At 61.5% G+C, this 57206-nt stretch carries 56 protein-coding genes; 26 read left to right on the top strand and 30 right to left on the bottom strand.

Features of this window, described 5'->3' with window-relative positions; translation table 11 throughout:
• The coding region (gene paaX / locus VEJ16_06730) for a phenylacetic acid degradation operon negative regulatory protein PaaX (GenBank protein ID HYB09346.1) at positions 1-902 on the bottom strand (902 nt) is incomplete at its 3' end.
• 208 nt (positions 903-1110) lie between these two features.
• Here paaX and VEJ16_06725 point away from each other — a divergent pair.
• Complete coding sequence (locus VEJ16_06725; protein HYB09345.1) at positions 1111-2061, top strand: MBL fold metallo-hydrolase; 951 nt, start codon at positions 1111-1113, stop codon at positions 2059-2061.
• A gap of 97 nt (positions 2062-2158) precedes the next feature.
• Here the strand turns inward: VEJ16_06725 and VEJ16_06720 are convergent, their stop codons facing one another.
• From VEJ16_06720 to VEJ16_06685, 8 genes are read right to left on the bottom strand one after another with little or no spacing between them, the layout of a single operon-like run.
• The gene (locus VEJ16_06720; GenBank protein ID HYB09344.1) at positions 2159-4228 is read right to left on the bottom strand and encodes a VTT domain-containing protein; all 2070 of its coding nucleotides are present in this window, start codon (positions 4226-4228) and stop codon (positions 2159-2161) included.
• Between the two features lie 51 nt (positions 4229-4279).
• Complete coding sequence (locus VEJ16_06715) at positions 4280-4477, bottom strand: DUF2783 domain-containing protein (protein HYB09343.1); 198 nt, start codon at positions 4475-4477, stop codon at positions 4280-4282.
• 5 nt (positions 4478-4482) lie between these two features.
• The gene (locus VEJ16_06710) at positions 4483-6129 is read right to left on the bottom strand and encodes an FAD-dependent oxidoreductase (GenBank protein ID HYB09342.1); all 1647 of its coding nucleotides are present in this window, start codon (positions 6127-6129) and stop codon (positions 4483-4485) included.
• Between the two features lie 32 nt (positions 6130-6161).
• On the bottom strand, positions 6162-7469 hold the full coding sequence (paaK, locus tag VEJ16_06705) for a phenylacetate--CoA ligase PaaK (protein ID HYB09341.1): 1308 nt from the start codon (positions 7467-7469) through the stop codon (positions 6162-6164).
• A gap of 42 nt (positions 7470-7511) precedes the next feature.
• Positions 7512-8717 carry a 3-oxoadipyl-CoA thiolase gene (pcaF, locus tag VEJ16_06700; GenBank protein HYB09340.1) on the bottom strand — a complete coding sequence of 402 codons (1206 nt, stop codon included), beginning with the start codon at positions 8715-8717 and terminating at the stop codon, positions 7512-7514.
• Entirely contained in the window at positions 8714-9187 is a 474-nt protein-coding gene (paaI, locus tag VEJ16_06695; protein ID HYB09339.1) for a hydroxyphenylacetyl-CoA thioesterase PaaI, read from the bottom strand. Before paaI ends, pcaF begins: the two co-directional genes overlap by 4 nt.
• Complete coding sequence (paaG, locus tag VEJ16_06690) at positions 9187-9978, bottom strand: 2-(1,2-epoxy-1,2-dihydrophenyl)acetyl-CoA isomerase PaaG (GenBank protein HYB09338.1); 792 nt, start codon at positions 9976-9978, stop codon at positions 9187-9189. Before paaG ends, paaI begins: the two co-directional genes overlap by 1 nt.
• A gap of 39 nt (positions 9979-10017) precedes the next feature.
• Complete coding sequence (locus VEJ16_06685; GenBank protein ID HYB09337.1) at positions 10018-10791, bottom strand: Phenylacetic acid catabolic protein; 774 nt, start codon at positions 10789-10791, stop codon at positions 10018-10020.
• A 269-nt stretch (positions 10792-11060) separates the two neighbouring features.
• Here VEJ16_06685 and VEJ16_06680 point away from each other — a divergent pair, with 269 nt between their 5' ends.
• A complete protein-coding gene (locus VEJ16_06680; protein ID HYB09336.1) occupies positions 11061-11510 on the top strand; it encodes a flavodoxin domain-containing protein in 450 nt (149 codons plus the stop codon).
• Positions 11511-11543: 33 nt separating this feature from the next.
• The gene (locus tag VEJ16_06675; protein HYB09335.1) at positions 11544-12158 is read left to right on the top strand and encodes a phenylacetic acid degradation protein PaaY; all 615 of its coding nucleotides are present in this window, start codon (positions 11544-11546) and stop codon (positions 12156-12158) included.
• A 43-nt stretch (positions 12159-12201) separates the two neighbouring features.
• Here the strand turns inward: VEJ16_06675 and VEJ16_06670 are convergent, their stop codons facing one another.
• The 5 genes from VEJ16_06670 to VEJ16_06650 all read right to left on the bottom strand — a co-directional run bounded on the left by VEJ16_06670 (position 12202) and on the right by VEJ16_06650 (position 16496).
• Positions 12202-13023 (bottom strand): glucose 1-dehydrogenase, encoded by an 822-nt coding sequence (locus tag VEJ16_06670; GenBank protein ID HYB09334.1) that lies wholly within the window; start codon positions 13021-13023, stop codon positions 12202-12204.
• A 206-nt stretch (positions 13024-13229) separates the two neighbouring features.
• Entirely contained in the window at positions 13230-13796 is a 567-nt protein-coding gene (locus tag VEJ16_06665) for a VUT family protein (protein ID HYB09333.1), read from the bottom strand.
• A gap of 54 nt (positions 13797-13850) precedes the next feature.
• Complete coding sequence (gene queC, locus VEJ16_06660; protein HYB09332.1) at positions 13851-14573, bottom strand: 7-cyano-7-deazaguanine synthase QueC; 723 nt, start codon at positions 14571-14573, stop codon at positions 13851-13853.
• Positions 14574-14839: 266 nt separating this feature from the next.
• Positions 14840-15643 (bottom strand): FkbM family methyltransferase, encoded by an 804-nt coding sequence (locus VEJ16_06655; protein ID HYB09331.1) that lies wholly within the window; start codon positions 15641-15643, stop codon positions 14840-14842.
• Between the two features lie 511 nt (positions 15644-16154).
• Complete coding sequence (locus tag VEJ16_06650; protein ID HYB09330.1) at positions 16155-16496, bottom strand: metalloregulator ArsR/SmtB family transcription factor; 342 nt, start codon at positions 16494-16496, stop codon at positions 16155-16157.
• A 653-nt stretch (positions 16497-17149) separates the two neighbouring features.
• Between VEJ16_06650 and VEJ16_06645 the strand changes: the two genes are divergently transcribed.
• From VEJ16_06645 to VEJ16_06605, 9 genes are all read left to right on the top strand, one after another.
• Positions 17150-17341: a hypothetical protein gene (locus tag VEJ16_06645; protein ID HYB09329.1), complete on the top strand. Its 192-nt coding sequence runs from the start codon at positions 17150-17152 to the stop codon at positions 17339-17341.
• Positions 17342-17638: 297 nt separating this feature from the next.
• Positions 17639-17869 carry a sulfurtransferase TusA family protein gene (locus VEJ16_06640; GenBank protein ID HYB09328.1) on the top strand — a complete coding sequence of 77 codons (231 nt, stop codon included), beginning with the start codon at positions 17639-17641 and terminating at the stop codon, positions 17867-17869.
• Between the two features lie 14 nt (positions 17870-17883).
• Positions 17884-18771 carry a 3-keto-5-aminohexanoate cleavage protein gene (locus VEJ16_06635; GenBank protein ID HYB09327.1) on the top strand — a complete coding sequence of 296 codons (888 nt, stop codon included), beginning with the start codon at positions 17884-17886 and terminating at the stop codon, positions 18769-18771.
• A 63-nt stretch (positions 18772-18834) separates the two neighbouring features.
• Positions 18835-19764 carry a histone deacetylase family protein gene (locus tag VEJ16_06630; protein ID HYB09326.1) on the top strand — a complete coding sequence of 310 codons (930 nt, stop codon included), beginning with the start codon at positions 18835-18837 and terminating at the stop codon, positions 19762-19764.
• Between the two features lie 172 nt (positions 19765-19936).
• Positions 19937-20188: an exodeoxyribonuclease VII small subunit gene (locus tag VEJ16_06625; protein ID HYB09325.1), complete on the top strand. Its 252-nt coding sequence runs from the start codon at positions 19937-19939 to the stop codon at positions 20186-20188.
• Positions 20185-21084 (top strand): farnesyl diphosphate synthase, encoded by a 900-nt coding sequence (locus VEJ16_06620; GenBank protein ID HYB09324.1) that lies wholly within the window; start codon positions 20185-20187, stop codon positions 21082-21084. Before VEJ16_06625 ends, VEJ16_06620 begins: the two co-directional genes overlap by 4 nt.
• A gap of 11 nt (positions 21085-21095) precedes the next feature.
• A complete protein-coding gene (dxs, locus tag VEJ16_06615; GenBank protein ID HYB09323.1) occupies positions 21096-23018 on the top strand; it encodes a 1-deoxy-D-xylulose-5-phosphate synthase in 1923 nt (640 codons plus the stop codon).
• Positions 23019-23136: 118 nt separating this feature from the next.
• Positions 23137-23919, top strand: a complete 783-nt coding sequence (locus tag VEJ16_06610; protein HYB09322.1) for a TlyA family RNA methyltransferase — start codon at positions 23137-23139, stop codon at positions 23917-23919.
• The gene (locus tag VEJ16_06605) at positions 23916-25190 is read left to right on the top strand and encodes a TRAM domain-containing protein (GenBank protein ID HYB09321.1); all 1275 of its coding nucleotides are present in this window, start codon (positions 23916-23918) and stop codon (positions 25188-25190) included. Before VEJ16_06610 ends, VEJ16_06605 begins: the two co-directional genes overlap by 4 nt.
• 207 nt (positions 25191-25397) lie before the next feature.
• On the opposite strand, the gene VEJ16_06600 is transcribed toward VEJ16_06605, so the two are convergent.
• Together VEJ16_06600 and VEJ16_06595 are read right to left on the bottom strand one after the other, a co-directional pair.
• On the bottom strand, positions 25398-25586 hold the full coding sequence (locus VEJ16_06600) for a hypothetical protein (protein HYB09320.1): 189 nt from the start codon (positions 25584-25586) through the stop codon (positions 25398-25400).
• A gap of 434 nt (positions 25587-26020) precedes the next feature.
• Entirely contained in the window at positions 26021-26626 is a 606-nt protein-coding gene (locus VEJ16_06595) for a hypothetical protein (protein ID HYB09319.1), read from the bottom strand.
• A gap of 299 nt (positions 26627-26925) precedes the next feature.
• Here VEJ16_06595 and VEJ16_06590 point away from each other — a divergent pair, with 299 nt between their 5' ends.
• Complete coding sequence (locus VEJ16_06590; GenBank protein HYB09318.1) at positions 26926-27786, top strand: protein-methionine-sulfoxide reductase heme-binding subunit MsrQ; 861 nt, start codon at positions 26926-26928, stop codon at positions 27784-27786.
• Positions 27787-27889: 103 nt separating this feature from the next.
• The gene (gene arfB, locus VEJ16_06585; protein HYB09317.1) at positions 27890-28309 is read left to right on the top strand and encodes an alternative ribosome rescue aminoacyl-tRNA hydrolase ArfB; all 420 of its coding nucleotides are present in this window, start codon (positions 27890-27892) and stop codon (positions 28307-28309) included.
• A gap of 9 nt (positions 28310-28318) precedes the next feature.
• Here the strand turns inward: arfB and sppA are convergent, their stop codons facing one another.
• The 5 genes from sppA to VEJ16_06560 form a co-directional block, all read right to left on the bottom strand.
• A complete protein-coding gene (sppA, locus tag VEJ16_06580) occupies positions 28319-30112 on the bottom strand; it encodes a signal peptide peptidase SppA (GenBank protein ID HYB09316.1) in 1794 nt (597 codons plus the stop codon).
• A gap of 40 nt (positions 30113-30152) precedes the next feature.
• Positions 30153-30725 carry a peroxidase-related enzyme gene (locus tag VEJ16_06575; GenBank protein ID HYB09315.1) on the bottom strand — a complete coding sequence of 191 codons (573 nt, stop codon included), beginning with the start codon at positions 30723-30725 and terminating at the stop codon, positions 30153-30155.
• A 67-nt stretch (positions 30726-30792) separates the two neighbouring features.
• Positions 30793-31863, bottom strand: a complete 1071-nt coding sequence (gene aroC, locus VEJ16_06570; protein HYB09314.1) for a chorismate synthase — start codon at positions 31861-31863, stop codon at positions 30793-30795.
• A 31-nt stretch (positions 31864-31894) separates the two neighbouring features.
• A complete protein-coding gene (gene fabI, locus VEJ16_06565; protein ID HYB09313.1) occupies positions 31895-32734 on the bottom strand; it encodes an enoyl-ACP reductase FabI in 840 nt (279 codons plus the stop codon).
• 237 nt (positions 32735-32971) lie between these two features.
• Complete coding sequence (locus VEJ16_06560; protein HYB09312.1) at positions 32972-33475, bottom strand: RT0821/Lpp0805 family surface protein; 504 nt, start codon at positions 33473-33475, stop codon at positions 32972-32974.
• A gap of 251 nt (positions 33476-33726) precedes the next feature.
• On the opposite strand from VEJ16_06560, the gene pdxH reads away from it, so the two are divergent.
• The 5 genes from pdxH to VEJ16_06535 all read left to right on the top strand — a co-directional run bounded on the left by pdxH (position 33727) and on the right by VEJ16_06535 (position 38833).
• Entirely contained in the window at positions 33727-34317 is a 591-nt protein-coding gene (gene pdxH / locus VEJ16_06555; GenBank protein HYB09311.1) for a pyridoxamine 5'-phosphate oxidase, read from the top strand.
• Between the two features lie 29 nt (positions 34318-34346).
• Positions 34347-35264 carry a cation diffusion facilitator family transporter gene (locus VEJ16_06550; protein ID HYB09310.1) on the top strand — a complete coding sequence of 306 codons (918 nt, stop codon included), beginning with the start codon at positions 34347-34349 and terminating at the stop codon, positions 35262-35264.
• Between the two features lie 138 nt (positions 35265-35402).
• Complete coding sequence (locus VEJ16_06545) at positions 35403-36980, top strand: AAA family ATPase (GenBank protein HYB09309.1); 1578 nt, start codon at positions 35403-35405, stop codon at positions 36978-36980.
• Between the two features lie 81 nt (positions 36981-37061).
• Complete coding sequence (locus VEJ16_06540; protein ID HYB09308.1) at positions 37062-37913, top strand: universal stress protein; 852 nt, start codon at positions 37062-37064, stop codon at positions 37911-37913.
• A gap of 128 nt (positions 37914-38041) precedes the next feature.
• Entirely contained in the window at positions 38042-38833 is a 792-nt protein-coding gene (locus VEJ16_06535; protein ID HYB09307.1) for an SDR family oxidoreductase, read from the top strand.
• A 53-nt stretch (positions 38834-38886) separates the two neighbouring features.
• On the opposite strand, the gene VEJ16_06530 is transcribed toward VEJ16_06535, so the two are convergent.
• Positions 38887-39456: a hypothetical protein gene (locus tag VEJ16_06530; GenBank protein ID HYB09306.1), complete on the bottom strand. Its 570-nt coding sequence runs from the start codon at positions 39454-39456 to the stop codon at positions 38887-38889.
• 235 nt (positions 39457-39691) lie between these two features.
• Here VEJ16_06530 and VEJ16_06525 point away from each other — a divergent pair, with 235 nt between their 5' ends.
• Entirely contained in the window at positions 39692-40612 is a 921-nt protein-coding gene (locus VEJ16_06525) for a ribokinase (GenBank protein ID HYB09305.1), read from the top strand.
• An 82-nt stretch (positions 40613-40694) separates the two neighbouring features.
• Positions 40695-41864 (top strand): M20 aminoacylase family protein, encoded by a 1170-nt coding sequence (locus VEJ16_06520; GenBank protein HYB09304.1) that lies wholly within the window; start codon positions 40695-40697, stop codon positions 41862-41864.
• A 33-nt stretch (positions 41865-41897) separates the two neighbouring features.
• Here VEJ16_06520 and VEJ16_06515 read toward each other — a convergent pair whose 3' ends face one another.
• From VEJ16_06515 to VEJ16_06500, 4 genes are read right to left on the bottom strand one after another with little or no spacing between them, the layout of a single operon-like run.
• Entirely contained in the window at positions 41898-43487 is a 1590-nt protein-coding gene (locus VEJ16_06515; protein HYB09303.1) for a hypothetical protein, read from the bottom strand.
• 32 nt (positions 43488-43519) lie between these two features.
• Positions 43520-44224, bottom strand: a complete 705-nt coding sequence (locus VEJ16_06510; protein ID HYB09302.1) for an SDR family oxidoreductase — start codon at positions 44222-44224, stop codon at positions 43520-43522.
• Between the two features lie 44 nt (positions 44225-44268).
• A complete protein-coding gene (gene kynA, locus VEJ16_06505; protein HYB09301.1) occupies positions 44269-45120 on the bottom strand; it encodes a tryptophan 2,3-dioxygenase in 852 nt (283 codons plus the stop codon).
• 7 nt (positions 45121-45127) lie between these two features.
• On the bottom strand, positions 45128-45823 hold the full coding sequence (locus VEJ16_06500; GenBank protein ID HYB09300.1) for an orotate phosphoribosyltransferase: 696 nt from the start codon (positions 45821-45823) through the stop codon (positions 45128-45130).
• Between the two features lie 216 nt (positions 45824-46039).
• On the opposite strand from VEJ16_06500, the gene VEJ16_06495 reads away from it, so the two are divergent.
• Positions 46040-46819, top strand: a complete 780-nt coding sequence (locus VEJ16_06495) for an enoyl-CoA hydratase-related protein (protein ID HYB09299.1) — start codon at positions 46040-46042, stop codon at positions 46817-46819.
• A gap of 61 nt (positions 46820-46880) precedes the next feature.
• On the opposite strand, the gene VEJ16_06490 is transcribed toward VEJ16_06495, so the two are convergent.
• The 3 genes from VEJ16_06490 to VEJ16_06480 form a co-directional block, all read right to left on the bottom strand.
• The gene (locus VEJ16_06490; protein HYB09298.1) at positions 46881-47414 is read right to left on the bottom strand and encodes a superoxide dismutase family protein; all 534 of its coding nucleotides are present in this window, start codon (positions 47412-47414) and stop codon (positions 46881-46883) included.
• Positions 47415-47613: 199 nt separating this feature from the next.
• Positions 47614-48246 carry an ABC transporter substrate-binding protein gene (locus VEJ16_06485; GenBank protein HYB09297.1) on the bottom strand — a complete coding sequence of 211 codons (633 nt, stop codon included), beginning with the start codon at positions 48244-48246 and terminating at the stop codon, positions 47614-47616.
• A 147-nt stretch (positions 48247-48393) separates the two neighbouring features.
• Positions 48394-50019, bottom strand: coding sequence for a CopD family protein (locus tag VEJ16_06480; protein ID HYB09296.1), 1626 nt, complete (start codon positions 50017-50019; stop codon positions 48394-48396).
• 384 nt (positions 50020-50403) lie between these two features.
• On the opposite strand from VEJ16_06480, the gene VEJ16_06475 reads away from it, so the two are divergent.
• Genes VEJ16_06475 through hpnA form a run of 3 tightly spaced genes read left to right on the top strand, consistent with a single transcriptional unit; the run spans position 50404 to position 54847 of the window.
• Entirely contained in the window at positions 50404-53049 is a 2646-nt protein-coding gene (locus VEJ16_06475) for an MMPL family transporter (GenBank protein ID HYB09295.1), read from the top strand.
• Positions 53050-53055: 6 nt separating this feature from the next.
• Complete coding sequence (locus tag VEJ16_06470; GenBank protein ID HYB09294.1) at positions 53056-53835, top strand: phosphocholine cytidylyltransferase family protein; 780 nt, start codon at positions 53056-53058, stop codon at positions 53833-53835.
• 16 nt (positions 53836-53851) lie between these two features.
• On the top strand, positions 53852-54847 hold the full coding sequence (hpnA, locus tag VEJ16_06465; GenBank protein ID HYB09293.1) for a hopanoid-associated sugar epimerase: 996 nt from the start codon (positions 53852-53854) through the stop codon (positions 54845-54847).
• Here hpnA and VEJ16_06460 read toward each other — a convergent pair.
• Positions 54835-56418 (bottom strand): DHA2 family efflux MFS transporter permease subunit, encoded by a 1584-nt coding sequence (locus VEJ16_06460; GenBank protein HYB09292.1) that lies wholly within the window; start codon positions 56416-56418, stop codon positions 54835-54837. The two genes, hpnA and VEJ16_06460, sit on opposite strands and share 13 nt — an antisense overlap.
• Positions 56419-56843: 425 nt before the next feature.
• Here VEJ16_06460 and ispH point away from each other — a divergent pair.
• Positions 56844-57206 (top strand): 4-hydroxy-3-methylbut-2-enyl diphosphate reductase (ispH, locus tag VEJ16_06455; GenBank protein HYB09291.1); only part of this gene is annotated, 363 nt, incomplete at its 3' end.

Genomic DNA, 57206 nt, shown 5'->3' with positions numbered 1-57206 from the left:
AAATATCCCTGGGCGTCAGGCAGCGGTCCGTCCGGTCCTTTGAGGAGCGACTTGAGGTATCTTTCGGCTGGGCCGGCCGCCCGACGGTAGATCTCCTGACAAAGGCGGCGCGCAGCCGCCCCCGCCCACGCCTCGGGCAGGAGTGTCTCCGGCAGCTGCGGATCGCGCAACAGCACACGGCGATATTCGTGGATCGCCATCACGCGGATCAGAAATGACACGGCGGGGTCCGCCGCCCCGCCGGCCGCGAGCGCACGGCCGATCGGCTGGAAGCGATCGAGGAAACCACGATAGGCGTCCGACAGGCTGTCAAGGTCCCACGCATTGCGGACGAGCTCGCACATGGCATTCTCGCTCGCGAGCGCATTATTTTTCGCAAGCATGATCGCAACGCGGCCAGAAACACCGAGGCTATTGAGCACATTGCGAAGTGCTTGCGGGTCCGCACTCGGGTGGGCGAGCACGCCCGCTCCGAAATTCCCGAACCCCTGCCAATTAAGTTCCCTCTTGAGAGATCCACGTTCCGCTGCGGACAGGTTACCCTGCCCAACGAAGACGATGTGCCATTCCCCGGCCCAAAGCGCCGGCTCGAATGCGTAGATTCTCCGATGTGCATCCTCGAAGCGCTGCCGGCCGTCGTCGGTCAAGCTGTAAAAGCTGCGCCGGCCGATCTGTCGCGAGGCGAGCCAGCCCTCGCGGGACACGCGAAGGACCGCCGTGCGCACATGCCGCTCATTGATATGGAAGGGTGCTAAAAGTGCAATCAGGCTGCCGAGCCAAACCGTGCCGCCATGAGGTGCGATCGCGTCGCCAAAGATCGTGACGATCAGGGACTTTGCGCGCGGCGGCCTATGCGCCAAGAGATCGGCGACAAGATCCTCGATGTGCTTTCCCTTCGGCATAAAGGCTCCAAGACATGACGTGCGGCAAGCCGGATTTCCTGTGGCACGGTCGGCGGTGCCGATGCAAGTTTATTCGTTTCGGCTTGCGCACGATCTCGGATGTGCAACCTGCAGGGTGCGGCCGCATGTGCTCACTTGGCTTGTCTCGGCTTCCGAGAGGAGCGGGTATAGTCTCTGCATCGATCGAGCAGCTCGGGAGGGACCGCAGATGCCCAAAGCTTTTGCCTCGCAGGGCGACCTCAAGGAGAAGAAAGTGCGCTTCGACAAGCTCGCCGACGGCGTCTTCGCTTACACCGCCGAGGGCGACCCAAACGCAGGCGTCATCATTGGCGATGACGGCGTCATGGTAATCGATGCGCTGGCGACCCCCTTTCAGGCGCGGCGGCTCATACGTCGCATCCGCGATGTCACGAAGAAACCGATCCGCTATCTCGTGCTCACCCACTACCATGCGGTACGCGTCTTGGGCGCATCCGCCTATCGTGCAGGCCAGATCGTCGCAAGCCGCGGAACTTATGACCTCATTGGGGAGCGCGGCGCCCAGGACTTCAAATCGGAAGCCGAGCGCTTTCCCCGCTTATTCAAAAAGATCGAGACGGTGCCGGGCCTCACCTGGCCGACGATCGTATTCGACGGAAGCCTCACGCTTTGGCTCGGCAAGCGGGAGATCAGGATTGAGCATCTTGGGAAGGGGCACTCCAAGGGTGACACCGTCGTCTGGCTGCCCAAGGAAAGGGTGCTGTTCTCGGGCGATCTGGTCGAGCAGGGTGCGGCACCCTATTGTGGCGATGCCTACTTGAACGAATGGCCAGGAACCCTTGAGAAAGTGCGCGCCCTCGGGGCGAGGAAGCTGGTGCCGGGTCGCGGCCCTGCCTTGAAGACACCGCGCGCGGTGAACGTCGCGATCGACGGTACGCAGGACTTCGTTCGCGCCCTCCTGGATACCGTTCAAAATGGGGTTCGCGCGCGCGAACCGCTCAAATCCGTTTTCGACCGCACCTATCGAGCGCTTCGGCCCAAATATGGGGAACTGGTGATTTTCGAGCACTGTATCCCTTTCAATGTAAGCCGCGCCTACGACGAGGCGAGCGGGATCGTCGATCCGCGCATTTGGACTGCCAAGCGCGACAAAGAGATGTGGAAGGCATTGCAGGGTTAGGGCAACGCTAAGCGCATTATCCTTTGGCCCCGCTCGTTCGTGGCAGAACGCGGTGTCTGGCGTGGGATAGAGAGCAAGATTGCAGGGTGCCGGTCGCTTAATGCTCCGATGGCATATCGGGAGTCGGCAGGGAAACGGTGGTATCGTGGGCGAGAAGGACCCAACCATTCCAGCCCGAGGCATCGGCAAAACCCTTGCGCTTTACGACCTTGACTGGCGCCAAGGCAGTTTCCAGTAGCGCGCGTGGAGCATTTTCATCGCGCATCGGCACGGCAAATGAAACAAGCGTGCCGAGATGGGCGATGCGCTGTTCGACGACAGCGCCGAGCCAGAGCCGATACGTGTTGTGCGGACTGTCCTCGATGCGAAGATTCGAACGCCAGAGCCGCAGTATCAACCGCGAGCGTACCCCATTGCGCGTCGTCCCCTCGGGATAGATGAGTATCAGGCGCGCGGGGCGTCCATCATGCAGTCGTGTGAGTGTCGGCAGTTCCTCGAGATCGGCACTTGGATTGAGCCAAGCCAGGACAGATGTAAGGCCGAGTTCGGGGGGCTCCCTCCACCCTCGCGCCAAGAGGCGCGATCTCAAATCGACGACTGAGCCGACCCATTGCACGGTAATCGGCTCCTCGAGACCACCCCCGAGATCGATGCGTCGCGCCGGCTGGGTTGCCCAACCGTCGTTCCACCAGAGATCGGCGGCCATTCGCTCGGTCGCCGGTTGGGGCGCGTATCGAGCCGTATCGAGAGTATAGTTGTCCGCGACATGGAGCGTGCCAACGATGACGAAGGCAAGTGAAGCAATGGTGAGCAGGGCACGCGCACCGATGTTTTGAGGGACGTGACTTAGATAGACAATGCCAAGGCCCGCTGTCCACGCAAGGGCAAACGCAAGGCCGGCAATTACGTCCGACGACCAATTCGCGCCGAGGTAGAGGCGTGAGAATGCGATGAGAATGACCAATAGCGCCGCTGAGGCCGCAACCATCTGACGTGGACGAGGTGCAAGTTCGCGCGCGATGAGAAGCGTGAGGAATCCATACACCGTTGCTGCGATTGCGGCGTGGCCGGAGGGAAAAGCGAACGAGTTCGTTCCGGCGCCGAGCTGAATCGGCCGTGGTGCGCGCAGGACGAGTTTGAATAACTCGACGCAAAGGGCCGCAAAGGCAAACGCGCCTAGCCAGTAGGCCAATGCCCGCCACGCCCGCCGGGCGGCAAGCCAAAGTGTTACGGCAAGCACCACCGCAACCGTTACCACGGCGTCGCCAAGCTCGGTCAGGACGACCATGACCCGGTCGCCCCAAACCGTTCGCATGGCCTGCATGAAATTGAACACTGCTTGATCGGCGCGCGATAGTGGGTCGCCCGTCACGACCTCGCGCACGATGCCCACGAGCGCCCAGCCCGAAAGGACGAGCAGGCCGATAAGCCCGAGCAAGCCCTTCACTTCATTGTGGGTCGGATCAAGGGCGGACAGAATTTCGCGACTCACCCAGTTGTCGTGACCTCGCGCCCAGTGCCACAACTGGAAGAGCTTATTCGCGAGAATCGGGAGTCCCTGGCGCACGATACGGCGAACGACGGTGATGATCACCCAGAGGACGACAATCAGAATGACGATGAGGGCGAGGAGCCGTCCGCCGACCTCGCCGGCGAGTACGAGGGACGCACCGGCCACCACGGCTGGGATGATGTGCGACACGGCCCACGCGAAAGCCGAAGCGACGTTCACCAGATAGAAGCGCCAAGGACCCATCCGCAGGATTCCCGCGACGATCGGCACGACCGCGCGAATCGCCGGGGTAAAGCGGGCAATGAAGACGCTTTTGCCGCCATGCTTTTCGATTTGCGCGCGGCCGACCGAGATGAGTTGCGGATACCTCCGGAACGGCCACATCGCGAGGATCTGCTCGTGGTAGCGATAGCCGAGCCAGTAGGAAAACCCATCTCCCAGGATCGCACCCAGGATCGCCGACCCGAGCAGCCACCAGATGTCTACGGCGCCACTCGGTACAAGGGCCGCGATCGCGAGGATAATCGAGGTTCCCGGTATGATCGATCCGAGGACGGGGAAAGACTCCGAGAAGGCAAGGAAGAAAACGAGCGCGTAAGCAAGGTGCTGGTTGGCGCCGACGGTTTGGACGACGTGGTGATAAATGCTGCCCATCGGCCTCTACTTTATGAACAGTCGGGCGCGTTGGATAGATGGGCCGTGTTGCTATTCGCGCTCTTTGGCCTTCGCGATCGCACTGCGAAGGACGTCGATATCCCCGATATGATTCGAGAGGAGGATGATGAGCTTGGCATCGAGCTTGAGGCACTCTGCCTCGCTAAGGCCCTCATGCGCCTTTATCAGCAATTCATAAAGCTCGTCCGGTGAAGCGACATTCAAGGTTTCGCGCAATACCGCGGACATGGCAGTTACTCCCCTGTTCGAACCTTGAGCCCAACAGCACGGTCAAGAGCAGACTTGAGTGCCCCACCCTCAATCTTCCGCCAGCGTGCGGCGACATGCTGATCCGGGCGCAGCAAATAGGCGCTACCCTCCTCGGCATCGTAGCGCTCTGCGGCAATGCCCTTGACGTCGATCAAGTCTCGCGATCCCTTGCCCGTCGCATCGATCGAGACGAGACGGAGTGCGGGCGAGCGAGGGGGCAATGACTCACAGGCGGCTTTTGCCGAAATCGCGTCTCCGAATACAAGCAGCGTGAAGGTGCCGGCGAGTTCGTCGAGCAGCCAGCCCAGTGCGCCGCGGCACTCGACCGGCGCGTCGGAGGCAGGAGCGCCTGGCACGAGCAGGCCCGAAAACGTGTCGCTGTCGGGCGTGTTGAGGCTCGAGTTGCGAAGGATCGCCGGCAGCGAAAGCCGGCCGCTGTTCAGGAATGCGCGCGCGCAAGGAGTCGTCTCGGCAAGCTCGAGCACGGCGTCGCGGAATGCAACGGCCGAGGGGCCCTTCGCGGACATGAAATCCGTCGTCGCGGTGGTGACGCGGACATTCTCGCGTGCAGCAGGTACGCGCTCGCTATCGTAAGTGTCGATGAGGGCCTCGGGTGCTCGGCCGGCAAGGACGAGTGCGAGTTTCCATGAGAGATTGTCGGCATCCTGTATGCCCGAATTGCCGCCGCGAGCGCCGAAAGGCGAGACCTGGTGCGCCGAATCGCCGACAAAGATCACACGGCCGTGGCGAAAACGATCCAGCATCCGACACTGAAATCGGTAAACACTGACCCACTCGAGTTCGAATGGCCGGTCCGGCCCGAGCATCGCCTTGAGCCGGGGGATCACGCGATCGGGTTTTCGCTCTTCGTCTGGGTCGACGTCGGGGCCAAGTTGGAGATCGATGCGCCAGATATCATCGGCCTGGCGGTGAAGCAGCGCCGAAGGACCTGGGTGAAAGGGAGGTGCGAACCAGAACCAACGCTCGGTCGGAAAATCCGCCCTCATCCTGACGTCGGCGATCAGGAAGCGATCCTCGAAAACGCGGCCTTCGAACTCCAGTCCGAGGAGGTGGCGCGTCGTACTCCGCGCGCCATCGGCTGCGATCAGGAACTGGGCGGTCAAGACGTAGCTACCCTCCGGCGTCTCGACATCGAGCCAAACGGCGTCCCCTCCCGCTCGCAAGCCCACGAGCTTGTGACGCCAACGAAGGTCGATCGTTTCCAACTGGGCGGAGCGCGCGACGAGCGCCTCCTCGACATAATATTGTTGGAGGTTGATAAAGGCCGGGTATTTGTGACCGAGCTCCCGCAGGAGATCGAAGCTGTAGAGTTCGCGATCGCCGTGGAACACGCGGCCGCGGTTCCAGGTGATGCCCTTCGCCATCATCGCTTCCACCGCGCCGAGACGGGCAAAAATCTCAAGCGTGCGTTTGGCCCAGCAGATGGCGCGGCTGCCGACGCTGACGGTATCGTCCTCGTCGATGACGACGCATTCCACGCCGTGCTGAGCAAGGTCGATCGCAGCGGCAAGCCCGACCGGCCCCGCTCCTACGATAACGACTTGGTGGAGCCGGCCCGACATCTCATTGGCCGGACGATAGCCGTAGTGCCGGTATTGGTGGCTGCTCATTGCTATTCCAAGCGTAATCGAAGTCCGCCCGCTCAGCGCTGCGGCCGCAAATCGACGATGCGCTTGGCCTTGCCCATCGAGCGCTCGACCGTATTCGCGGGAACGACTTTCACGTCGGTATTGACGCCGACATAGGCCTTGATCGCGTGCTCGAGCGAACGGGCGGCGGTATTCGCCAACGTCGAGGACAAGCCCATCCCCCCCTCGACGACCACGGTCAAGCTGTCGAGTCTTTCTTCACGTCGCACCTCGAGCACATAGTGCGGCGAGAGGCGTTCGTCCTTGAGAATGAGTTCCTCGATCTGTGTTGGAAAGATATTCACGCCACGAATAATCAGCATGTCGTCGGTGCGCCCCATTATCCGCGTGAAGCGACGAAAGCTCCGCGCCGAAGGTGGAGCGAGACGTGTAAGATCGCGGGTGCGATACCGTATGACGGGAAACGCTTGCTTCGTGAGTGTGGTGAAGACCATCTCGCCCAGCTCGCCGTCGGCAAGCGGCTCCGTCGTGGCGGGATCGATGATTTCGGGGAAAAAATGGTCCTCCCAGATCGTGGGTCCATCCTTGGTCTCGACGCATTCGATCGCAACGCCGGGTCCCATGACCTCCGACAGACCGTAGATGTCGACCGCGTCGATATCGAAATGGGCCTCGATCTCCTTGCGCATCGCCTCGGTCCAGGGTTCAGCACCGTGGATGCCGATCCGCAGCGACGATTCGCGCGGATCGAAGCCCTGACGCACGAACTCGTCCCCGATCGCGAGCATATAGCTCGGGGTCACCATGATGATGTCGGGCTTGAAATCCCGGATGAGCTGAACTTGCCTCTCGGTCATGCCGCTCGAGATTGGAATGACCGTGCAGCCGAGACGCTCAGCGCCGTAATGGGCGCCGAGGCCGCCCGTAAAAAGGCCATAGCCGTAGGCGACATGCACGATGTCGCCCGGTTTACCGCCCGCAGCACGGATCGAACGCGCCATCAACGCTGCCCACGCGTCGATATCGCCCTTTGTGTAGCCGACCACGGTCGGCTTGCCGGTGGTGCCGCTCGAGGCATGGATTCGCACGACTTTGTCCCGCGGCACGGCGAACATTCCGAAGGGGTAGTTCTGGCGCAAATCTTCCTTGGTCGTAAACGGTAACTTGGCGAGGTCTTCGATTTGCCTGAAATCGCGGGGATGCACCCCGGCGTCGTCGAACTTCTTGCGGTAGTGGGGCACGTTCGCATAGGCATGCTTGAGCGTCTTCTTGAGGCGCTTTATCTGGAGTGCCGCGATTTCGTCCCGGCTTGCGGTCTCGATCGGATCGAGGCCGCCCTTGTACGTCGGCACTGATTTCATCGCATCAGCCCTCGGCGAATTTGGCCATGTATCGCAGCTGCGTCACGCACGCTCGATCGCCATCGCAATTCCCTGGCCCACGCCGATGCACATGGTCGTGAGCGCATAGCGTCCACTTCGTCGACCAAGCTCGTATGCAGCCGTCGCTACGAGCCGCGCTCCGCTCGCCCCGAGCGGGTGGCCGAGCGCAATGGCGCCGCCATTCGGGTTGACATGCTCCGCGTCGTCGGGCAACCCAAGCTGCCGCGTGACGGCGAGGGCCTGTGCTGCGAAGGCTTCATTGAGCTCGATCACGTCGATCTGACCGATCTTGAGGGCGAGCCGCTCGAGCAGCTTGCGCACCGCGGGGGCCGGCCCGATTCCCATGATTCGCGGGGGAACGCCCGCCGTCGCAGCACCGATCACGCGCGCCTTTGGCGAAAGCCCATAGCGTTTTACCGCCCGCTCCGACGCGATCAAAAGGGCCGCCGAGCCATCGTTCACACCCGACGCATTGCCGGCGGTTACCGTCCCGTTCTTTCGAAACGGCGTCGGTAATTTCGCCAGCGCCTCCATCGTCGTATCGGGGCGAGGGTGCTCGTCCTCCGTGACGAATTTCGTCTCGCCTTTGCGCTGGGAGATCGGTACGTGGACGATCTCCGTCTTGAAAACACCGGCTTTGATCCCGCGCCCGGCGCGCTCTTGGCTTCGGAACGCGAAGGCGTCCTGATCCTGCCGCGTCACCTGGAATTCCTCAGCCACGTTCTCGCCGGTCTCGGGCATGGAATCGATACCGTATTGCGACTTCATAAGCGGGTTGACGAAGCGCCAACCGATCGTCGTGTCGTAGATTTCGGCCGTGCGGGCAAAGGCGGATTCGGCCTTCGACATCGCAAAAGGTGCTCGGCTCATGCTTTCGACCCCGCCTGCGATCATCACCTCGGCCTCGCCCGTCTTGATCGCGCGCGCGCATTGCGCGACCGCCTCCATGCCGGAGCCGCAAAGCCGATTGACCGTTACACCCGACACTTCCGTCGGCAGGCCCGCGAGCAGTGCAGCCATTCGTGCGACGTTGCGGTTATCCTCGCCCGCTTGGTTGGCGCAGCCAAAGATGACGTCATCGACCTTCGACCAATCCACGCTCGAATTGCGCGACATAAGGGCCTTGATCGGGATTGCAGCCAGGTCGTCGGCTCGCACGCTCGAAATGGCGCCGGCGTAGCGGCCGATCGGAGTACGAACGGCATCGCAGATATAGGCTTCGCTCATGATGGCTCCTCCGGCGATGGTTGATTTCCCGCGACGACCTCACCCTTGATGACCCGCGAATTGCCCCGGAAAAGTGCCACCGTCTCGCCTTTCTGGTTGGTCACTTTGATATCGTAGACGCCGCTTCGGCCGGAAAGCGATTGCTCGACCGCTTCCGCGGTCAGAAGATCGCCCGCATGGGCGGGTTGAACGAAGGTGATCGCGCAATGTTGTGCGACGGCATTCTTGTTGTGGGAATTGCAGGAATAGGCGAACGCCGTATCGGCGAGTGTGAATACGAGTCCGCCATGACAGGTTGCGTGGCCGTTCACCATGTCCGGCCGCACCGTCATTGACATGCGGGCGAAACCTGGACTCACGTCGAGAAGCGCTATACCAAGTGCTCGCGCCGCACGATCGCGCTCGTACATGGTGCGGCCCGCGTCTTCGGCAACGCGAACCGCCTTATCGTCCGCTCGGGACCTGGCCATCATCGTCCCTTGAAGTTCGGCTGACGCTTCTCGAGAAAGGCTTTGACGCCCTCCCGGTAGTCCTCCGTCCGTCCCGCGACCCGTTGCAGATCGCGCTCCAGATCGAGCTGACGGTCGAGATTGTTGGCCCAGGATGCATTGATCGCCTGCTTCGTAAGGGCAAGGCCCATGGTCGGTTGCGTTGCAAGATGTCGTGCGAGCTTTCGCGCTTCTTCAGCAAGCTTGTCGTCGTCGACGCACCGCCAAATCAGTCCAATTTCCTCCGCCCGTTCGGCCAGGAGGGGTTCGCCAAGGAGGGCGAGGCCCATCGCGCGCGCCTGGCCTGCAAGGCGCGGGAGGAAATAAGTTCCGCCCGAATCGGGCACGAGGCCGAGGCGGCAAAATGCCTGAATGAAACGCGCCGAGCGAGCGGCGAGCACGATGTCGCAAGCGAGCGCGAGATTGGCTCCAGCCCCCGCGGCAACACCGTTGACGGCTGAGATCACCGGCTTCGGAAGTGCCCGCAAGCCGCGGATCAGGGGATTGTAAAGCGTATCGAGGGTTTGGCCGAGGTCGTGCGGGGCATCCCCAGGTGCGGTCGCGCGATCGTTCAGGTCCTGGCCAGCACAGAAGCCGCGGCCGGCCCCGGTCAGAAGAAGAGCGCGAATCTTCGCGTCCTCGGCGACGTGCGCAAGCGCCTCGCGAAACTCGCCGTGAAGTTCGGCTGTGATTGCGTTGAGCTTTTCGGGCCGATTAAGCGTGATCGCCGCATATCCTTCGCCTACCTCGTAGAGGATCGTGTTGTATGCCATTCCGTTCGCTCCTCCCACGAGCCTTTTTGGCAAAACCTGTCAGCGCGTCGCCGCCGCTTCGAGCCCGAGGCGCTCCAGGCGACTGGCAATCTCGCTTTCCCAGCGACCAAGCAGCTCGACGTTCGAATGCCGCCTCAGTCCGTATCTGCGGTAAAGCTCGAAACGCTCGCTGTCGAGGCGACCGAAGGTGGCCACGACACGCGGGTACCAATAATTTACCGAGGCTTGCGCCGAAAGGGACGTGTCGCCCTCCGCGATCGCCTTCGCCAGGCCGGACTCGCCAAGCTTCGCGTGCGCCGTCTCGCGCGGTACGATCGTTGCCATCGCGTCCGCGAGAGGAGCGTAGGAACAGTCGCGCAGGTCGCCGAGTTGAATGGCGCTCGCGGTCCCCATCAGCATGTTCATCGCAACGGAGTCGATCCACCCTTCGATGGGGTAATGGAAGACATTCAGGCGTTTGTCACCGGCAATGCGCCGGTTTTCGAGATCGAGCGTGCGAGCCAACCGCGCCGACCAGGGGTGGGACCGGACATAGAGGCTCGGATTGACGCCAAAGCGCAGCAGGAGATCGAGGACCAGCTCGGCGTGGGCGAATTTCTCCGCGACGATGCGTGCGGCGATGCTTCGTTCCTTGAGGCCGGGCGCTACATTGATCAGATCGGCGAACCCCGCCGCACCCGCCAATTCGGAGTCGACAAAGACCACCATGAGACGCATGAGTTCGGCGCGGTAGCCGGCCGACAGCTCGTCGGCACCGCCGAGCTTCCCCCCCTCTGCAATGCGGGCGACGATTGCTGTGTCATCCATTGCCATGCGCGCCCTCCTTGAGGCCTCGGCCGCGGACCCACTCTATCCTGCATGACCTTGGCGTTGAACAGGTTCGCCGGATGCGTCCTTGACCCTCCTTCCCGCATGCATGTAAGTCGGATCCGCGGGAAGATGATACATTGCGCGGTGGGAAATTGCAGGCGCGGCATCGAAGTCGCTTTCCTTGGCCGGCTTCGAATACCGGCCAAGGAAAGCGATCGATCGCGGCCGGTACCGCTGGCCCGTCGGGATGGAAACTGGTCTGGCATCGCTCCATGGCGGATATCCTCATTCTCGTCGGCACGGAATCCGGGAATGCCCAGATGGTCGCCGATCTTTTGCAGGACGAGCTCGGCAAGGATGGCCACAACATCGAAGTCATGAGTCGCGGGGACGCTCGAGACGCAAGGCTCGCCGAACGTTCGGTGGTGCTTGTTTGCTGCTCGACCCATGGCGAGGGCGAGCTACCGGAGAATATCCGACCGCTCCATGACTCGCTCGGAACGGAGAAGCCTGCGCTCGCTCATATTCGCTATGGCGTGATAGCACTTGGCGACCAAACCTATCGCGAGACATTTTGCCGGGGTGGTAAGAAGATGGATGCGCTCTTCGCCGGCCTAGGTGCGCAACGTTTGGGGGAACGGCTTGAGATCGACGCCTGTACGCAACCCCTCCCGGACGAGGAAGCGCTCGACTGGGCGCGGGAGTGGGTGAACCTGCTATAGTGCGACTTTCATCCAAAACGAGGGAATACGGAGATGGTCCGCGTCTTTGCGATCGACGGTGTGACGCCTTATGTCCACCCGGAAGCCTATGTGCATCCAACCGCGTCGCTCATCGGCGACGTGTTCGTCGAGGCTGGCTGCTATGTGGGGCCGGGTGCGAGCCTCAGGGGCGATTTCGGCCGGCTCCTCATGCGGCGCGGCAGCAACCTTCAGGACAATTGCATCGTGCATGGATTTCCGGGCACCGAAACCGAGATCGGGGAAGATGGGCACATCGGCCACGGTGCGGTAATCCACGGCTGCCGGATCGGGCGCAACGCGCTCGTCGGCATGAGTGCGGTTATCATGGATGGCGCAAAGGTTGGTGAGGACGCAATCGTCGCAGCGTTGAGTTTCGTGAAGGCCGGGTTCGAGGTTCCGCCGGCAACGCTCGTCGCCGGCATACCGGCGAGGGTCCTTCGCCCGCTCACCGAAAAGGAAAAGGCGTGGAAGATTCAAGGTACTCGCGAATACCAGGAGCTTGCCGTCCGGAGCCTGCGAACCATGACCGCGACGGAAGCGCTTGCGACCCTCGATGACGTTCGCCTCGCCCAACGCACCAAGGGCGAAACAGACCTCGTACCGCTCTACCGCGCCAGACAGGGATAGCCGTAATTGTAGCCTCTTCGATGCCGTTACAGCGGTTATCGGGCTACGGCACCGGATGGCCGTGCAGCTTCATGAGGTATCGGTAGGGATCGCTTGTGTAGACGGCCCCACCCGAGACGAGCAGCACGGCACCCGATACCCATCCCGCTTCGTCCGAGGACAAGTAGAGGGCGGCCGATGCGATGTCCTCGGGCTTGCCGAGGCGGCCCATCGGGTAAAAGCTGCTGCGCTGGCGCTGCATCTCCTCGGTCGGGAACCATGGCATGGTGAGCGGCGTCACGATGACCGCCGGCGCAATCGCATTGACGCGGATGCGGAATTGGCCGAGTTCCACGGCCATGGTCTCGGTCAGGCTGTTGATGGCCGCCTTGCAAGCGGCATAGATGCCTTCTCCGCCGGGGGCTGCATAAAAGCTGTCGATCGAGCTCAGGAAAAGGATACAACCGCCGCGCCCGCTTGCCCGCATGGCGCGTGCGCCCACCTGGGCGCCCAAGACCTGAGCGGTGACGTTAAGCCGCAGCATCGCGTCGAGCGTGGCTTCCTTCATATCGATCATATCGGTCATATCGCCAGCACTCGGCGTGAACCCGCCGGCATTATTGACCCAGACGTCAATGCCGCCGAAGCGCTCGACGGCGATCTTTCCCAGCCGCTCGACCTGTCCGATGTCGGTCACATCGGTTTGCTGGACCACGACCTTGGCGCCAAGCGACTCTACTTCCTTGGCGAGGGACGACAAGTCGGCACTGCTGCGCGCTCCTCCCACCACGTTCGCCCCTTGCCTTGCGTAAGCGAGGCAGATTGCTCGGCCGATCCCTTTACCCGCCCCCGTGACGACACAGGTCTTTTGCTTGAACGAAAGCATGTCCGTACCCCCTTCGCGATGAACAATCGCAGAATAAGGCCGAAGCGGGGCGTTGCCGAGTCTGTTGGTTCGTTCTCTTTAACGTCATGGCCGGGCCAACCGAAGGCCGAGACCCGACCATCCACGTCTTTCACCGATTGGGCAGCTATAGGAATGGAGAAGTCCGGAATCATTTGTCGAGCACAACGCACAACTGTGCTTCAACACTAGGCGGGCAGGATCCCAAGCCGACGGTCGCGATCCCGCAGATAGCTCACCGCGGGCAGAGCGAGCAGAACCATCCAAGCCTTGCCGATGATTTGCCCGCCAAGGAAGTTCAGGCTGCCGAACGCAATCCAGAGAAATACAATACTGTCGATCACAAGAGCCGCGGTAGCGCTCGCAAAGACGGCGCGCACGAGGCCGCGGCGCTGGAGCGGGGTGTACACCGCATAGTCCGCGAGCTCAGAAAGCAAAAACGCAGCGGAGGACGCAAACAGCAGGCTCGGTGGCGCAAAAGCGGCCGAAACGAGTGCGCCCGCGGCAATCGCAATGAGCGACCACCGGCGGCCGAGGCGGCGTTGAACGAGATCGCGCAAGACGAGGGCAAGCCCCACCATCAACACCCCGCTTGGCGCCATGATTCCGGGTGCTACCGGAATGAGGCAGGGCCCCTGCGGGACGCACGCCGTCCCGACGTTATCGATCAGCCAATTCGCCGTGGGAATGCACGACACAAAGGCCAGGAAAAAAGTGATCCCTTCACTCGATCTCTCAAAATTGCGCGAATTCATGTCGTGGCGGCCTCTTGCGTGCAGCAACGGTGGTGGGTGCCAATGTCGATGAGGTCAGGTGCTGTTGGCAAGTGCGGTAAATTTGCGGTAACCGTTTCTGCGCAGCACGCAGGCTGGACAAGTGCCGCACCCAAAGCCCCAGTCGTGACGACGCACGCGCTCGCCCAGATAGCAACTGTGGGTGTGGTCGATGATGAGCGATACGAGGCCGTCGCCGCCAAGTTCGCGCGCAAGCTGCCAAGTCGCCGCCTTGTCAATCCACATGAGCGGCGTGTGAAGCACGAAGCGCTTCGCCATCCCGAGATTGAGCGCCACCTGAAGTGCCTTGATGGTGTCGTCCCGGCAGTCGGGATAGCCTGAATAGTCCGTTTCGCACATTCCGGCGACGATGTGGCGGATACCGCGCCGATAGGCAAGTGCCGCGGCGATCGTGAGAAAGACAATATTGCGCCCGGGCACGAATGTGGTCGGCAGGCCGTTCTCGCCCATCTCGATGGCGGACTCATGCGTAAGTGCGGTCTCGCCGATGTCACCCAGCACGCTGAGATCGATCCGGTGGTCGGGGCCGAGGCGTCGCCCCCACTCGGGAAAATCCCGTGTGAGTGCCGCGCGGACGGTTTGACCGCATTCGAGTTCGATCCGGTGGCGCTGTCCATACTCGAAGCCGATCGTCTCGACGGCGGCAAATTTCTCGAGTGTCCAGGCAAGGCAGGTCGACGAATCCTGCCCGCCGGAGAACAGCACCAGCGCCTTCTCCTCCGCACCTTGAAGCTTCACGGCAGAGTCTATTACAGCGGACATATCGGTCTCGTTGTTCGAAAGCATAGCCGCTGGAAGCGCCAATCTTGTGCCAGAGCGAATGGCCGGGTTCAAGGGCCATTGCTCATTTGGCCGCGCCGTCACGCGCGATTCGCCGTGGAACGCGCCCGCGCCGATGCGCACATCCTCGGCATCCTCGAGGGGGCGACGGAAAATCAAGCGCAAATGTTCGCGCGCAGGGTTGTTCGGCGGCAGGAATTGACATCCACACCGGCTGTTTCGCCTCACCTCGGCAGAAATATGAAGTTCTTGACGTAATGGCCGCCGAGCTGTGGATGCGCTCGTGGCTCGATCTGAAATCTCTGCACGTCGAAATGGCTGACGTTTCGAAGCACCCCGCCCGCGAGGAAAAAACCGTCATACTCGAGCGAGCGCAGCAGGGCGAAGACCGCCTCGGTCGCACTGCCGACATGTGCATGCTCGTTCTCCAGGAAAAGTACCGGCCGTTGGCGTCGGAGAGTTTCCGTTGCCCCATGCAACACGCTAAGCTCGTGGCCCTCCACGTCGATCTTGATGAAACCGATTTCGTCCAGAACGAGGTCGTCGATCCGCTTCGCTGCGACGCGGGCGATCCCGTAACGGCCCTCCTTCGCGCGCGTGAGCGAGGCGCCGTTGTTTGACCAGCCGCGTCTGCCGCGCGGCACGACCAACTCAGCGTGGTCCGTCGTCTGGTCGCTCAGCGCCACTTGATGAAGAGTGACGTTCGCGTCGACAACGCTTCTCAGCACATCGAAGGCGAGCGGGTTCGGCTCGAATGCGTGGACGTGACTGCTGTAGCGGGCAAGGTAGTATGTGTAGAGGCCGAGGTTGGCCCCCACATCCAGGCTGAGTTTCGACCGATCGATCAGAAATTTCAGCAGTCCCATTTCCGGATCGATCGCCTGCATATATTTGTGGGAGCGATAGCGATAATAGAGTCGGCCCGGTATCCATTTGTATTTTGCGCCTTGCCGAAGATAATTGATGCAATCGCGCAGGGACTCGCGCCCCGTAATCGGGACGCCGCCTTCGTAAAGGTGACCTCTCACACGCGATCCATTGAGATAGCGCGTGCCCGAACGCTCTGACAGTGCGCGGCGATCATTGACCCGACACCATCGCCGAACAGTCGTGCGACCCCGCGATGCGTGCCCTCCTCGTCCTTTCGCATAATCTGCGCCCGCCCGGCCGCGTCTGCGGCCAGGATCGCGGCAAGCCTGCGCCTGACGCGCTCCTCCTGTTCTTCGGGCAATCGGCAATCCCTGGCGCCAGTCGTGAACTCGATACCTTTATGTTGGCAATTGGCGCAACTCCGACGGCGCCGGGACCGTCGACGTCCGTCAGCTCGTTGAAGCGAAGCAACCATCCGCCCGCCAAGAATTGCGCGAAATCGCATCATATCACCGGCTTGGCCACCGGAGCGCGCGACCGGGCGCTCCGTCATAGCGCTATGGCGTAGCAATATTGCCCATCTTCGTCGATCGCGGCACGTCCCGTCGAATTCGCGCCCCTTATCGCAGACTACGGATGAACGCTCTTTGGAAAGGGGCTCGCTCCCTTTCAGGAGGCGATTGCGGCTTCCATGGGTCTGGCCTCGACCTCCGCGATGGGCGACACGTAGAGACGATAAAGCGTCTCCATCACTGAACATGCTTCGTGGCTTGCCAGCGAATAGAAAATTGTCTGTGCACTTCGCCGGGTCCGGACGAGCTGGTCGCGGCGCAGTCGGGCGAGATGCTGGCTGAGTGCGGACTGGCTGAGGTTCACGAGGTCCTCGAGTTCTCCCACGCTATGCTCGCCCTCCGAGAGGTAGCACAGGATGAGAAGCCGACGTTCGTTGCCGAGTGCCTTGAGCAATGTTGTGGCGCGTTTGGAACTCGCCTTCAAGTTGATTGGTCTCATTGGATTGCACACACCTTCTAGGGTTTTAGTTGTCCAGCCCGTTTCAGCGGGCAGGTGCGAATGACCTTGTGCGTTTCCCGTTCCCACGGCGCACGGATGCGACTGTGAACGGCTCTAACAACAGTCAGACGTATTAAAGTAGATTCTGGTTCAACATCGACTCCGAATCGCGGCATCTCTACCTTGTTTTTCGCGGCATATCACATTCGACGGAATATCATTCGCGATTACGTGAACAAATTCGACGATTGCTTGTATCGGTATCAAGTTGATTTCCGAACCCTTGCGTATCGGTAATTAAACATTTGATTCCTGATATTATTTTTGTGTCAGCGACAAAATATTTTTGCTGATCCCTCGGCATCGATCGAGCCCACGCTCATTCGCCGCTGGGAGAAAATCGTATCGTGTTTCGTCGTTCGAATTCGATGCGATCCCGAAAGCGCTTCGATGGCGAGCCGCCAATTCCTTGCCATGCTTCGGTTTTCCTTCATTACGGGCATTCTGATAAAATACGCGCAATATTTCTGTCGTCACGGCCACCCCGAACGAGTGTCACGAAAATTTGTTTGAGCGAATCCACTGTTCCGATGGTAGAGCCGGCGTCGACGGAGTAATCGTCATCTGACATATCCCCAAGCAAGGAGAGCGCGTTGAACGACAATCTTCTACAGCGCGAATTGAGTGCCGAGGAAATCGACATGGTCTCCGGCGCCCAGCTTTCATTTTCCTCCGTCGTTGAGGCCTTCCTTCATCGGGTACGTCAAATTGTCTTCAAGTTCGTCAATGAGGGCCAATTCGATCCCGAATGGCTCAACGGTGGGACAGAGGGTCTCGAGGACTAGCGTGGTGGATTTGAAGCGCCTGTCATTCTGGTGGCATCCACGTCTTTCAGCGATAGGGCATCCATACGAATGGAGAAGTCCGGAATTATTTGTCGGACACAACGCGCGACTGTGCCTTGAATCCGAAATTCGCTCGCGGTCCCACCCCCAAATCTGACGAATTTCGAATTAGCCACACGAGCCGCGAGGCCCCGGTCGACTCCTGCACGTTATAAAGATCGGTCTCCAGGATTGCGGCAACGGCCCGATGCTCACTAAAATCGGTCCGGCAATGGTTGACGGAAAGCGTCGCGGATCATGCCGGTCAAGAAGACTCTCGATACGAAGGGGCTGAAATGCCCACTGCCGGTTTTGAAGGCGCGGCGGGCGATGAAGGAACTCGCCTCGGGAGACGTGCTCGAGGTGCTGGCGACGGATCCCGGATCGGTGAAGGATTTCGAGGCCTTTTGCCGGACCACGGGAGACCGGCTGCTCGACTCCCGCCAAGACGGCGATATTTTCATCTTCAAGATCGAAAAGGCGAACTGAACCGGCGGTAAGCGATGGCGCCGAACGTCTGGCTCGAAGTTGCACTCAACGGCCCTTGGTCGCGGGCGGTTCAACCGCGCATTCCGATCACGGTTGACGAGATCGTGCGCGAGGGTATTGCCTGCGCCGAAGCCGGAGCGGCGATCATCCATGTCCATGCCTACGACCCCGCGACGGGACGGCAGAAAGACGACGCCGAGACTTACGCCGCGATCATCGAAGGAATCCGTGGGCACGTCGACGCGATCGTCTACCCAACGATACCCTTTGCAGGCAGTGCCGACGCCCGTGGATCGGTGAAACCCGAGGCGCGATTCGCCGTCATCGAAGCGCTTGCAAGGCGCGGCCTGATCGAATGGGCTGTGGTCGATCCCGGCTCGGTCAACTTGACCCACCGGCGAGAGCTTGCGGCCGGACGCAGCGGTTTCGTCTACTTCAATTCCGAAGACGACATTCGCCACGGGCTTGAACTTGCCAGGCGCTACGGCTTTCATCCAAGCTATGCCTGTTACGAGCCTGGGTTCGTGCGCTTGGGTGCCGCACTTGCCGGCCATTGCCGTGGCGTGCCGAAGCCGCTCTATCGGTTCATGTTCTCGGACGATATCTTCTTTGGGTTTCCACCAGCCCTATACGCGCTCGAGGCTTATCTCTCGCTCTTTCGTGGCGAGGCGCTGGCGGCACCTTGGATGGTTGCCGGACTCGCTGTCGATATTTCGCCCCTCGTCGGCGAGGCGGTCCGGCGTGGCGGCCACGCGCGCGTGGGCCTCGAAGATGCGCCATTCGGCTGCACGCTGAGCAATCTTGAGCTTACCGAGAAAGCCCTCCGCGCGATTGCAGAAGCGGGTGCGGTTCCCGCGCGCGCGGCGGAGGTGCGAGCGGCATTTGCGGACGCTAAATCTTGATGACACGAGGCCGCCGGCACGCCCATGATCCGGGGAAGGCACTCCCATCGATCACGGAGACCTATGTCTACATTGCTTTATAGCCATTCGGCATTCCTCGATCACGATACCGGCCCCCATCATCCGGAGCGACCCGACCGCTTGCGCGCGATCACGGCGATCCTGGAGACCGAGGCATTTTCGCTTCTCGATCGTCGCGAGGCGCCTTTGGCTGAAAAAGCGCAAATCGCGCGCGTGCATCCCCAAAGGTTTGTCGATTGGGTCCTTGAACAAATTCCAGACGATGGTTTGGCCGGTCTTGACGCCGATACGATCGTATCGCCCGGATCGGGCGAGGCGGCACTCCGTGCAGCCGGCGCGGTGTGCGCCGCGGTGGATGCCGTCGTGACCGGTGAGGCGCGGAACGCGTTTTGCGCGATCCGCCCGCCGGGCCATCATGCCGAGCCGGAACGCGCGATGGGATTCTGCCTGTTCAATAATGTCGCGGTCGGGGCCGCCCATGCACGCGCGGTGCACGGCTTGAAGCGCGTTGCGGTCGTCGATTTCGACGTCCATCACGGCAACGGCACGCAGGCGGCCTTCGAGAAGGACGGCGACCTTTTTTACGCCTCGACCCACCAGTCTCCGCTTTATCCGGGCACCGGGCACCCTGAAGAGCGCGGTGTTGCCAACAATGTCGTGAATGCTCCGCTGCCGGCGTTTGCGGGTTCGACGGAATTTCGAAGTGCGATGGAGCGTATCGTACTGCCCGCACTCGAGGGCTTCGCGCCGGAACTCGTAATCGTCTCTGCTGGGTTCGACGCACACTTGCGCGACCCGCTTGCCTCGCTAAACCTTGTCGAGGACGACTATGCGTGGGTCACTCGCAAACTGTGCGAGATTGCCGCTCGACAGTGCAAGAGCAGGGTCGTTTCGGCGCTCGAAGGCGGCTATGACCTGAGGGCGCTCGCGGGTTCCGTGGCGGCCCATGTCGATGTATTGATGTCGGGCTGACGGCTTTTCCAGGGCCATGCGCGAGGCCGTAATTCGCCGCTGGGCGGATCGGCCGACAAGGGATGCGAATTGTGCCTAAGAAGGTGAAATTGCACAAATATTTCTTCGATCCTTGCCCGATCGGGACGGGCTGACTATAGTCCGCCGCGCGGTAGTCCTTCCGAGGAACGGTATGGCCGAGAGTCCGATTCCTGCCGATGTCGCCAAGCTAAGCTTCGAGGACGCCCTGAAGGAGCTCGAATTGATCGTGCGCCAGCTCGAAGACGGCAAGGGCAATCTCGACGATGCGATCAAAAGCTATACGCGTGGGGCCGCCCTGAAGCGCCACTGCGAAGCAAAGCTTGCTGAAGCGAAAGCCAAGATCGACAAAATCGTGTTGGGTCAGAGCGGGCCGATCGGGCTCGAGCCAGCCAAGATCGATTGAGGCCTGATTTGCGGGAATTCGATGCAGCCCTGGCCGCTTCGGCCGCCATTGTTGAAGCCACGCTCGGGCGCGTGCTGCCCGATAACGGCGGTCCGGAGGTGCGCCTCTTCGAGGCCATGCGATACTCGAGCCTCGGCGGTGGCAAGCGCCTGCGGCCCTTTTTGGTGATCGAGGGGGCAAGGCTCTTCGGCGTTCCATTGGAGAATGCCGCGCGCGCCGGGGCCGCGGTCGAATTGATCCATTGCTATTCGCTTGTTCACGACGATCTGCCTGCAATGGACGATGACGAACTTCGCCGAGGCCGGCCGACCTGCCATATACAATTCGACGAAGCGACGGCGATCCTCGCGGGCGATGCGCTTCTGACGCTGGCTTTCGAGGTCCTCGCCGATGAGGCAACCCACAAGGACCCGGGTGTGCGGATAGCACTCGTCGCAGCGCTCGCCAAGGCAGCGGGACCGAACGGCATGGTCGGCGGCCAAATGTTCGATCTCGCCGCGGAAACCCGGCCACTCAGCCTTGAAGAAATCATGCGTCTTCAGCGGATGAAGACCGGAGCGCTCTTCAATTTTTCGTGCGAAGCGGGGGCCATTTTGGGCAATGCATCTGATTTAGCGCGTAAATCATTGTTATCTTATGCACAAGACCTGGGTCTGGCATTTCAAATCGTGGACGATCTTTTGGATGCCGAAGGAACAGAAGCAGAAGTAGGCAAGAAGGTGAGAAAAGACGCAGTACTCGGCAAAGCGACTTTTGTATCCCATTTGGGTATTGAGAAGGCTCGAAACGAGGCACATATGTTAGGTGAGCGGGCCGTATCTTCTCTTGATATTTTTGGCGAAAAGGCCGAACCTTTGGCCGAGCTTGCGCGGTTTGTCGTGTCGCGCAGGGCGTAGTGGAGGATGACTTGACTGAGCATAGCAACACGCCACTCTTGGACCGGGTGAAGGAGCCGAAGGATCTCCGGGAACTTTCCGTGGACGAACTCAAGAAGCTTGCGGAGGAGCTTCGGAGCGAGACGATCGACGCAGTGTCCGTCACGGGCGGTCATCTCGGCGCGGGCCTGGGCGTGATCGAGCTGACAATCGCCATCCATCACGTCTTCAAGACGCCCGAGGACCGGCTCGTCTGGGACGTCGGCCATCAATGCTATCCGCATAAGATTCTGACCGGTCGGCGCGACCGTATTCGCACGCTGCGCCAGGGTGGCGGGCTTTCAGGCTTCACCAAGCGATCGGAGAGCATTTACGATCCCTTCGGCGCTGCGCACAGCTCGACCTCGATTTCGTCGAGCCTCGGCATGGCGGTTGCGCGCGATCTGCTCGGGCGCAAGAACAACGTGATTGCGGTGATCGGCGACGGCGCGATGAGCGCCGGCATGGCCTACGAGGCGATGAACAATGCAGGCTCGAAGTCGAGCCGCCTGATTGTCGTCTTGAACGACAACGATATGTCCATTGCACCACCCGTGGGCGCCATGAGCGCCTATCTGGCAAAGCTCGTATCCTCGAAGTCGTACCGTTCGCTCCGCCATCTCGGCAAGGAGATCTCCAAGCGTTTTCCACGCTCCATCGAGAACGCGGCACGGCGTGCTGAGGAATATGCTCGCGGCCTCGTCACCGGCGGCACGCTGTTCGAGGAGCTTGGGTTCTTCTATGTGGGGCCGATCGACGGCCATAACCTGGATCACCTTTTGCCGGTGCTCAAAAACGTGCGCGACGCGGACGAAGGTCCCATCCTCATTCACGTGGTCACCCAGAAGGGCAAGGGTTATGCGCCGGCGGAGGCGTCGGCGGACAAGTATCATGGCGTCGTCAAATTCGATGTCGCGACCGGCCAGCAGGTCAAGGCAAAGTCCAACGCGCCCGCTTATACCAAGGTGTTCGGTCAGGCGCTTGTGAAGGAAGCGGAGAAGGACGCGCGAATAGTCGCAATCACGGCAGCAATGCCGTCGGGTACGGGCGTCAACATCTTCGCCGATCGCTTCCCCGATCGCGCCTTCGACGTCGGCATCGCGGAGCAGCACGGCGTTACCTTCGCGGCGGGCATGGCAACCGAGGGTATGAAGCCATTCTGCGCGATCTATTCGACGTTCCTTCAGCGCGCTTACGATCAGGTCGTGCACGATGTGGCGATCCAGCAGCTGCCGGTGCGCTTCGTGCTCGATCGTGCCGGCTATGTCGGCGCCGACGGCCAAACCCACCACGGGGCCTTTGATGTTAGCTATCTTGGCTGCCTGCCCAATTTCGTGCTGATGGCGCCGTCGGACGAGGCCGAACTTGTGCACATGGTCGCAACCCAGGTTGCGATCGACGATCGTCCGAGCGCGATGCGGTATCCGCGTGGCGACGGGGTCGGGGTGCAAATGCCCGAGGCCGGCGTGCCCGTTCCGCTCGGAAAAGGCCGCATCGTGCGCGAGGGGACCGCCGTCGCCATACTTTCCTACGGTACGCGGCTTCATGAAGCGCTCAAGGCGGCGGAGGAGTTGCAGGCACGGGGGCTTTCGACGACTGTTGCGGATGCGCGGTTCTGCAAGCCCCTCGATGCCGAGCTCGTGCGGCACCTTGCAAGCGAGCATGAAGTGTTGATCACGGTCGAGGAGAATGCGATCGGCGGCTTCGCCGGCCATGTCATGCAGTTCCTCGCGCACGCGGGGCTGCTCGATCGCGGCCGCCTCAAGTTCCGGCCGATGTGCCTACCGGACCGCATCATGGATCACGACAAGCCTGAGCTGCAGTATGAGCAGGCGGGCCTCAACGCCAAGCACATCGTCGGCCAGGCGCTGACGGCACTCGGCCAGGATTTGAGAGGGCAACAAGCGCGCGCCTGATCCTGCCGGCGTTGGGCCGAGGTTCGCCACTCGTCTCGAAAAGAGGGGCCGTGCGCATGCGTGCGGCCCTCGTTTCTTGGCTTCGTCGCACGCTGGACCCGATCTCGACGACCGTAGAATGCCCAGCAGGCACCTTAAGGATTCGAAGCCACGGAAGAAGAGCCGGCTCGACCTGCTCCTCGTCGATCGTGGGCTCGTCGAAAGCCGTAATCGCGCGCAGGCCCTCGTCATGGCGGGCCTCGTTTTCTCGGGCGACCGGCGTCTCGACAAGCCCGGCGCACTGCTTCCTATCGAAACGCCGCTTTCGCTGCGTGGAGCCGATCATCCGTGGGTGTCACGTGGCGGGCTCAAGCTTGCGCATGCGCTTGAGCATTTCGGGATCGATCCGGCAGGAAGGACGGCCTTGGACGTCGGGGCGTCGACGGGCGGATTTACCGACGTGCTTCTGTCGCAAGGGGCGGTCAAAGTCTATGCGGTCGATGTCGGGCAGGGCCAGCTTGCCTGGAAACTCCGCGAAGATCCTCGTGTGATCGTATTGGAGCGCACCAACGCACGCCATTTGACGCGCGAGCATGTCCCCGCACCGGTCGACCTCATTGTCTGTGACACTAGCTTCATCGGTCTCGCGACAGTGCTGCCGGCAGCACTCGCCCTTGTTGCGCCGAACGCAGCACTCGTGGCACTGATCAAGCCCCAGTTCGAAGTCGGACCTCACGAAGTCGGCAAAGGGGGGATCGTGCGCGATCCGACGCTTCACCGGGCGGTATGCCATCGCATCGAGGACTGGCTCGAGAGCCTTCCAGGCTGGCGCGTACTCGGCATTGTTGATAGCCCCATCGCCGGTGCCGAGGGCAACAAGGAATTTCTTATCGCGGCACGCTTCGGGGTCGAGGTGCCGTGAAGGTCGAACTCGAAATCGACATCGAAAAGATCGGCGCGCGCGGTGACGGCATCGGCACCCTCGAGGACGGCCGGCGGCTTTACGTGCCATTCACGGCGCCCGGCGACCGCGTGCGTGCGCGTCTGGGACAGCCTCGACCGGACGGTTTCGCGGGGCGAGTTACGGCTATACTTGCAGAAGGGCCGGGCCGCGGTGAGCCCCTCTGCCGACACTTCGGGCATTGTGGGGGCTGTGCGCTTCAGCATCTTTCAGCCGACCACTACCGCCACTGGAAGCTTGCCCTGCTCGGCGAGGCCCTCACGCGACAGGGTGTCGCGGTGCGCGAAATCCGCAACTTGAAGGTATTGCCGGCTGGCTCCCGCCGGCGTGCGGAATTTAGCGCCATGCGTCGCAAGCATGATGTCGTCCTCGGCCTCAACGCCCGACTCAGCCACCAGGTGATCGATCTCGTCGAATGCCCTGTGCTGATCCCCGAGATCGTGGCGTTAGTGGCGCCCCTGCGCGAGCTATTGTCAGGGCTGCTCGACCCTGCCAACGCGGCTGAAGTCGCGGTGCTGAAGAGCGACAGCGGGCTCGACTTGCTGCTCGCGACCGGCGCGCAATTCGGCCTCAAGCGGCGTGAATCCCTTGCGGCATTCGCCGAAGCGCACGATCTTGCGCGGATCGCCCGCAAGCATCCACGATCGCGCGGCACGGAAACCATCCTGGAGCGTCGCCCGGTGCGTATGCGCTTCGGCGACATCGCGGTCGGAATACCGCCCGGCGCTTTCCTTCAAGCGAGTTCGGAGGGCGAAACAGCGTTGCGCCTTGCGGTCGAGGAGGGAGTCGGTCCGGCGTCGCGCGTCGCCGACCTCTATGCCGGCTGCGGCACGTTCGCCTTCGCACTCGCGGCCGCGGGTCGCACGGTTCACGCCGTCGAGGGCGATGGCGATATGGTAGAAGCGATGGCGGTTGCGGTGGGGGCGTACCCACGGTTGCGCGTCACGGCCCTAAGGCGGGATCTCGACCGCCGCCCCCTCGCACCGGACGAACTTCGGCCCTGCGAAGCGGTGGTGTTCGATCCGCCGCGCGCTGGTGCGCGCGCCCAAGCCGAAATGCTTGCGCGCAGCGGTGTTGCGCGCGTCGTCGCGGTGTCGTGCAATCCCGCGACGTTCGCACGCGACGCGCGCACACTCATCGACGGCGGCTTCACGCTCGATTGGATTCAGCCGGTCGACCAGTTCCTCTGGTCGCCCCATCTCGAACTGGTCGCGACATTTTCCCGAAAGTAAGCCGATGCGGCAACCGTCGCTCGCTGCGATGGCAAATAATTGCCAAGTCAGATAATGACCCCGCCGGTAGTGACCGGCGGGGCGTTTTGGTCGATGACGTGGCTGGCGCGGTGTCTTTATCGCGACGCCGCGCCCGTGTTTACAGGCCTAAGCCCGATTTCCTTCCCAGTGGCCGCCCGGATTCTCGGGGGAGGCAAACAAGCCTCGTCACTCCGGTTGCGGAATAGGAAACTTCGGGAAATGCGGCGGATTTGGCCCCCAAGGTGGATTGATGATGGGCTTATGGCCAATGAGGATCGGGTTTGGCGGACTTTTAACAATGATCGGGAGGGAGAGACCCCCGCTCACAACCTCCACTTCCTGCGCGGTGAGTGCGCGAAGCTTATCATTCGTCATGGTCATACTCCTGCGTCCTGATCGGCTGTATTTCAGATCGCCCACGGGCGAATAGGGTCAGCCGATCGACAACTTCAAAGTAAGGACGAGACTAGATCGCGTCCCCTCAAATAGTCCAGAAGTATTTATTTTTTCTCTGTCGATTGAATATTTGTGACAATATAATTTATCAGTAAGTGCTTATATTATTATTTTATGCTTCGAAGATTCCCTTAATCGACCTCGCGATCTCTGCGGAATTACAATGAGGTAACCGCTTCGCGCCTGCGAACGCCTTGCGGAGGTCGCGCGTCAATGGGATGCACAATTTCAAGATCGCCATCGCCGCCCGCACGTACGAGCCGGCGCCACGGCAGCGCGATAAGTTGGCGAACAGGGCTTCCGCGAGCGGGAGGCAAACTGGAAAAGTCGCGGACAGCGCCCGACACCGCTAACTACATCGGGGGTGCCACGCCCTTGCCGTAATTGACCCGCAGGGCGGTAAGTTGGCCGTCAGCCCCCTTGTTGGCGACGACAAAGACCTTTTGTCCCTTCTTCAGGTCGGCGCGCATGCCCGGCACGAACGTCACGATTGGAGTCTTCGGCGGAACCGTGACCGTGGCGGTCCCATCCTTGTACGAAAGTTCGAGGTTGCGCCCCGATTTTCCCTTGACCACCGCCGTCACCGTCGCATTCGTCATCGTGCTGCCGGGCTTGAGATCCCAATCATAGTGGCCTTCGCCCGAGCCGCGCAAAGCCTCCGGGAAGATCAGTACCTCAAGCGCGCGGAGGTTTCCGTCGGGGGCGGATTCCGCCGCCGTGCCGATGAAGGTGCCCGGTTTCACGGCCGACAGCTTCGCCCGCACAACGGCGTTGACGCCGAGATTGTCGGCGAGCTTGAGCGTGACCTTCGGTCCTTCGCGCGTGGCGATCGTCATTGAAGTGTCGTCGATGGCGGCGATTTGGCCCCGAATACGAACGGGCGGAGCGTTTTGCGCTTGTGCCGCACCGACCACGCACACGATGAAGGTAAGCGCAAGGACGCTGGCGCGACGGAACATGACACCTCTCTCGTTTGGTACTCTCGGATGGCCGTTACTCAGCCGGCTAAACATCGGAAATGGATACCGTGCCGGGCGGGACGGATTTACAGCCGAACGCCGCACGTTTTCGCTATCATGGGTTGAAGGGGCAATCAAGTCGAGTGAGATCAAAACTTTGCGACCGCGCTGTCCCTGTATATTTATATATTCGAGAAATCGCTGGCACCGCACAGGATCTTCAGCGCTCGCGGTAACTTGAACGGAAGTTGACTCGAAATCGTTGTCCCCAGGGGCGAAATGATGCGCTAAGGAGATCCATGATAACCCCCTGGCTCGATCGCAGCGGCCGCCTTTCGCCCTTCAAAACGTTGGTTTTTGGGGCCCTTTTCGTCCCGGCCGCGTGGACCGGGCTCGCCTACGTCATGGGAGAGCTCGGGCCTCGCCCCATCAACGCGGCGACCCACGAGATCGGCCTTTGGACAATCCGCTTACTCTTCACCTCGCTCGCGATCACGCCGGTCAGGCAAATCCTCCAGTGGCCGCACCTTGTCCTCGTGCGGCGCATGATCGGTGTCGCCACATTTTTCTACGCTTCACTGCATCTTTGCATCTACGTGATGGATCAGGCATTCGATCTCGAAAAAGTCGTTTCGGAAATCGCCTTGCGCTTTTATCTCACACTTGGATTCACAGCCCTCTTGATGCTCACGGCCTTGGCCGCCACATCGACTGACGGCGCCGTTCGCTGGCTCGGCGGGAAGAGATGGCGGCGACTTCACCAGCTTGTTTACGTTGTCGGTGTGTTGGCGCTCATACATTTTTTCTATCAAAGCAAGGTGAACGTAGACGAGGCGATGTGGATGTCGGGCCTCTTCGCTTGGCTGATGGGCTATCGCGTGATGGCTTGGCTTTGCGGTAACAAGAGCCACGTCCCCCTTTGGGCGCTCTTTGTGTTGGCGCTTGCTTCGACTTTGGCGATGGCGTTGGGCGAGGCGTCCTATTACTGGATCAAGCTCGACGTCGATCCGATGCGCGTGCTTGACGCGAATTTCACGTTCATGATCGGCATTCGGCCGAGCTGGATCACGCTCTCCGCCGGAACGCTCGCGGCCCTGATCGGTGCTATCCGCGCCTACTTCGCCCAACGCCCCGTGCGGCCTCGCCTGCAGCCCGCGTGAGCGCCGCCTTCTCGAGGTTGCGCCATCGTGCTCGGCAATCGGTCGACCCAAAACGTGTTGTTTTTGCTTGGTGCGCTCTGCCGAGGCTGATCTAGTACCATGCATGATCCGGATAACGGCCAATATCGCGCTCGATGAAGGCGAGATTGCGGAGAGATTCGTCCTTGGGTCCGGTCCCGGCGGACAGAACGTCAACAAGGTCGCGACTGCGGTCGAATTACGCTTCGATGTTCGCCGCTCCCCGTCTTTGCCCCCCGGGGTTCGGGCGAGGCTCGAACGCCTCGCCGGCCGGCGTCTCACGCAACACGGCGTGCTCATCATTACGGCACAGCGTCACCGCACCCAGGCTCGCAATCGCGACGAGGCGATGGCAAAGCTCATCGAACTGATCCGCCGGGCCGAGAAGCCGCCAACCCCGCGCAGGCCTACCAAGCCAACGGCCGCGGCACGCCGCCGGCGCCTCGATGGCAAGATTCGCCGCGGCGCGACCAAGCGACTGCGCGAGACACCCCGCGACGAATAACGACGGGCCCTATCGAATTTCGACGGGTGGAGCGAGAAGCCAGGCTTCCTCTCGCGAGAGCAATGCCGGCAGCTCCACCGCGAGCGGGTGGAGTGCCGAGACCGTGTCGCCGAGACGTTCGGCCAAGCTCGACACCACTCTTGCTTCGACGCGGGCGTCATCGGCAAAGAGCTCCCTCAACAGCCGCCGGAATTCCCGGCCTGGCGGGGGGTAGACGACGAGTCGGACGGTCTCCTCCGGCTTGATGTTGGCGGCCTCGCGCGCGAGCTGGATCGCCGTGGGCAGTCCGCCAAGGGCGTCGATCAGCCCATTCTTGTACGCCTGGTCGCCGGTGAAGACCCGGCCCTTCGCAACCGATGGAATCCGGCCTGCGTCGAAGGCGCGACCCTTCGCGACCTTGCCCGTGAAGTCCTTATAGACAGCGTCGAGCGAGGCTTGAAGCTTGGCCCAGCCTTCCGGCGTGAAATCGCGTGTGGCGCTCCACATTTCGGCGTTGGCGCCGAACCCGACCGAATCGAAGCTGATCCCGAGCTTCTCCATGAGGCCTGTCACGACGAACTTGCCGCCGAAAACGCCGATCGAGCCCGTGAGCGTACCGGGCTCGGCGACGATCTTGCTCGCCGGAACTGAAATAAAGTATCCGCCCGACGCCGCCACATTGCCCATCGAAACGATGACTGGCTTGCCGGCCTGCTTTGCTCGCTCGACCGCACGCCAGATTGTGTCCGAGGCGACGTAAGAGCCACCCGGGCTGTCGACCCGCAGAACGATCGCCTCGACCGTGCGGCTTTGCGCGGCCTCGTCGAGTGCGTCGGTCATGGTGTCGGCGCCGATTCGATCGGTCCCGTCGAGCGGGTTGTCGAAATCGCTCTCGCCCGACACGATCGGACCGCTGCCCTCGACGAGCGCGATCACGTGTCCGCCTGTGCGCGCCTCGCGCGTCGCCTGGAAATAATCCCGAAGCCCGATCAATTTGGCTCCGTTGCCGGCGCGCCGACGCGCCGCATCCTCGACCTCGTCGCGATAGCCCAGTTTGTCGACGAGCTTGGCGCCGAGCGCATCGTTCGCCAGGAATGGGCCGCGGTCCACGAGCATCTTGACGTCGTCGAGCGGTAAGCCGCGGCCGTCTGAGACGCCCTTGGTGAGCTGGTCGTAGATCGAGCTCAAGAGGCTCGTCATCGATTCGCGAAATGCCGGGCTGTATGCGGCATCGGTCAGTTGATCGATCGCATTCTTGTATTCCTCGCGCTTGGCGAAGTGCGGGACGATGCCGAGCTTGTCGAGTGTTCCCTTGAGGAAGGGCGTCTCGGCGGCAACACCGGCGAGACCGACCTCACCCGATGGCTGGAGCCAAATCTCCTCGCAGGCGCTTGCGAGATAATAGGCGCCGTTTCCTCCCCCACCTTCGCCATAGCTCTCGCCGAATGCGAGCGCAAATTTGCCAGCCTTGCGAAAATCGGCTATGGCGTCGCGGAGCTCCTGCGTCGTTGCGAAACCGAGCCCGCTACCCACGCGCATGACGAGGCCCTTGACGCGCGCATCATTGGCGCCGTGGTTCAGCGCCTCTTCGATCTGTCGCAGCGTGAGCCGGTCGCGCTGGAAGAGCCCGCTAAACGGATCGTCGCCACTTCCTTGCGCGAGCCCTTTCGAGAGATCGAGTTGCAATACCGCGGTATCCGGGACCGCCTTGATGTTCGATCTGATAGCACTCGTGCCGATCCAGACGCCGAGAACCGTCAGCGCTACGACGACGAATCCGACGATCGCGAAAAATCCAACGACGATACGTTTCAACCACCGCATGCCAGCGATTCCCGAGAAGAGGTGAGGTGTTGTGGGACGGTCAGCGGTCCATTGCGTGATATTCCGGATTGGGCATCATTTCGACCGCCGATGCGACCCGGTTCGACATGTTGTAAAAACCCGCGACGTCCGCGATGTCGAAGATGTCCTCCTCGCTGAAGCCGGCCGCGTGAAGGGCAGCGCGATCGGACTCCTCCATCGCATGCGGCCGCTCGGTGAGCTTGGCTGCAAAATCGAGCATCGCGCGATGGCGCGGCTCGAGCGATGCGACGCGATAATTCATGACCAGCATCTCGCCCAATTGAGGGTCCCCGGAGAGCTTGCGCACCGCCTGTCCGTGCGCGACGAGGCAATAGTAGCAGTGGTTGATCGACGACACGACGACCGCAATCATCTCCCGCTCGAGCTTGCTGAGGCCCGAATCGCCGAGCATCAGCTCATTGTAGAAGGCAATGAAGTTGCGCAGTTTCTTGGGTCGAAGTTGATAGGCGCGCAACACGTTCGGCACGAGGCCCAGTTTCTCGCGGCACTTCGCGTAGAACGCCTTTACGTCTTCCTCCGCCGATCCTTCGGCCGGAACCTTGAGCGCCATGATGCGGCTCGGCTGTGGCATCGCACTTCTCCAGTTGGTGCCGACGCAACTGACGGCGTCGGCGGTCGCGCAATCCGCTATTTCATTTTCATCCGCACTGGGCACGGTGGCGCAAAAGGTGGTCGGCCAACACAATCGCCATCATGGCTTCGCCGACGGGTACCGCGCGTATGCCGACGCACGGATCGTGGCGCCCCTTGGTGACGACCTCGACCTCCTCGCCATTCGCGTTGACGCCTTGTTGCGGGATGAGAATCGAACTCGTCGGCTTGACCGCAAATCGCACGACGACGTCGGCGCCGTTCGAAATGCCGCCAAGCGTGCCACCCGCATGATTTGTGACGAATACCGGCTTGCCGTCGCGCATGCGCATCGTGTCGTGGGCTTCTTCGCCGGGGGTAGCGGCCCCTGCGAAACCGTCGCCGATTTCGACGGCCTTGACCGCATTGATGCTCATCATCGCCTTGGCAAGGTCGGCGTCGAGCTTGTCGTAGATCGGCTCGCCCAACCCGGCCGGCACGCCGGAGGCATGCACTTCGACGATCGCCCCCGCGGAGGAGCCTCGCTTGCGGATGGCGTCGAGCTCGACCTCCCAGGCCTTGGCGGCAGCCGCATCCGGGCAGAAGAAGGGATTCTGTTCGACTTGAGTCCAGTCCCATCGGTGGGGGTCGATCTTGTGCGGGCCCATTTGGATCATGGCGCCGAGGATTGACACGCGGTCGCCCAGGATCAGGCGTGCGATGGCGCCCGCCGCCACTCGGCACGCCGTCTCCCGCGCCGACGCCCGTCCCCCGCCGCGGTAATCGCGGATTCCGTATTTTGCCTGGTAGGTATAGTCCGCGTGGCCGGGACGGTAGAGATCCTTGATCTCGCTATAGTCTTTCGAGCGCTGGTCGACGTTCTCGATGAGGAGGGAGATCGGAGTCCCGGTCGTGGCCCCTTCGAATGTGCCCGACAGGATCCTCACCTGATCTGGCTCCCGGCGCTGGGTCGTGAAACGGGATTGGCCCGGCCGGCGCTTGTCCAGCCACTTTTGGATATCTGCTTCGGCCAGCGGAATACGCGGCGGCACGCCATCGACCACGCATCCGATCGCGGGGCCATGGCTTTCGCCCCAAGTCGTGTAGCGAAATGCGTGTCCGAAGCTGTTGCCGGGCATTATGAAGCATCCCCGCGCATCGGTGCTTCCGTCATAGGGTGGTCTTGACGGTCTGTAGAAGTTCCTTGATGGCGGGGACCGCGTCGACCGCCATCATTCCGACGACGTGATATCCCGCGTCGACATGGTGGATCTCGCCTGTCACGCCGGCGCCGAGATCGCTCAGCAAATAGAGTGCGGCCCCGCCGACCTGGTCTGTCGTGATGTTGTGCTTCAAGGGCGCGTTATGCTCGTTCCACTTGAGGATGTAGCGGAAGTCGCCGATGCCCGAAGCCGCCAGCGTCTTGACAGGTCCTGCCGAAATGGCATTCACGCGAACCTGCTGTCCGCCGAGGTCGACAGCCAGATAGCGCACGCTCGCCTCGAGTGCTGCCTTGGCCACGCCCATGACGTTGTAGTGGGGCATGACCTTCTCCGCACCGTAATAGCTCAGCGTCAGGAGACTCCCGCCCTGGGGCATCAGTCGTGCGGCGCGACGCGCCATATCGGTGAACGAATAACAGGAGACCAGCATCGTCTGGACGAAATTGTCCTTACTCGTATTGACGTATTTGCCCGTCAGCTCATTGCGGTCGGAGAAGGCGATCGCATGCACGATGAAATCGATGGAACCCCAACGACTCGCCATCGCATCGAACACGGCATCCAAGCTCGCACTGTCCATCGCGTCGCAAAGCAGCACGAGTGGCGCATTCACCGATTCGGCAAGCGGACGCACGCGCCGCTCGAGCTGGTCGATCTGGTAGGTGAGCGCCAGCTCCGCACCGTGCGCTGCGAGTGTCTTGGCAATACCCCAAGCCATCGACCGGTCGTTCGCCACGCCCATGACGAGACCGCGCTTGCCGTTCATTAGTGACGCTGCTTGGGTCATTGTCGCCCCTTTCGCTGCCCTTTGCGTGAATTACAGGAATGACTTACCGGGCCGGCGCATCCTACACAAAAGCTCGAGGGGGTCAAAGCGACCTCCCGCCGACGCGGGAATTCAATCGCATCAGACACTTCTCAAGAAACCGCGACTTTTGCCTCGCTATCCGGCTTGCACCGGATCGGCCTTGGGGCAAGGCTCCCCGACACGGGAAACGGCTGGATGGGATGGCCCGGCGAAAGCCTATTGGCTGACTATTTTCCAGCTTCCGTCTGGCTGCCGGCAGGCGGTGCCGTAGGCTTGCTGCGTTTGGCCACTGATCGTGACGGTTTGCTGAAACTCGCGGCAATACTGGCCTGCGTCCGTTTGGTAAGTTCTGACGGGCGTTACGGTGCCCGAATGGCCCGTATCCGGATTCTGCCAAGCGCTCGACTGGCCGATAGGAGTCGTTTCGAGGCTCGTCTGGGTCGTGCGCTGCATCGCCAGCTGGTCCGCGCGGTCTAGAGACTTGCCGATCTCGCTTCCGACGAAGGCGCCGAGCAGGCCGCCTACCACGGTGGCCGCCACATTGCCTGAGCCGTGGCCGATCTGATTGCCGATCAAGGCCCCAACGCCTGCCCCCCCGATCGTGCCGACCGTCTGCTTCGTTCCGCCGAGCGGGGTCTCGGTCTCACCGTTCGGTCCTTGAGTGCAGGCGGCCAGACTAAGAACTATCATTGCCGCAACGGTGATATTTTTGAATGTCATCAACGAACCTCGCTTGTTGCCGCTAATCCCGAACCCTTCCGGGCCAGGGCGATATCGGTCATGATGTAGCGGACCTGTCGGAATACGACAAGACCGCCTTCGACCTATGCTGCGCTCCCGAAAAGCGCGGCGGACAAGGCGACGAATGCTCGCCGGAAATGCAGCATTTGTCAGGCAGGATGGTGGATCGCGATCTATATCAAACGCGGCGCGTTGCCGCACCTAGCCAGAGAAATCGTGTTGAACGTGTCATGAACGAAAATTCGTCCGAGGATCCGATAAAGCTTTTCCGCCAATGGCTGAAGGAAGCCGAGACCGGAGAGCCTTCAGACGCCAACGCCGTGGCGCTGGCCACGGCGGACGCCCGTGGTGTGCCCTCGGCACGCATGGTGCTCCTTAAGGATGTCGATTCGGCGGGCTTTGTGTTCTACACGAACACCGAAAGTCGAAAAGGACGCGAACTCGTGGAGAACCCGCATGCCGCACTTTGCTTTCATTGGAAGTCCCTGCGCCGCCAGGTGCGTATCGAAGGGACAGTCATGCCCGTCTCCGCCGAGGAGGCGGACGCCTATTTCGCGACGCGGCATCGGCAAAGCCAGATTGGCGCCTGGGCTTCCCAGCAATCGAGACCGCTTGCAGGGATTTTCGAACTCGAGCGAAAAGTGGCTCAATACGCGGCAAAATACGGCTTCGGCCAAGTGCCGCGCCCGCCCTATTGGTCGGGCTTTCGTGTCGCACCGTCGCGCATCGAATTCTGGCGTGAGCGCCCCTTTCGATTGCACGAGCGCGTCGTCTATCGGCGCCAAGGGAATGGCTGGCGGACCGAGCGGCTCTATCCTTGATCCTTGATCGCTGAGGAGGCGATTGCGCGATGATCCAAGCGTCGGTTACGAGCACGAGGAACGCGCGCTTGATGACCGCGGCAACCCATGCTTCGGTGGCTGCCGCGGCCGTGCTGATCGTCGCGAAGATCGCCGCCTTTCTGGTGACCGATTCGGTTGCTCTGCTTTCGACCCTGATCGATTCGCTACTCGACGCTGCAGCTTCAATCATCAATCTGCTCGCCGTGCGCCACGCATTGACGCCGGCCGACCGAGAGCATCGTTTCGGCCACGGCAAGGCGGAGTCGCTCGCCGGGCTTGGCCAGTCCGCGTTCATTGCCGGCTCGGCGGTGTTCTTGATATTCGAGGCCGGCCATCGCCTCTTTGACGTCCAACCGGTGCATAACGGCGCCATCGGCATGGCCGTGATGGCATTTTCAATCGTGGTCACGATCGGCCTGGTCAGTTTTCAGCGCTACGTCGTGCGCGCCACCGGTTCCGTTGCGATCGGCGCCGATGCGCTTCACTACTTCGGCGATCTGCTGGTCAACGGCAGCGTGCTGATATCGCTCTTTCTCGGGATGCAGTTCGGCTGGCACATCCTGGATCCGATATTCGCCATCGGCATCGCCGCATTCATCGTAGCCAGCGCCTGGCAGATATCGCGAAAATCACTCGATCAGCTCATGGACCGAGAGCTGCGCGACGATGCCCGCTCTCGTATCAAGGAGATCGTAACAGAAAATCCGCACGTGGTCGCAATGCACGATCTGCGCACCCGCTCCGCCGGCCCAACGCTCTTCATACAACTTCACCTCGAAATGAATCCGGACATCACGCTCGCGCGTGCCCATGAGATTTCCGATTCGGTCGAGGCAAGGCTTCTAGAAGCCTTCCCAGGCGCAGAAGTAATCATCCACGAGGATCCCGCTGGCATTCCCGAACTGCGCCGGGAGTATGCGCGCTAAATCCGCCGACCGCCGGAAACATTCAGCCGGGAAATGGCCCCGTTGGCCGTGTATGGGCGAGGCGACGCCGAGCGCTGACCGTAGCCGCGTCAGGCGGGAGACAGTTTACGACGCAGGCAAGATTTGAGGACGGCCGATATGCGCAGGCCGAGCCACGTGGTCGAAGATCAGAGCGAAGCGATCGCATTCCTCGCCGACCCACGGAGTCATGGTGGCGCTTCGGTGACGCGCGTGGATACCCACGGCGCTGTCGTCATCCTTGTCGGGGAGCGGGCATTGAAGCTTAAGCGCGCAGTGCGTTTCCCTTATATGGACTTTTCCACGGTAGAGCTGCGCAGGCGGGCGTGCGAGGCTGAGGTAAGGCTTAATTTGCGCACGGCACCTCGGCTTTATTTGGGCGCTCAGCCGATCGTCCGCGCGGCATCCGGTGCGCTTGCCGTCGGCGGCGTCGGAGAAACGGTCGACTGGGTCGTCGTGATGCGGCGTTTCGATCAATCCTTGCTCTTCGACCGGCTCGCCAAACGCGGCGCACTCGACGCAAATCTCATGACCGAACTCACCGATGCGATCTTGCGCTTTCATGAGAGCGCCGAGCGTCGGCCCGATCAAGGCAACGCCGCGGATTTTGCACGTGTGATTGCCGACAACGATCAAGGTTTGCGAGAAGCGGGAGAGTGCTTTCCGCCCGACGCCGTGGCGCGATTGCGAACGACAAGTGACGCTGCACTCGAACGCGTGCGACCATTACTCGAATCGAGACGCGTGCGCGGCCTTGTGCGTCATTGCCATGGCGACCTCCATTTGCGGAACATCTGTTCCATCGACGGAAGACCGGTACTCTTCGACGCGATCGAATTCAATGAACGCCTCTCCTGCATCGACGTACTATACGATCTGGCGTTCCTGCTTATGGACCTCGATCGCCTGGGCCTGCGCAAATTTGCCAACCTCGTGCTCAACCGTTATTTCTCGGAGGGCACCCGGTTTGACGGCCTCGGCGATCTCTCGGGCCTTGCGACGCTGCCGCTCTTTCTCTCAGCGCGTGCGGCTGTTCGCGCCGTCGTAGGTGTTGCCATGGCATCGGCGCAATCCGATGCCCTCGCCTCACGGCAGCTTCTCGCGGAGGTGAAGCCCTACCTCGGTCTCGCTCTGCAATATGCAGCGCCCCACGCACCTCGGCTCGTGGCGATCGGCGGGCTGTCGGGGAGCGGGAAATCGACCCTCGCGCGCGAAGCAGCACCGAGCATCGATCCTGCACCAGGTGCGATCGTGCTTCGCAGCGACGTGATCCGAAAGCAGCTTATCGGCGTGGCACCACTCGAACGGCTCGGTCCCGAAGCCTATACGGCGGAAATAACCGAGCGGGTCTACACGACCCTCGCCGTGCGTGCGCGGGAGGCCCTGGCGGCGGGGCATGCCGTCGTTACCGATGCGGTGTACGCTCGGCCCGAGGAGCGGCGTTCGATCGAGGCCGTCGCAAGTGGGTGCGGGGTCCGGTTCGATGGACTATGGCTCGAAGCACCGAGCGAAGTGCTTACTTCGAGGATAACCGGCCGGCACAACGACGCCTCGGATGCAACGGTTGCGGTCTTGCACCGCCAGCTTCAGTATTCGCTGGGTCCTATGAGATGGGGCAAAATCGACGTTGGCGGTACTCTTCCGGAGGCGCTCGAACTTGTTCGAAGCAGGCTCGGCATTGCCGGCGCCACTCATTGATCTAGATCACGCAAGTTGCGCCCCCTGGCAGTAATCTCGGGGAAACAGTCATCTCTCGCAACCGGGCCTATGGAGGAGTCGATGGCGATCAAGAGTATCTTAGCTCCGATCACGGGCTACGAGACGACCGACGGCGCGCTGGTTACGGGATTGACGCTCGCGCGAAAGCTCGGTGCCTTCGTGGACGTGCTGCATGTGAAGCCAGATCCGCGAGACGCTCTCAGAATGCTGGGCGAAGGCGCGGCGGGGCCCGTGGTCGCAGATATCATGGCGATGGCCGAGCGGGAGGGGGAAACGCGTGCCAAGACGGCGCATAGCCTCTTCGACAGCGCTTGTCGGGCGGCCAAGGTCGTGGCGTCGGGCGCCAAGGCGGGGGCACGCTTCACGGCCATTGTCGGGCGGATGCCCGACGAAGTGGCTTCGCGCGCGCGCGTCCACGATCTCGTGGTGATGGGACGTGTGCCCGAGGGCAGCGATATCGATTGGCGCCTTACCCTGGAGGCAGCACTTATGGATGGAGGACGCCCCGTTTTGTTGCTGCCGGCCGAAAGGCGCGACACCATCGGCAAGACGATCGCGATCGCGTGGAACGGAAGCGCCGAGGCAGCGCGCGCCGCAACCGCCGCCCTGCCACTCCTCGCCCAGGCGGAGCGCGTTCTCATTCTCTCTGGTGCCAAGGAGGTGCCGGTCGACCCCCCGGTCGAGGCCCTTGCGGATTGGCTCGGCCATCACGGCATCCGGGCCGAACAAAAGCATGTGGCACTCAAGGGCTGGCCGGTCGGTGAACAGCTTGTCGACGAGGCGGCCGCAGCCAAGGCCGATTTCATCGTCATGGGCGGCTATGGGCATAGCCGAATGCGCGAGACGATTTTCGGCGGTGCCACGCGTGCCGTGCTCAATGACGCAAAACTTCCGGTCCTGCTTGCCCATTGAGGCAGGGGCGGGCCGGTCGTCGGGCTGGCGTGTCAGGAAATCAGCCCCTGGCGCGCACGGACAGTCGATGAGGACGCGCCGTATTTGCGACATTAGCGTTACGGCCGATTTCCGCTACACTCGCCGTCATGTCTCATGCCATATCCCAAACCAAGCCGAGGGGGCACGCTACATCGCATGCCTCGGTCGCGACCAAGACGTTGGTGCTCACGGGTGCGAGCCGGGGGATCGGGCACGCCACCGTCAAGCGCTTCTCCGACGAGGGTTGGCGTATCGTCACTTGCAGCCGGGAGGACGTGCCTCCAGACTGCAAGCGCGATCCGAATTGGACGCACCACATCGTCGCCGATCTCGAGGAGCCGTCGAGTGTGGAGGCCTTCACAAAAGAAACACTCGCAATCCTTGGCGGCGACGCCCTTCACGCCCTTGTCAATAACGCAGCGATATCGCCGAAGGCCCCCTTCAAGGAACGTCTCGGTTGCCTCAATGGCGATTTGGCCGAGTGGCGGCGGGTGTACGAGCTGAATTTCTTCGCACCCCTCTCCCTTTCGCGCGGATTGGCGCCCGCACTCGCGAAAGGTAAAGGGTCGATCGTCAACGTCACCTCGATTGCCGGTCACGCAATTCATCCTTTTGCCGGTTCGGCCTATTCCACATCCAAGGCCGCACTTTCAGCACTGACGCGCGAGATGGCGGTCGAATTCGCCGAGATCAGCGTGCGGGTCAACGCCGTCGCCCCTGGGGAAATCGAGACCGCGATGATCGGTCCGGATTACGACCGCTTGATCCCGCGCATTCCGCTTCATCGCATGGGAAAGCCCGAGGAGGTCGCGAGCGTCGTCTTTCAGCTTTGCGAGGGCGATTTCAGCTACGTGACCGGCACGGAGATTTTCGTAACCGGCGGGCAGCACCTTCTCTAGAGCGTGATCGATTGAATTCGAAACCGTCCTAATCGGCACAGAGGTTTCGACATTCAGAGCGGCTTCGTCCCGCTTGTTTTCTCCTGGAGCTTGGATTCGAGCCTGCGGCTTTCGAACCAGCCTTTACGGACTTGAAGCTGAGCGATGTCGTGGTCGAGCCAGCGCGCAAGCCAGCCTTGCCTACTGCAGGCGCGTAGATCGGCGAGCCGATTGATCTCGCCCTCGGTCGCCTCGATCAGAAGATCGAGTTGCTCGCGCTGCTCGGCACCCGAAAGTAAATGGAAGAAGCGCAGCTTGAGCGCGGTCACGAGCTTGTTGAGATCGTCGAGCGGTGCTCGCACACGGCTCTTCAGCAGTGTCAAGAGTTCCGCTCGCCCAGCCTCGGTGATGCGAAGCCGCGTTTTGTCGGGCGGGTCTGCCACACCGTCCGGCTCGACGAGACCTTCGAGGCGCAAAAGCTCGATCGAGGTCCCGAGGATGTCGAGGGACGGTCCCATGATCCGACTCGCGAAATGGCGCACCGCGGAGGCGACTTCGGCGTAGGTTTGCGGTCCGTCTGCCAACAAACCCAGGGCGCAAAGGCGGATGGCCTCGGTCGGAATCAAGGTCTTGTCGCGATACATTCCACAAACCTCCACGCTCGCGTTCGCGGCGAGCGCCCGTCACATATTGTGCCCGAGTGCATCTGGCGGCACAAGCGGACGCCCTTCCCGTGCAAGTTGGATCAGGTCGCGATCGGCCGCCTCCCGCGGGAAGAGAGGTGGGTCATGCCGCGCGATTTGGCAAGGTTTCAACACGCCTGTGCCTTCATGGGCGCGGCGTTATACAGGATCGATTTGCAGTGTTAACCTTACGGGTGTGATCCTGGTCTTCGGTTCGCTCAATATCGATCTTGTGTTTGCGTGCGAATCGCTTCCGCGCGCGGGTGTTACGTTGCTCACACCGTCCTATGCGGTTTTGCCGGGGGGAAAGGGCGCCAATCAAGCCGTCGCCGCCGCGCGAGCAGGTGCTCCGACGATCATGGCGGGTGCGGTCGGCGACGATACGTTCGGCTCCTTGGCGCGCGCCGCACTGGTCGAAAACGGGGTGGACGCGAGCCACGTTGCCCGCGTTGGCGCGCCGACCGGGTGTGCGGCCATCGTGGTCGATCCCAGTGGCGAAAATGCGATCGTCGCTGGAAGCGGTGCAAATCTTGGCGCACGCGCCGCCCAGGTGCCGGATTCGCTGCTCGGCCCGGCGACGACCCTCGTCCTGCAATGCGAGGTGCCGATCGAAGAGAGTACGGCGCTCGCCAAGCGCGCCAAGGCTGCCGGTTGCCGTGTCATTTTGAACTTCGCCCCTGCCGGACTTCTCCCGCCGACACTACTCGACCATGTCGACATCCTTGTGCTTAACGAGCACGAGGCGGCGGCTCTCAAAAACCCGCAAGACCTTGTCAAAGAAGGCCGCGCGTTCGCTGCCCGCGACGGACTTACGATCATCGTGACGCGGGGGCGCGAAGGCTGCGAGGCAATTTTTACAAATGGCGGTCGCCTGCTGGTTCCAGCGCTCCCAGTCGAGCCCGTCGACACGACGGGTGCGGGCGACGCCTTCGTAGGTGTCCTGGCGGCGAGCCTCGATCGAGGATGTTCCATCGAGGATGCCCTGCGTCGCGCGAGCGTGGGTGCCGGCCTTGCATGCCTCGCGCAGGGTGCTCAATCCTCGATGCCACCATTGCAGTCGGTCGAAGCCAATCTCGCGGCACTTCCCGCTCTGACCGCAATGCCCCCGACGACGTAACGCGCATCTCGCCCCGCGCTCGACACGCGAAACCGATGCCGCTAGACTCGGCGGTTCTCACCAACAGAGGGTTGTAGCCCCAATGGCCATCATCAACCGTATCGCTGAATTTCAGCCGGACATGACCGCATGGCGTCATCATATCCACGCACATCCGGAGACCGCGTTCGAAGAGCGTGCAACATCGGATTTCGTCGCGAAGACGCTCCAGTCGTTCGGTATTCCGATTCATCGCGGGCTCGCCGGCACGGGCGTGGTTGGAACCATCCAGGGCAGTCGAGGCAACGGCCGCTCGATTGCGTTGCGCGCCGATATGGACGCCCTCCACGTTCAGGAGAAGAACGATTTTTCGCATCGCTCCCAGAACCCCGGGCGCATGCACGCATGCGGCCATGACGGGCACACGACGATGCTGCTCGGCGCTGCGCGTTATCTCGCGGAGACGCGCAACTTCGCGGGCACCGTGCACGTGATATTTCAGCCTGCCGAGGAAAACGAGGGTGGCGCTCGGGTCATGCTCGAGGAAGGGCTGTTCGACAAATTTCCCGTCGAGGCCGTTTATGGCATGCATAATTGGCCGGGGCAGCCGGTCGGCACGATTGCCGTCCGGCCGGGGCCGATGATGGCGGCTTTCGATATCTTCGAGCTTACTGTCTCCGGGCGCGGGTCGCACGCTGCCATGCCCCATCGAGGGGTGGACCCGGTTGTCGCCGCCGCACAGATCGTGACGGCGTTGCAAACGATCGCAAGCCGCAATACCGACCCGATCGACGCGGTGGTCGTCTCGGTCACGCAGATCCACGGCGGAGACACCTGGAACGTCATCCCGGACGACATCGTGTTGCGCGGCACTTGCCGGGCTTTTCGCCCCGAGGTTCACGATACGATCGAGCCTTCGATTCGCCGTGTCGCGGAGGGTGTTTGCGCAGCACTCGGGACGCGAATGACGCTCCGCTACGAGCGGCGCTATCCCCCGACGGTCAATAGTGCGACGGAAACCGAGCGGGCTGCGTCCGCGGCCGCCGAGATCGTCGGTGAAAGCAACGTCATCCGCGACCCCATTCCCAGCATGGGCTCCGAGGATTTTGCCTTCATGCTTCAGAAAAAGCCCGGCTGCTACGTCTGGATCGGAAATGGCCCCGCCGAAGGTGGGTGCGGGCTTCACAATCCACATTACGATTTCAATGACGACGTGTTGCCCATCGGTGCGAGCTATTGGGTCAAGTTGGTCGAGCAGACGATGGCACGATAGGTCAGCGCTCGACTGGATGTTCGAAATCGAGCGTCAACCGGAAGGCGTCACGTCGCAGAAGAAATAGGGCAAATAGCCGATGTTGGACGGCACTGTCTGGCACTGGGTGGGGTCGATTGCAAGCCCGTAGTCGGCGAGGTACTTCCTGGCGAAGGCAGTCTCGTTCGGGTTGTACAATGCCTTGATCGGCCCGCGATGCGTCGCAACGATCCGTCTCATTTCGGCGTTGAAACGGACGGATGGCTCATAAGGTCCGGTGAAGCCGCCATGAATGCGCAAGAAGCGCACAGCGGGTGGAAACGTCGGGATGAGATATGAAAGCGGCTCGTGCCCCGTAATGAGAACGATCGTCCGGGCAGGGTCTTCGATCTTGGGTGGGGTTGCCGTAACCCACCGCTCGGTCCAAGGCACACGGCCCCAATCCGGCACCTTCATTGTAAGAACGGCAAGCGCCAGTAGTGCCACCGACGTCGCCGAGATTGCCCGCCCGGAAATCGGCAACAGCGCGATCGCAAGCACGATCGCAAGGGGAGCAAGCATCTCGGATATCATTAGATAGCGGTAAATGCAGAACATGATCACCCACGCGAGGTAGGCGAGTGCCAAGGCGATCAAGAGATAACCGCTTTCAAGCGGCGCTGCGACTGTGCCCGAACTCGGCACGCCCTTCAACTTGCGGTATGCGACACTGACCCCCGCGAGAGGTACTGCCACAAAACAAATGAGGATGCGGAGGTCGCGAAAATCGGCCTCGGCGGTGAGATGCGGGTCCTGGAGATAGGCAAAGGGGAAAAAAATGCGCGCGGAGAGGCTATCCGGAAAATAAAAGACGTCGCGGTAATCGAAGGGGAGCGCCCACGGCGAGCGGAAGATCTGATTGAAAAAAGGAAAGGTCGGATTGCCGTAGCTGCGCCAGAGGTGAAGCATCCAGAATCCGTCGCTCAGTCCTATCCCGCCCAGCACGCCGACGCCGAAAACGATAGCACGCGCAAGCCGGCGCCCGGGCGGTGCCGGCACGAAAAGAAAGGCGCAGCAAAGTCCGATCGCCCAGATGACCGCGGGCTGTTTCAAGCCGACCGCGATGCCAGCGATGAAGCCCGCCAAAAGCAAATGCGGTGCTGCCGCCCTTGCAGTACCACGCAAAATCGGATCGGGTCGCCGCACGACAAGCCAAAGTGCCGTGAGCGGCCCGAGGCTGACGACGTTGTCGTAGAAAGTCGTTCCCAGCTCCGACAAAGCGCCGGCGCCAACCATCCCGAGGAGAGCGAGGGCTGCCGCGATCCACTTCCGCCGTTGTTCGGGCTCGATGCGCAGAGTGCGATAAGCAACCCCGTAGAGAGGCAGGACGTTGAGCCCTTGCACGGTTCCGAGCAGGAAGCCGACGACCCTTGCCGGCCACGTCTCGGCCGTCACAAAGAATGGCACGTCGATTGTCGGATTGAAAAATGCCGGAACCTGCGCCACGAGGAGATCGTAGTTTTCGCGCCCCGTGAGAAAGGCATAGGCGTTGTAGTAGTGATAGTTCCGCAGATCCCAGTTCGCGTCCATGCCGAGGGCAAGCGTCGCGGCGCCGAAAGCGAACGGGATGAATGCAAGGACGACGGCGATTGGAATTCGCGACATGGACGGATGACGCTCGCAGCGACGCTTTTTCGCTAGATCGATCGAGTAAGGCCGCCATCGACCCGAATATTCTGGCCGGTTAGGTAGCTTGCGTCATCGGAGACGAGAAACGCCGTGGTCTTGGCGATCTCGGCGACCGAACCGTAACGGCCCATCGGTATGGCGCTGCGGAGGGCTGCGTCCTCGGGATAGCTGTCTATGAAGCCGGGGAGGAGATTGTTCATCCGAATGTGGGCCTTGGCGTGGGCATCGGCATAGAGCTTGGTGAAGGCCGAGAGGGCGGCGCGCAGGCTGGACGAGACGGGAAAGGTGGCTGCCGGTTCGATTGCCGCGTAAGTCGAGATGTTGACGATGCTGCCACCACCCTGCGCTTGCATGACCGGCGTCACCAGTCTTGCCATGCGCACGACATTCAGGAACACCAAGTCCAGTCCGGTGTGCCACTCGGCGTCCGACACTTCGAGAAGCGGTCCCTTGGGTGGGTGGCCCGTATTATTGACGACGGCGTCGATCCGCCCATAGGCGTCGAGGGTTATCTCGACGAGCCTTTCGAGGTCGGCGGGCGCTGTGACCGAGCCGGTAAGTCCAAGGGCGCCGAGTCCGTGGGCGAGGCCCTCCGCACCCCCCGAGGGAGACATGAGAGCAAGTTTCCAGCCCCGCGCCTTGAGTTCGACCGCAATGGCCGCACCCATGCCTCGGCCGGCGGCCGTCACGATAGCGACTTTGTCCTGCGCCATGCTCGTCCTCTCCTTTGCCGCCTCGCGCACTCGATCCCAATGGGTCAGAGCGCGGTCCTCACGTCCCAAAGTTCGGGGAAAAAACGGATATCGAGCGCCCTCCTGAGATAGCTCACACCCGCGGTACCCCCGGTACCGGGCTTGCCGCCGATGATCCGCTCGACCGTCGTCACGTGTCGGAAGCGCCATTGCTGGAACGAATCCTCGAGGTCGACCAATTCCTCCGCAAGCTCGTAAAGGTCCCAATATCGTTCCGTGTCGCGATAGATCTCGAGCCAGGCTGCAGCAACGCTCGGATCGCTTCGATAGGGGGTCGAGAAATCCCGCGCGAGCACATCTTGTGCAATGACGAAACCGCGCCGATGAAGGAGGCGGATCGCCTCTTCGTAGAGGCTCGGTGCGCGCAACACCCGTTCGAGGGACGTAACGAGATCCGCGCGATGTCGGTGCGGGTCGATCATCGCCGCATTCTTGTTACCGAGGAGGAACTCGATCGTTCGGTATTGAAAGGACTGAAAGCCCGACGAGTGGCCGAGTGCGGCCCGGAAGGTCAAATAGTCGGCGGGCGTCAGCGTCGAAAGAACGTCCCACGATTGGATGAGTTGGGTTTGGATACGCGATACGCGCGCGGTCATCTTGAACGCGGGCCGAAGCTCGTCACGCCGCAGGCAGCCGATCGCGGCCTTGAGTTCGTGGATAGCGAGCTTCATCCAAAGCTCGCTCGCCTGGTGAATGACGATGAAGAGGGTCTCGTCGTGACGGTCGGTGAGGGGCCTTTGGCAATCGAGCAGCGCATCGAGGTGCAGATAGTCGCCGTAAGACATCTCGCCGCGAAAATCGGTATGCGCCCCGTCGTGAATTGGCTTCGTGTCGCGGTTCCGATCGCCGTGTTTCATGTCGAACTCAAGACGCCCGCTCGGTGCGTGCGTGGGAGGCTTCCCAACCCTCCGGATCGTCGAGGAAGGTGCGCACCTTCAAAAGCTGGTCGCGGTCGAAATAACCCTCGGCTTCGGCGACAGCGATAACGTCATACCACGTCGCGAGCGACCAGAGCGTGATGCCGGCATCTGCCAACCGTGCAATCGAGCCCGGGAATATGCCGTAATGAAAGAGCACGAAGTTATGCGCAACTTGGGCACCCGCGTTGCGTAGCGCTTCGACAAAGAGGAGCTTGCTCCCGCCCTCCGACGCCAAGTCCTCGACAAGCAGCACGCGGCTGCCCTCGGGCATGTCGCCCTCGATTTGGGCCATGCGTCCGAAGCCCTTGGGTTTCTTGCGGACATAGAGCATTGGGAGCGCCATGCGTTCGGAAATCCAGGCGGCAAACGGAATTCCCGCAGTCTCGCCCCCGGCGACCGCATCGAACGACGCGACGCCGATCCTGCTTTCGATGAGATCGACGGACAGGTCCATAAGCCGCGCGCGGGCGCGGGGGTAAGAGATGAGCTTGCGGCAATCGATGTAGACCGGCGACTTTCGCCCGGACGTGAACGTGAACGGCTTGTCCGGGCTGAAGTTGACGGCCTTGAGTTCGAGGAGAATGCGCGCAGTCAAGCTGGCCGCCAAATCGTGCTTGGGCTCGTCCTTCGAAGCACCCATTGCCATGCTCCACCATTCCATGCATCCGCCGCGGGCACGTTAAGGCCGAAAAGCGTCGGAGGGAAGGGTTTAGCTGGCCCAATCGCCGGGCGTCGGAGGTCGTGGCGGCAAAGCGAGGCGAACGGCCCCCGATTGGCGTTTCGCGTCGACCGCATGCTTGTCAATGGAGCTGGCGCTGCTAATCTTGCGCGGTCGATCGCCAAGAAAGGTCCTGCAATGTCCGAGCTCGTCCTCATCCAACGCGACGGCGACGTCGCGACCGTCGTCTTGAATCGTCCCGAAAAATTGAACGCGCTCACCAAGGCGTTGTGGCAGGCGGCTGGGGATGCTTTCAGGCTCCTCGACCGGGATCGCGAGGTACGCTGCATCGTCCTGCGTGGCGCTGGCGACAAGGCCTTCGCACCCGGCGCCGATATCGCCGAGTTCAAGGCTGAACGAGCTAATTTCGAGCAGGCGCGTGCCTACGGCGCTGTGATGCACAAGACCATGGGCAGCATCGCCGATTGTCGCCACCCGACCATCGCCATGATCAACGGAATTTGCGTCGGTGGCGGGCTCGAGCTCGCGGTGATGTGCGACCTTCGTATTTGCGGCGAGTCGAGCCGGTTCGGTGTGCCGATCAACCGGCTCGGCGTCATCATGGCCTATCCCGAAATCACGGCACTCATCGATCTCGTCGGGCGCGCCACAGCGCTTGAAATCTTGCTCGAAGGCCGCGTGTTCGGCGCCGCCGAGGCGAAGGAGAAGCGGCTTGTCACCCGCGTGGTCGCGGATCGCGATGTCGAGAAAGAAGCGTACGCGACTGCGCGGCGCATTGCCGACGGCGCGCCGCTCTCAAATCGCTATCACAAGAAGTTCGCGCGACGGCTACTCGATTCGCGCCCCTTGAGTGCTGAGGAATTCGATGAAGGATTTGTAACCGCCGCAAGCGAAGATTACCAGGAGGGTTACCGTGCCTTTATGGAAAAGCGCAAACCGGCATTCCGCGGAATATGATGGAATGGAACCGGCGTGCCCGTGAGGGCCGGTTGCTGGACGCGGATGCGGCGTCAGCGCCTTATTGAACAATCCCGCAGGCCACGCGTGCTCCGTCGCTTGGTGTAGCGGCGCCCGACTTGGCGCCACCGAGAGCATAGATCACGATTGTGCGCCCCTTGAGTTGGGCGAGCTTCAGGTTTTCAACCGTGACGGCGGTTCGCGCAATGCCATCATTGCCGACAGTGAAAAGCGGCAACTCGTCGTGGCGCGTCGTGTCCGCAGTACCTTTCGGGGTGCTCGCATCGTTCGGGTCGATGCTGCGCCCTGCCGCACCGCCGGCCGCGTTAATGCCGTCGACGGGGCCTGGGCCGCAATCGGCGTTTTCGTGGATACCGGCGCCATGTGCGCCAGGATCGAGGCTTTTAAGGAGCGGAGTGAGGCGCAATCCTAGCCTTGTGTCGACCAGGTGAATCGTTCCGATCGTTGCCCCGATGCCGTCCGGCGTAATCAGGGTCATCCTAACTCGTTCCTGCTCGGCCGACGCCGATCCGACGCCGAGGTATGCGACCAAAGCAATCGTCACAATCACAAACAGGGACGTCGGCCATCGCATGCAAATTCTCCCCTCCGCCTCGACACGCGCAGACGGCTAGAAGACTCTGAATGCTTCAGCCTGCCGTGTAGGCGTTGGGAAGCTCCACGCTGTGCGTCGATAAGTCAAGTACGGTTGCGCGAGAATTTGACGCAGCCGAACCTTTATAAGTTGATCGTCATATTTCGAGCCGCCTAGAGCGAGCTTCGTAGGTACCGCATTAGTTGGCGAGATCTGCTGCTTTCTTTTCGATGGCAGCGATCAACGCGTCGATGCCGCTTTGACGGATGATCGAGGTATATTCTGAGCGCCGTGTGGCTAGTTGGGAGATCGAACCATCGAGAAAGATGTCGATGATCTTGAAATCGCCGCCATCCTGGCGCAGCAGGTAGTTCAACGTCACCTTGTCGCCGTCGGACTTGACGAGGGTCGTGTACACGATCACGTCCTTCCGAGGTGTTTCTTTTTCTTCGGCTGTAAGGAACTGCTCGCCGGCGTAGTCGTCGAAGCTGTGCGCATAGTTCGCGATCGTGAATTTGCGAAACGCCGCCACGAGCTCTGTGCGTTGAGCTTCAGTCATCTGATCCCAGAAGGTGCCGACACTCTGCTGCGCCATCACCGTGACATTGAAAGCCTTGTCGACTGCGGTCGCCAACCGATCGTAGCGACCCTTGTAGCCGAGCTTCGGCCCGTTCCGCATTGTGTCCAGCAGCGTCGCGTAATACGCCTCGACGACCTGCTTGGGCGTTTCAGTTGCGGCGCGGACCTGCCCGACATAGGTCGAGAATGCGAGCAGAATGCAAGTGATCGCCAACGTGCCGCGGTAGCGCGTTCGGATTAGATTGAAAAACATTCCCACGGTACTCATGCCAACTTGTTGATCTTGGTTCAGGCCCAAAAGGGCCTTCTATTTTTCGAATTATAGCGTGTCTCCCCGAATCGGGGCCGTCAACCTTCTACCATAGGTCGCGCAATTTCACCCGTGCCGAACGCCGCCGCGTCAGACAGTACCCAGCTCCTGATAGAAGGTAAGTATGAATCCGATCAGGAGCAATGACGCGGTCGCCCCGAGCCCCGCCCAGCGGGACGCCGGCGGCTCGAGTTTCAACTCCAGCCAGCGTCCGATCGCGAGAAACATGGCGAACAGGCCCATGACCGTGTGCGATACTTGTATCAAGTACTGCGGCTTGATTTCAAATGCACCGTGCGAGTGGGTCAGGAGCAGCAGACCGCCGAATGCGCTGAGCACGGGAAAAACATAAGCCTGCCACGCGTCCTTTCGGCGCGTGGTGCGGGCACGCCACTCGATGAGGCCAAGGACCGCAGCGAGCAGAATGGCGACCCGGTGCTGGAACACCTCGGCGTCCGCCAGACTTTTCAAGAACGGCACATCGCCGAGGGGCCAGGTCTCGGGGTCGCTTCGGATGAACAGGAAGATCGCCAGCAGCACGAACCCAAGCGGCCAGTGCCGCGCCCAACCGAAACCTTTCAAGCGCGAGAGAAACGCGATCACCGCCATCGTGACAAGCACCAATCCCGTCACATTGTGATTGTATTCGGACCATGCGGACTCGAGATTGCGATCCTGCCTCGAGAGACCAAGCAAATTGTTCGGATCGGTCGGCATTTCGGCATGCGTGGGCGAGGTGATTCGCGGCGCCTTGGGCACGAATACATGCAAAACTTCGGCGATGCTGGCATCTGTATTTGTAAGATCGAGCGCTGGCGGCTGATGCGCCAGCGCCGCCGCCGCCATGAGCAGCGCAATAAGCACGAAAGTTTCCGCCTCGACATAGAACGGAACCACACGCCACACTGCGTCGCCGTCCCGGCCAGTGCCGCTCTGCCGGCCGGCGCGGTAGTTGAGCCCGGCGAAGCAGAGTGCGGTCAGAAACAGAGCTATTTTCACGAGGACCATCGAACCATAGCCGGTGCCAAATAATCCGGCGAAAGAACGCACATAGTAGAGTGCGAGGACAATCGCGGTGGCGATCGCCGTGCCGACCGCACCCATGCCCAACAGCGAAAAGCGCCTGATCGCCACAGGCCATAGGGGCCTAATCCGATCGTCACGCTTGGCGAGACTTCGTAAGCCGAGCAGGTGGAGAACGCCTCCCACCCAAATAGCACCGGCGAGGGAATGGAGTGTGGTGAGCGCCATGAGCAATTCGCGGTCGTGAATACGGCTTTGGCCATGACTGTGCCACGCACCCGCCACCACGATGGCAAGACCGAAGGCACTGACGCTCCACCATCTGCGTTTGTCGTGAGGTGCTGCGCCGAGCCAGGCCGCGGCGGCGGCCATAGCGAATGCTAGGAGGGCGCGTGCACTGCCTGCCCTAAAAAAGGCCGCACCATAAAGGGCTGGAAAGGGCGAACGACCCATCGTCGCGTCAAGGATGTAAGCGTCCGCCGCAAGCTCTAAGACCTGTGCGATTGCCAGGACCAAGGCGCCCTTGCCGATCAAATCGATTGCACGATGAACGGGGGCGCCCGAAAACGGCGAATCGGAGTCCTGGACGCGTAAGACGATTACGGTCCATGCCAGGCCGCCAAGGGCAAGGGCGAACGCCGCCCAGCTCAGCCCATCGACGATGTCGGAAAGAAAATCTGCGATTGCCGCCATGACATTCTAAAAGGGGCTGTGCTAACCGAGCTTGCCGATACACCCGATCGGGCAGGCACGGCAACGTATGTTCTTCATTTGTCCCTTTGGTTTTCGGCCCCAGCGCTCACGTGCCCTATCGTTGCGCTCCCTGTCAAGCGCGGTCGTCCAAAGTTTGGAACATATCGTGCTTTTTCGCCGCGGCATTGCCGTTATTACGGCAATATTGCACTTGTCCCGGCTACGATGCCTCTCTATATGACCATGCCACGGCGGGGGAAGTGCCGGAAATATATCGCCTCCAGCCCACCAATCAGCCAAGTCCAGCGGCGAATGAGCTTGTCGCAATTACATGCCAGGGCCCCGAAAATTACGCCGAGGGCCGAGGAAAGGCCCCCTGAGCCGGTGCCAATACAATCTCGCTCGCCCTTGGCCCAAGCGCTCGTTTGGTGGGTCGAGCGTGCGCGCCGGTGGGCCAAGGCGGTTGTCGCAGGTTCGATACTGTTGACCGTCGCGGGCGGGTATTACACCGCCGGCCATCTCGGCATGAATACCGATAGCGGCGCGCTACTCTCGACCGATTTGACCTACCGCAAGAATCTGAGGGCCTTCGAGGCCGCGTTTCCGCAGCTCGTGGACAATATCGCCGTCGTCATCGAAGCCGATAGTCCCGACCGAGCCGAGGATGCCGCGAACGCGCTCGTCAGGAAGCTGAACGAGGACGAGCGAACCTTCGAAGAGATTTTCACTCCCGAAGGCGATCCGTTCTTCCGCCGGGAAGGCCTCCTCTTCCTTGAGAAAAAGGAGCTTCAGGATCTTTCCGACCGACTTGCCCAAGCGCAACCGCTCCTTGGGGCGCTCGTCGAGGATCGCAGCCTCCGCGGCCTCTTTGGCGTGCTTGGCGATGCGTCGGAGGCGGTGACGAAAGGGGAGGTCGACCCCGGTCTGCTCACACGGCCGCTGACGATGATTGGCGACACGGTTGAGGCGCGCCTTGCAGGCAAGCCCCAGCGACTGAGCTGGCGCGATCTCATGACCGGCTTGCCCGACCGGCCGTCCGACCGCCGGCAGATTGTCCTGGTAAAGCCGAGGATATCCTACGATTCGCTGTCGCCGGCTGAACACGCCATCAAAGCGGTCCGTGCGGCGGCAAAGGAACTCGGTCTCGACCCCAAGCACGGCGTCAGTGTTCGGCTGACCGGCGGGCCGGCCATGGACGAAGATGAGCTAAAAAGCGTGCAGGACGGGGTGGGCCTCGCAAGCCTCGTCTCGCTTGCGCTCGTCACCGTGCTTGTCTTTCTGGGGCTCCGCTCTCCAAAACTGGTCTTCGCGACCATCACCACGCTCCTCTTCAGCTTGATTTGGACGGCAACATTCGCGGCCCTCGCCATTGGCTATCTCAATCTGATTTCGGTGGCGTTTGCGGTGTTGTTTATCGGCCTCGCCGTCGATTTCAGTATCCAGTTCGGCCTGCGCTACAAGGAAGGAATCGATCAGGACAACGGCATCCGCGAGGCACTCGAGCATGCCGCGGCGGGAACCGGTGTGGCGGTCGGCCTCGCAGCCCTTTGCGCTGCCATCGGCTTCTTCGCATTTGTGCCCACGAAATATACCGGCCTCTCGCAGCTTGGCATCATTGCGGGCGGGGGCATGTTCATAGGCTTCGCCGCCACCCTCACGCTGCTCCCGGCACTTCTTACCGTGATGCCGCTTCGGCCACGGCCACGTGCACCCGAGGAACGCGCCGAGCCCGCCGTCATGAACTACCTCGATCGCCACGCGCGGGCAATTTGCCTCGGCGCCTTGGCACTCGGCCTCATTTCGCTTTTGGCGATGCCGCACGCGCGCTTCGATTTCGATCCCATCAATCTGAAGGATCCTAAGACGGAGTCGGTTCAGGCCTATTTGGACCTGACCAGGGACTCGAGCACTTCACCATACGAAATCAACGTCGTCACAGCGAACCTCGCCGCCGCGGATGCGCTTGCGAAGCGCCTCGATGGTTTGCTCGAGGTCGACAGCACCATAACGCTTTCGTCCTTTGTGCCGCAGGACCAGCAAACCAAGCTCGCCTTGATCGACCAGATGGCGACCTTCCTCACGCCGGTGATTGATGGCGGGGATCCGAAGCCCCCTCCGTCCAACGAAGAACGTCGCCAAGCCACGGTCGAATTGATCGCAAAGCTGCGCGATATGGCGGCTTCGCCGAAGGCGGGCGCTCTCGCGGCACCTGCAGGAAGGCTTGCAACGCTGCTTGCGCAATTCGACCGAGGACCGGGACGCGATGCCAGCGCATATGCGGGCCTTGAAGAGGCCATCGTTGCAAACCTGCCGGGCCGTTTGGATGGCCTCGTCGATTTGATGAAGGCGGGGCCGGTGACACTCAACACAATTCCGCCTGAGATCAAAGCGCGCTACGTGACCCCGGACGGCCGCGCTCGCGTCGAGGTTTTTCCCGCCGACATGCTCACGGATGAAACGGCCCTTCGCCGCTTCGTGGGTGCCGTTCGCGACATCACGCCGGATGCGACCGACACACCCGTGCTCCTACTCGAGGGTGGAAAGCTCGTAATCGGCGCGTTCGAGACCGCGGGCGTCATCGCCTTCGTGGCCATAACGCTGTTACTGATTGTCGTCCTGCGCAACGTTTGGGACTCTATTCTTGTCCTCTTGCCGCTCGCGCTTGCGGCGGCCCTCACCGTGGCCATCGTCGTCGTTACCGGACTGAAATTCAACTTCGCGAACATCATTGCCCTTCCGCTTCTTTTCAGCCTCGGCGTGGCGTTTAGCATCTATCTCGTTCTGCGACATCGCGAGACACGGAGTGTGGTCGATCTCCTGCGCACATCCACGCCGCGCGCCGTGCTGTTTTCCGCACTCACGACCATGGTCTCGTTCTCCAGCCTGATGGTGTCGAGCCATCGCGGTACGGCGAGCATGGGATATCTGCTCGGCATTTGCCTAACCCTTGCACTCGTTTGCACGCTGCTCGTCCTTCCGTGCTTGCTCACTTGGCGCGAACAGGCCCGTAACCGACGCGACAGGCGCTAGGCGCTCATGCTCGCGCTCATGTTGGCGGCAGGGATCGGCGAGCGGCTTGGCAAGGGTGGGACCCGTCCCCCCAAGGCGCTCCTGCGCTTCGGCGACGAGTCGCTTCTTGGGCGCCATATCGCCATACTTCGCCACTTCGGCGTCGACCGGGTCGAGATCGCGACCGGCTATCGCGCCGAATCGATTGGGGCCGAGCTTCACCGACTCGACACCGACGGCTTTGTCGGAACGACATTCAATCCGCATTTTCGTGCGGGCAGCATCCTCAGCCTTTGGGCGCTGCGCTCCCATCTGTTGAGCGGGCAGGACGTCGTCATCATGGATGCGGATGTGCTTTACGATCACCGGCTTCTCGCACCACTTCTTGGAAGCCGGCACGGCAATTGTTTCTTGCTCGACAGCACTTCGGGAAAGGACGATGAATCGGTCAAAATCGGGGTTGACAATGGGTCGATCGTCACACTCGATCGGCGGCTGCCCACGTCTCAAGAATGTGCTGGCGAGTGGGTGGGGTTCGTCCGTCTCACACCCCAGGCGGCGGCACGGCTGGTCGAGGCGATGCGGCTCCATATCGATTACGGCCGATCCTCGTTGTGGCTCGAGGCGGCTCTCGGCGATCTACTGTCGGGGCCACGTGAGCTGCACTTCGGCTTCGAGGATGTCGCCGGCTTACCGTGGATCGAGATCGATTTCCCCGAGGATGTAGCGCGCGCCGAGCGCGAGATCTTTCCGAGGCTCGAAGCGCTTCCCAAGCAGCAATCCGGCGCGAACGCCGGTGCTGAATGAAGTCTCTCGACTTGCCATGAGAGCGCTCGTCACCGGTGCCTCCGGGTTCATCGGCTCGGCGGTGGCGCGTCGGCTTGTCGAATCGGGTTTCGAGGTTCGCGCCCTCGTTCGACCGGCGCACGCGCGGCGCAATCTCGAAGGCGTGCCGTGCGAAATAGCTGAGGGCGACTTGACGGACGAGAATTCCCTCATCGCGGCGGTCAAGGGCTGCGAGGCACTCTTCCATGTGGCTGCCGATTACCGCCTCTGGGTTCCAAATCCGAGCAGCATCTACCGCACGAACGTGGATGGCACGCGCAACCTCATGCTCGCCGCCATCCGGGCGGACGTTTCGCGCGTCGTCTATACGAGCAGCGTCGCGACTCTCGGCCTGACGCCGAATGGCTCGCCCGCGGACGAGGAAACGCCGTCGAGGCTGAGCGACATGATCGGCCATTATAAACGCTCAAAGTATCTTGCGGAGACGGAGGTAACACGACTTGCCCGTGATGCCGGTCTGCCAGTCGTCATTGTCAATCCGTCGGCGCCGATCGGGCCGCGCGACGTGCGCCCGACGCCAACGGGGCGAATGATCGTTCAGGCCGCGCGCGGCAAGATGCCCGCCTACGTGGAGACGGGGCTCAACGTCGTCCATGTTGACGACGTGGCCGAGGGACATCTGCTCGCTCATGCTCATGGTGTCGTCGGGGATCGCTATATCCTGGGTGGGGAGAACCTATCGCTGCGCAAGATCCTCGAGACCGTCGCCGGCATCGTTGGGCGAAAGCCGCCGAAGGTCCGGCTGCCCCATAACCTCGTCCTGCCGATCGCTTATATCGTCGAAGGATTTGCGCGCCTCGCTCGAAGCACCAATGAACCCGCGGTGACCGTGGACGGCGTGCGGCTTGCCAAGAAACTCATGTACTTCAAGTGCGACAAGGCGATCCGTGTGCTCGGTTACCGCGCGCGACCGGCGAGGGCCGCACTTGAGGACGCCATCACGTGGTTTCGTGAAAACGGCTATCTCGGTTGAGCCGACACGGCCGGTCTGCCCCCTTCCTGCGGTCGGAGGAGGGGTAAGGCGAGTAGGGAGAGGGCGAAGACGACGCCGAGTGCTGTCCATGCCTCATTGAAGGAAAGCACGAGTGCTGCTCGCTCGACGAGCGGGGCGACGACGTCCTTCGTGGCCTGGTCGATTGGGCCGAGAGGCATGTTGTGGAACCGCTCGAGCGGCAAGCCGACAAGACGCGCAGCACCCGGGTCGCCGGCCTCAAGGCGGTTGACAAGTTGAGCGATGTGGACCGGTGCGCGCTGTTCCAGAATCGTGTCCACGAATGCGATGCCGATGGCGCCGCCGAGATTGCGCATCAGGTTGAATAGCGCGCTGGCGTCGGAGAGCGCCTCGCCCGTCCGTCGCTCGAGCGCCATAGTGGTGGTCGGCAGAAGGCACAGCATGACCCCGAGGCCACGTAGGATTTGAGGCCAGAATAGGCCACGAAAATCCGTCTCGTATGTCGCAAAGCCGTTCGCGATAAGGCCGACGGCAAATAGCCCGTAGCCAATAAAGATCAGCAACCGTGCGTCGACGCGTTTTTCGGCGAAAGCCGCCACGGGCGCCACGGCAAGCTGTGCGGCCCCCGTCACGAACATGATCTCGCCGATTTCGAGGGGCGAGTGCTGTCGAACGAAGCCGAGAAAGATCGGGAGCAAATAGACCGATCCATAGAGACCGGCGCCGAGAAGAAAACTATAGCCTGCGTTGACCGCAAAAATACGATCGCCGAAGATTGCGAGAGCCACGACCGGCTCGCGATGACGAAGACACCGGACGACTGCTAGGCCCCCGCTTACGATGCAGATCGCGACGAGCGCCGTCACGACGGCGTCATGCCAATTTCGCGTTGGTCCCTCCTTCAGGAGGATTTCGAGGCCCGCGAGAAATATGGCGCAAAGCGCCACTCCAAGATAATCGAGGTGCTTCCAAAGCTTCCACTCGGGCCGTCCGGCACGGATGTGCCAGCCGGCCACAATCGCAACAAGAACGCCGGGGGCGAGGTTGACGAGGAACAGCCAATGCCAAGTGTATGTCTCGGTGATATAGCCGCCCACTGTAGGTCCAAGCGTGGGGGCAAGCATCGCAAAGACGCCCGCGACCGTCGTGGCCAACACGCGCGCGCGTTCGGGAAAAACGACGAAGACCGCGTTGAATACGATAGGAATCACCATCCCGCCGCAGAAACCCTGGATAACGCGGAAGACGATTAAAACGCTGAACCCGTGGCTGAGAGCGCAGCCGAGACTTGCGAGCGTGAAGCCCAGATTTGCCGCAACGAACAACCGGCCGAGCGAGACGAGGCGCGTGAGGCGTCCGGTAAGGGAGATCCCGATCACTTCTGCGATGAGATAGGCTGTCTGGACCCAGCTTAATTGGTCGTGCGGGATTCGGAGTGCGGCGCCGATGTCAGGCAGTGAACTTGCCACGATCTGGATATCGAGGATGGCCATGAACATGCCGACGCACATGGCGAGAAATCCGAGCCATATACCAATCGGGACAGGGTCCTCCTCGAGCAGGCTGCGAGATATCGTCGCATGATCGGTCATTCTATTCATGGACCTTGGCGATGGAACTCCGCCTTGGCGCGCCAGCCAGCATTTTGGCATCGGCAAAGCTATGCAATGCCTCGAAGAAGCACAAATAACAATGTTGTCAGGATAAGGCCTTCGGTCAAATCAGTGGCGCAAAGCGGTTGACTTCTTGCCGATGACGACAATTTATGGGCTGGCCGCACATTGACGTTCAATTTGGAGATCATTAGAGAAGCCTTTGAAAATCAATGATTGCGTCGCTCCGAATTGTAATGGGGTGCTGAAAATGCCGGGCTTTTGTTTGGCGTCCCGTTAGGTTTCGTGTTATCACGCGGCTCCAATCGGGATCGGTTGAGAGTGGGCCGATTGCGAACGTTTGCGGTAAGCGCAGATATGGGGTTCAACCTCGGCTGCGGGCAAATCAGTAAAAGAGGGTATTCATGCGAGTCGTGCTTGCCCAACCAAGGGGATTCTGCGCAGGCGTTGAGCGTGCTATCGAAATCGTGGAGCGCGCACTCAAGCGTTACGGTCCGCCGGTCTATGTCCGCCACGAAATCGTACACAACAAGCGTGTCGTCGAGGATCTGAAGGCAAAGGGTGCCATTTTCGTCGAGGAACTCGATGAGGTTCCGGCGGGTGCGATCACGGTGTTCAGTGCCCACGGCGTTGCGCAAAAGGTCGAGGAGGATGCGAGTTCGCGCAAGCTGCCAGTCATCGACGCGACATGTCCGCTCGTCGCGAAGGTCCATAAGGAGGGCCAACGCTATGCCGAGGGCGGTTTTGAGGTCGTGTTGATCGGCCAC

The sequence above is a fragment of the Alphaproteobacteria bacterium genome (assembly GCA_035625915.1).
In the GTDB taxonomy this organism is placed as follows: domain Bacteria; phylum Pseudomonadota; class Alphaproteobacteria; order JACZXZ01; family JACZXZ01; genus DATDHA01.
Note: the sequence above shows the minus strand (reverse complement) of the source record. Positions and strands in the feature narration are given on the sequence as shown.

Bases quoted from the DNA above. Each gene is read 5' to 3' on its own strand.
- paaK (HYB09341.1), bottom strand. From the start codon at position 7,469: ATGAAATCAGTGCCGACGTACAAGGGCGGCCTCGATCCGATCGAGACC.
- VEJ16_06520 (HYB09304.1), top strand. From the start codon at position 40,695: ATGGCCATCATCAACCGTATCGCTGAATTTCAGCCGGACATGACCGCA.
- pcaF (HYB09340.1), bottom strand. From the start codon at position 8,717: ATGAGCGAAGCCTATATCTGCGATGCCGTTCGTACTCCGATCGGCCGC.
- paaI (HYB09339.1), bottom strand. From the start codon at position 9,187: ATGGCCAGGTCCCGAGCGGACGATAAGGCGGTTCGCGTTGCCGAAGAC.
- VEJ16_06470 (HYB09294.1), top strand. From the start codon at position 53,056: ATGCTCGCGCTCATGTTGGCGGCAGGGATCGGCGAGCGGCTTGGCAAG.
- VEJ16_06500 (HYB09300.1), bottom strand. From the start codon at position 45,823: ATGGGTGCTTCGAAGGACGAGCCCAAGCACGATTTGGCGGCCAGCTTG.
- VEJ16_06575 (HYB09315.1), bottom strand. From the start codon at position 30,725: ATGCCACAGCCGAGCCGCATCATGGCGCTCAAGGTTCCGGCCGAAGGA.
- VEJ16_06530 (HYB09306.1), bottom strand. From the start codon at position 39,456: ATGTATCGCGACAAGACCTTGATTCCGACCGAGGCCATCCGCCTTTGC.
- VEJ16_06635 (HYB09327.1), top strand. From the start codon at position 17,884: ATGGCGCCGAACGTCTGGCTCGAAGTTGCACTCAACGGCCCTTGGTCG.
- hpnA (HYB09293.1), top strand. From the start codon at position 53,852: ATGAGAGCGCTCGTCACCGGTGCCTCCGGGTTCATCGGCTCGGCGGTG.
- VEJ16_06640 (HYB09328.1), top strand. From the start codon at position 17,639: ATGCCGGTCAAGAAGACTCTCGATACGAAGGGGCTGAAATGCCCACTG.
- VEJ16_06540 (HYB09308.1), top strand. From the start codon at position 37,062: ATGGCGATCAAGAGTATCTTAGCTCCGATCACGGGCTACGAGACGACC.
- arfB (HYB09317.1), top strand. From the start codon at position 27,890: ATGATCCGGATAACGGCCAATATCGCGCTCGATGAAGGCGAGATTGCG.
- VEJ16_06715 (HYB09343.1), bottom strand. From the start codon at position 4,477: ATGTCCGCGGTATTGCGCGAAACCTTGAATGTCGCTTCACCGGACGAG.
- VEJ16_06560 (HYB09312.1), bottom strand. From the start codon at position 33,475: ATGACATTCAAAAATATCACCGTTGCGGCAATGATAGTTCTTAGTCTG.
- fabI (HYB09313.1), bottom strand. From the start codon at position 32,734: ATGACCCAAGCAGCGTCACTAATGAACGGCAAGCGCGGTCTCGTCATG.
- VEJ16_06480 (HYB09296.1), bottom strand. From the start codon at position 50,019: ATGGCGGCAATCGCAGATTTTCTTTCCGACATCGTCGATGGGCTGAGC.
- VEJ16_06600 (HYB09320.1), bottom strand. From the start codon at position 25,586: ATGACGAATGATAAGCTTCGCGCACTCACCGCGCAGGAAGTGGAGGTT.
- VEJ16_06665 (HYB09333.1), bottom strand. From the start codon at position 13,796: ATGAATTCGCGCAATTTTGAGAGATCGAGTGAAGGGATCACTTTTTTC.
- VEJ16_06595 (HYB09319.1), bottom strand. From the start codon at position 26,626: ATGTTCCGTCGCGCCAGCGTCCTTGCGCTTACCTTCATCGTGTGCGTG.
- VEJ16_06535 (HYB09307.1), top strand. From the start codon at position 38,042: ATGTCTCATGCCATATCCCAAACCAAGCCGAGGGGGCACGCTACATCG.
- VEJ16_06485 (HYB09297.1), bottom strand. From the start codon at position 48,246: ATGTTTTTCAATCTAATCCGAACGCGCTACCGCGGCACGTTGGCGATC.
- pdxH (HYB09311.1), top strand. From the start codon at position 33,727: ATGAACGAAAATTCGTCCGAGGATCCGATAAAGCTTTTCCGCCAATGG.
- VEJ16_06725 (HYB09345.1), top strand. From the start codon at position 1,111: ATGCCCAAAGCTTTTGCCTCGCAGGGCGACCTCAAGGAGAAGAAAGTG.
- VEJ16_06710 (HYB09342.1), bottom strand. From the start codon at position 6,129: ATGAGCAGCCACCAATACCGGCACTACGGCTATCGTCCGGCCAATGAG.
- VEJ16_06460 (HYB09292.1), bottom strand. From the start codon at position 56,418: ATGACCGATCATGCGACGATATCTCGCAGCCTGCTCGAGGAGGACCCT.
- VEJ16_06495 (HYB09299.1), top strand. From the start codon at position 46,040: ATGTCCGAGCTCGTCCTCATCCAACGCGACGGCGACGTCGCGACCGTC.
- aroC (HYB09314.1), bottom strand. From the start codon at position 31,863: ATGCCCGGCAACAGCTTCGGACACGCATTTCGCTACACGACTTGGGGC.
- VEJ16_06550 (HYB09310.1), top strand. From the start codon at position 34,347: ATGATCCAAGCGTCGGTTACGAGCACGAGGAACGCGCGCTTGATGACC.
- VEJ16_06650 (HYB09330.1), bottom strand. From the start codon at position 16,496: ATGAGACCAATCAACTTGAAGGCGAGTTCCAAACGCGCCACAACATTG.
- VEJ16_06610 (HYB09322.1), top strand. From the start codon at position 23,137: ATGCCCAGCAGGCACCTTAAGGATTCGAAGCCACGGAAGAAGAGCCGG.
- VEJ16_06720 (HYB09344.1), bottom strand. From the start codon at position 4,228: ATGGGCAGCATTTATCACCACGTCGTCCAAACCGTCGGCGCCAACCAG.
- VEJ16_06510 (HYB09302.1), bottom strand. From the start codon at position 44,224: ATGGCGCAGGACAAAGTCGCTATCGTGACGGCCGCCGGCCGAGGCATG.
- VEJ16_06490 (HYB09298.1), bottom strand. From the start codon at position 47,414: ATGCGATGGCCGACGTCCCTGTTTGTGATTGTGACGATTGCTTTGGTC.
- kynA (HYB09301.1), bottom strand. From the start codon at position 45,120: ATGAAACACGGCGATCGGAACCGCGACACGAAGCCAATTCACGACGGG.
- VEJ16_06680 (HYB09336.1), top strand. From the start codon at position 11,061: ATGGCGGATATCCTCATTCTCGTCGGCACGGAATCCGGGAATGCCCAG.
- VEJ16_06630 (HYB09326.1), top strand. From the start codon at position 18,835: ATGTCTACATTGCTTTATAGCCATTCGGCATTCCTCGATCACGATACC.
- paaG (HYB09338.1), bottom strand. From the start codon at position 9,978: ATGGCATACAACACGATCCTCTACGAGGTAGGCGAAGGATATGCGGCG.
- VEJ16_06670 (HYB09334.1), bottom strand. From the start codon at position 13,023: ATGCTTTCGTTCAAGCAAAAGACCTGTGTCGTCACGGGGGCGGGTAAA.
- VEJ16_06515 (HYB09303.1), bottom strand. From the start codon at position 43,487: ATGTCGCGAATTCCAATCGCCGTCGTCCTTGCATTCATCCCGTTCGCT.
- VEJ16_06590 (HYB09318.1), top strand. From the start codon at position 26,926: ATGATAACCCCCTGGCTCGATCGCAGCGGCCGCCTTTCGCCCTTCAAA.
- VEJ16_06685 (HYB09337.1), bottom strand. From the start codon at position 10,791: ATGGCAATGGATGACACAGCAATCGTCGCCCGCATTGCAGAGGGGGGG.
- sppA (HYB09316.1), bottom strand. From the start codon at position 30,112: ATGCGGTGGTTGAAACGTATCGTCGTTGGATTTTTCGCGATCGTCGGA.
- VEJ16_06545 (HYB09309.1), top strand. From the start codon at position 35,403: ATGCGCAGGCCGAGCCACGTGGTCGAAGATCAGAGCGAAGCGATCGCA.
- VEJ16_06625 (HYB09325.1), top strand. From the start codon at position 19,937: ATGGCCGAGAGTCCGATTCCTGCCGATGTCGCCAAGCTAAGCTTCGAG.
- VEJ16_06675 (HYB09335.1), top strand. From the start codon at position 11,544: ATGGTCCGCGTCTTTGCGATCGACGGTGTGACGCCTTATGTCCACCCG.